The following is a 55398-nucleotide window of genomic DNA, read 5'->3' as shown; positions in this document are numbered from 1 at the left end:
CCTGGCGGCGCTCCTTGTCCGGGCCGATGTCGGCGGACGCACCGGTCGGCGTCTCGGTCGAGTCGTAGGTGATCGCGTACGGGTACGCCGGGGCGGCCCCACCCCGCCCCCCGTGGTTCGGTGTGGTTACAGAACGCCCAACTCGCGGGCCGACCGCTGACGGCTGGCCATGGCGACGGTACGGGCGGATCGGGCTGCCTCAGTGCGCGTGGTGGTACGACCGGCCTGAGGCCGACGCATTCGGGCCCTGGACAACGCTTCGTGGAGTAGTTGCATCTCGGTGACTCCGTTCAGGACGTGCGGGTTGTTCGGTTCGCTGACTGCCGGTGCGGCACCGGCACGAGCGCGGATCGGGTTCATGTCAGGCCGCCAGCCGGACCGTGTTGCGGGACGTGGTCAGCCCACTGGCCGCCAGTCGCGCCTCGGCCTCGACCCGGAGCGCGGCGTCCCGGGCGACGTCCTCCTTGCGCGGGCGGCCCCGGGGCCGCTTGCGCGGGACGACCGCGCCACGCTCGAAGATCTCGCCGCCCCAGACACCCCAGGGCTCGGCCCGCTCGACCGCACCGGCGAGGCACTCGACGCGCAGCGGGCAGTCCCCGCAGAGCGACTTGGCGAGTTCCAGCTCGGCGGGCGAGTCGGAGAACCACAGGTCGGGGTCGAACTTCCGGCAGGGCAGATTCGCCTCCAGCTCGACGCTCACGTCGAGGGGGGCCAACGCCAGACTCATCGCCCGGTCACCTCTCTCTCACTTCGATCTCGTGGATCGCATTTCCGACGTACTTCGGCGGGGCAAAAAACTGAGGCCGCGGATCCCGGTAGCGGGTTCCGCGGCCTCGAGGTGAGCCGGTGGTCTGACGAATCAGACCGGTCTCCCTCGAGGTGGAACACCGCGGACGTCCAGCCGCCGCTTCATGGCGACCGGGGCACCCTTGCCCGTGAACCCATTGGTCCCGTCGATTCCGGTCGGCGCGACGGTCAGGAGCAGCTCGGCCTGATCCTGGGTCTGGTGCGCGTGCGGAACCGGGAGCCCGATGGTCAGGGCGATCCGGGCAGCCGACAGCGGAGCGACGGCAGCAGACAGCGCCGTCGGACGCTCGTAGACGAAGCTCTCCATCGGTGCCACCTCCTCCTCTGACGTTCGCTCGTTGATCGACGGTCTCGCCCCTCGTGAGCAGCCACGATGAGCCACCCGCGAGGTGTGTTCTGAGGCTATGCCGCCTCCCGGCGCGAGGGCAAACGAATTACGACGGGTTTTCCAAACTTTCTTTCGGGCAGACCGCGTCGACCGTCGCACCATCCACCAGGGCCAGCACGGATTCGCCGTAGAGGCCCAGTTTGCGGGGGCCGATTCCGGCGATGGCGATCAACTCTTCGGGGCGGCCCGGTCGCCGTTCGGCCAGCGCGGTCAGGGTCGCGTCGGTGAAGACGACGTACGCCGGCACCCGTTGCGCGCCGGCCACCCGCTGCCGCCAGTCCTGGAGCCGTTCCAGCAGCTCCTCGTCCACGTCGGAGGGGCAGGTCGGGCAGCGGCCGAGCTTGCGGTCACCGCCGGCGAGCAGGGTCGCCCCGCAGATCCGGCAGGAGATCACCTGGTTGCGACGACGCTCGACGCGCCGGGCCGGGCCCGTGCCGGCCCGCTCGGCGCCGCCGGAGCGGTCGAGCTGCGGCAGGAAACGCGAGGGGCGCCGGTTCCGCCCGCCGGGCGAACGGGCCGAGGCGTACGACAGCCAGAGCCACTGCCGGGCCCGGGTGATCCCGACGTACAGCAGCCGCCGCTCCTCCTCGACCTGCTCGGCGGTCTTGGCGTACCCGGTCGGCAGGGTGCCCTCGACCAGCCCGACCAGGAAGACCGCGTCCCACTCCAGCCCCTTGGCGGAGTGCAGGGAGGCCAGGGTCACCCCGTCGACGGTGGGGACGTGCTGCTGGGCGGCCCGCCGTTGCAGTTCCTCGGTGAAGGTGGCGAGGGTGACCGGCCGTTCGACCACCGCGCCCTCGCCGATCGGGAGCACCGGCGGGGTGGCCGCGTACTCCTCGGCGAGCTGGACCAGGGCGGCCAGCGCCTCCCAGCGTTCCCGCGCCGCGCCGCCGGCCGGGGGCGCGTCCGGGGCCCACCCGACCGCGGCGAGCGCCTCGACCACGGCGGCCGGCAGCGGGGTCTCGCCCGGGATGGAGCGGACGGCGGCGCGCAGCGCCACCATCGCCTGCCGCACCTCGACCCGCTCGAAGAAACGTTCCGCCCCCTGCACCACGTACGGGACCCCGGCCTCGGTGAGCGCCTTCTCGTACGCCTCGGACTGCGCGTTGGTGCGGAACAGCACGGCGATCTCCCGGGCCGGCGTGCCGGCGGCGACGAGCTGCCGACAGCGGGCGGCGACCGCCGTCGCCTCGGCCGGCTCGTCGGTGAAGATCCGCAAGTCCGGCTCCGGTCCGGTGGGGCGCTGCCCGACCAGCTCCAGCCGGAGCCGGGCCTCGGTGCCGCGGGCCTGGGCGATCACCGCGTTGGCCAGCCCCACCACCTGCGGGGTGGAGCGGTAGTCGCGGACCAGCCGGACCACCACCGCCCCCCGGTGGCGCCGGGGGAAGTCCACCAGGTGTGCCGAGGTGGCGCCGGTGAACGAGTAGATGGTCTGGCTGGCGTCACCGACCACGGTGAGGTCGTCCCGGCCGCCGAGCCACGCCTCCAGCAGCCGCTGCTGCAACGGGTTGACGTCCTGGTACTCGTCGACCACGAAGTGCCGGTACTGGGCCCGGACCTGTTCGGCGACGTCCGGATGCTCCTCGATGCCCCAGACGGCGGCGCGGAGCAGATCCTCGAAGTCGATCACCCCGGCGGCCCGCTTGACCGTCTCGTACGTGGCGAAGACCTCGGCGACCCGCGCCGGCTCGTGCGGGGTGTCCCGCTGTGCCTTGGCCGCGGCGACCACGTACTCCCCCGGCTCGACCAGGGACGACTTGGCCCACTCGAGCTCACCGGCCAGGTCCCGGGCGGCGGCCCGGTCGGTGCGCAACCCGACCCGGGCGGCGGCCAGGGTGACCAGCCGTACCTTGCTGTCCAGCAGCTCGGGCAGTTCCCGGCCGCGGAGCAACCGGGGGGCGAAGTAGCGCATCTGGCGCAACGCGGCGGCGTGGAAGGTGCGCGCCTGCACCCCGCCGACGCCCAACGCGGTCAGCCGGGCGCGCATCTCGGCGGCGGCCCGCGCGGTGAAGGTCACCGCGAGCACGTGCCGGGACGAGATCTGCCCGCTCAGCGTCCGGTACGCGATCCGGGAGGTGACCGCGCGGGTCTTCCCGGTGCCCGCGCCGGCCAGCACGCAGACCGGACCGGCGGGCGCGGTCACCGCCGTCCGCTGCTCCGGGTCGAGCCCGGCCAGCACCTGTTCCGCCGCTGAGTGCACCGCCACCCGAGGAATCATCCCAGCCCCGTTGGACGTTACAGCCGATACCCTGGCGGGCGAAGCCGCCCGACCCCGGACCGACGGAGGTTCTGACCCATGTTGACGATGTATTCCACGCCGTGGTGCGGCTACTGCCACCGGCTGAAGTCGCAGCTCGACCGGGAGGGCATCGCGTACCAGGTGGTGGACATCGAGCAGGATCCGGCGGCGGCCGAGTTCGTGATGAAGGTCAACGGCGGCAACCAGACGGTGCCGACGCTCCGCTTCGCCGACGGTTCGGCGCTGACCAACCCCTCGATCAACCAGGTCAAGCAGCACCTCGCCAGCCTGGCCGACGCCTGAGCACGCCGGCGCGGGGCGGCCCACCGGCCGTCCCGCGCCGCCGGCGTCGAGCCCGTTCCCGTCACCCCTCCCGCCGGGTCGAGGCGACCACCCCGTGATCCACCCGTGGGGCCGACGGCGAGCGACGCGGCTCGGGCCGGGGACGGCGCGGGGCGGGCACGACCGGGCGGGGGCCCGCGACCGTGGCGAAGCGTCGCGCCCGCCAGAGGTACGCCCCGGCGGCCAGCATCACCACGCCCACGAGGGCGAACAGCAACCGGTAGTCGAGCACCGCCACCAGCAGCGCCCCGGTCCCGATGGAGATCGCCTGCGGGCCGCTGACCAGCGCGTCCGTCGCGGCGGTGGCCCGACCGAGCAGTCCGGGTTCGGTCCGTCGCTGCACCAGCGTGTGCAGCCCGACCGCGCTCAGCGGCAGGGACGTCCCGGCCAGCAGCAGGGCCGCGACGGCGAGCCAGAGACCCGGGTACGTCAGGATCAGCGCCGCCGTCCCGAAGAGGGCCACGCCGGCGGCGAGCGAGCCGATCTCGCCGAAGCGGCGCACCACGGCCGGGGAGAGCAACGCGCCGACCAGGCCGCCGACGCCCTGCACGCTGAACAGGACGCCCACGAAGGCGGGTGACCGCCCCAGCCCCTGCTCGACGTAGGCGAAGAGCAGCGCCTCGCTGAACCCGATCACCAGCGAGGCCACCCCGTACCCGAGCAGGGCCCGGCGCAGCGCCGGCTCGGTGCCGAGATGGCGCAGTCCGGCCCCCAGTTCGGTCCGGCCGCACGCCAGCCGACGCGGTCGGGCGGGCTCGGCCACCCGGAGCAGCCCCACCACGGCGGCGGCGGTGACGAACCCCGTGACGCCGACGACGGCGAGGGCCGGGCCGCCCGCCACCGCGTAGAGCGCCGCCCCCACCAGCGGGCCGCCCAGCCGCAGGCCCTGACGTACGGTCTGGAGGGCCGCGTTCGCCTCGGCCAGCAGTTCGAGCGGGAGCAGGGTGCGCAGCAGACCGCTGAGCGCCGCGCCGAGCGAGATCGACGACAGGCCGTAGAGCGCACCGACCAGGTAGACGATCCACACGTCCCCGGGGTCCCGGACGGTCAGCAACGGGGTGAGCAGCGCGGCGGTAACCAGGTTCGCGGTGAGGAAGAAGGGCCGGCGGCGGTACCGGTCGACGATCCAGCCGACCAGCGGCGCGAGGATCCTCGGCGTGACCACCGCGAAGATCACCGCAGCGGCCATCCGGTCGGACCCGGTCAGGTCCTTCACCCAGATGGCCAGGGCGAGCAGCAGGATCGACTCGGCGGTCATGCTGGCCAGCAGCGCGCCGAAGAGCAGTCGGAAGTCGGGGCGGCGCAGGACGGTGTGCATCGGGATCCTTCCGCGGGGGAGGGGGCCGGTCAGGGGATCCGGGACCGGGTCGCGAGGGGCGGGCGGAGTGGTACCGACGTCCTCCTTTTCGAGACACGCCCGTCACGGGACGTCGGGCGCGGGTCGGGCCGTACATACTGGCCGTGGGGGGCCAGTTTCATACAGTTACCGTCGCGTCCGCGACGGCCCGACGGAGAAGAGGTCGATGTGCCTCCTGCCGTACCCAGCCCGATCCTGCGGCGACGCCGGCTCGGCACCGAACTTCGCAGCCTGCGCGAGGCGTCCGGCCTCACCGGGGAACAGGTCATCGAGCGGATCGGCTGGGCCTCGGCGTCCAAGCTCTCCCGCCTCGAGAACGGACGCAGCCGCCCGGACCCGCGGGACATCCGCGCCCTGCTCGACCTCTACGGCGCGGACGACGCGACCAGCACCGAACTGACCGCCATCACCCGGGAGGCGGGGGACATCCGGGCCTGGCTCAAGTCGTACGGGGCGATGACCGAGCACCAACGCAGCTACGCGGAACTGGAGGCGGGCTGCGCCGAGATCCGCGAGTACAACCCGGTCCTGGTGCCGGGCCTGCTGCAGACCGCCGCGTACGCCCGGGTGCGGATCGTCTCGGCGCGACTGGCCGAGGAGGACACCGACCCGCAGGCCGTCGAGACCGAGGTGAGCGCCCGCCTGGCCCGGCAGGCACTGCTGCAACCGGCCCACGCGCCCCGCTACACGGCGGTGCTGGAGGAGGGGGCGCTGGGCCGGCGGGCCGGGCCGCCGGAGGTGATCCGGGAGCAGTTGGTCCAGCTCTGCGAGCTGGCCGGGCTGCCCAACGTGACGATCCAGGTGCTGCCGCGCGACGCCACCATCGGCGACTGGTACCTCCCGCCGACCGCGTTCTCGCTGTACCGCTTCCCGGATCCGGCGGACCCGGAGACGCTGGCGATCGAAGGTGGGTTCACGGACGTCGTGTCACACGACGCAAATGCCTTGAATCGCTATAAAATGGTCTTCGAGTGGCTGGGCGCGGCGGCGCGCTCCCCATCGGACTCCCTCACCTGGCTGATCGAGGCGGCCGAGACGGCAGCAGCACCCAAGGCGACGTACGGGTCGCCGGCGGCGCCGGCCCAACGCCGCGGCATCTCCGAGCGACTGACGGAGCGGTGAGGCGGGTCCGCTGTGCCGGAGCCGGCCCAGCACTCGGGCCCATCGGAGAACAGAGCAGGAGCCGAACCATGAACCAGATCCCCGACACCGCCGGCACCGTCGAGCTGACCCACGCCGCGTGGCGTACCAGCACACGCAGCCAGACCTCGAACTGCGTCGAGGTCGCCCCGTTGCCGGCCGGCCCGGCCGCGGCGGTGGCCCTGCGGGACAGCAAGGACCGCAGCGGCCCGGTGCTGCTGTTCCGCCGGGAGCAGTGGCGGGACTTCCTCACTGGCACCCGCAACAGGGAGTTCGACGGACGCTGAGTCCGACCGCCCGGTCACGGGGCCGCCGATGTCCGTCATGGACCGGCGGCCCCGTCGTCCGTACCGGACCGGCCGGGAGTCGGTGTGGACATCCACCGATCAGTCGGTACCCGCATCGACCGCCGCGTTTCCCTTGCCGGCGGGAAACCTCGGCGTAACATGACGGCGAGAGTTCACGTGAAAGTTCCACCTCACGGTCGGACCACCGGCCCCGGCCTCCCCACCGGCCGCCGGCTCCGGCGACACCGTCGCGCCCCGGGCACCGCCCAGGCACACACGTACCCGCCCGCACCTCGTCATCCGGCAGTGCATCGGGAGACACCCATGCGGTTCTTGATCGTTCGCACCGACATCCGTACCGCAGACGACGCCGACCTCGCCGCCGTCTGGTCGGCCGGTGGCCGACTCCGCGACGAGACCATCGCGCCCGAGCCCCGCCGGCAGGTCCTGCACGCCGACGACCGGGACGCCGCCCTGGAACTGGCACGGGCCCTCGCGGCGGTGGGGCGGGTCCGCGCCGGCCGGCAACGGGTCAAGGTGCTGCGGGTCAGCCAACCCCGCACCCGCTCCGCCCGTCGGGGCCGCACCACCTCCTAGACCACACCGACGCCCGTCGCGGTCGCAACCGGCGCTCCCCCGCCGTGCTCCACGCCTCCACGACCCCGGCGGTGCCGGTTCTCGGTCCGTGACCGTCGCGGCAACGGCGGTCACGGACCGAGACCGGGCTCCACGTCCGTCAGCCACCGTTCGAGCAGGAAGTGCGCGATCGACAGCGGCGGCGGCAACACCAGACGGGCGCCGTCCCCGGCGTCCACCGCCCCACCGGCGACCGCCTCGGTGATCTGCCACCGGCAGAACCAGCGGGCGTCCGCGATCTCGGCCGGGTCGAGGCGAAGCGGCTGCGCCGGGTCGGCGGTGGCCAGGAAGCCCAACATCAGCGAACCGGGGAACGGCCAGGGCTGGCTGCCGGCGTACCGGATCCCGGAGACGGTGAGCCCGACCTCCTCGGTGACCTCGCGGGCGACGGCGGCCTCCGCCGACTCACCCGGTTCGACGTAGCCGGCAAGGCAGGAGAAGCGGCGCCCGCGCGGGCTCGCCGGCCAGGTCGCGTTGTTGCCGAGCAGGCAGCGGCCGTCCGGACCGGGCACCCCGTCGTGCACCAGCACGATCATCGCCGGGTCGGTCCGGGGCCAGATCCGGTCGCCGTGCGGGTCCACCCGCGACCAGCCGCCCTCGTCCGGGACGGTCGGCTCGCCGGTGGCCGCCGAGAAGCCGTGCCGCAGGTGCCAGTTGGCCAATGCGACCGCGGTGATGAACAGGCCGGCGTCCCGGTCGTCGAGCAGGTGCCCGACCTCCCGCAAGGACGCCGCCCGGGTGCCCGGGACCGTGGGCAGGGCCGCGTCCACCGCGAAGAGCGGCACCCCGTCGGCACCGACACCGAGGAACATCGGCGGCGCGTCCGGCGCCTGCCCGGGGTCGAGCAGCCGCAGCGCCGGCGGAACGCCGTCCCCGGTGACCAGGGTCCGGCCACCGGCGGCGGTGTCCACCACCAGCACCCGGCCCCGCTGCCACGCCCCGGCCAGCCAGGCCGGGTCGGTACGCCGGTGTGCCGCCCGGTCGAGGACGGTCCGGGCCAGCGGTGGCAACACCGGCCCGCTCCCGGCCGGCACCTCTGGCCCGGCGGCACCGGTAGGGGTCATGTCGACACGGGTTCCGTCTCCACCGGCCCGAGCACCGCCAGCCCCGGCGCGATCCGCTCGGCGTCCCCGAGCACGACGGTGACCGCCCCGGCCGGGGCGAGATAGCGGGCCGCTGCCTCGGCGACGTCGTCGACGGTCGCCTTCGCCAGCCGCGCGGCATGTTCGGCGAGGAAGTCCAGCCGCAGCCCGCTGTTGGCGTACGCGCTGGTCAGCGAGGCGAGACCGGCCTGGGTGGCCATGCCGAGCTGGAGGCTGCCCAGCGCGTACCGCCGGGCCTGTTCCAGCTCGTCCTCCCCGGGCGGCAGCGAGGCCAGCCGGCCCAGCTCGTAGAGAGTCTCCAGCAGCGCCGCGCCGGTCACCTCGGTGGCCACCTCGGCCCCGGCGACCAGTACCGAGCCGGCGGCCGAGTGCTCCACCACCGAGTGCGGGCCGTAGGTGTAGCCCTTGTCCTCCCGGATGTTCTCCACCCAGCGGGACGAGAAGTAGCCGCCGAAGACCAGGTTCGCCAGTTGCAGGGCGGCGTGGTCCGGATGGGTACGCCCGACCGCCGGCAGCGCGACGCGCAGCGACGACTGCACCGAGGCGGGCCGGTCGACGAGGCGGAGCGGTCCGGGTTCCAGCGGCGGCGTCGGCGGCAGCTCCACCGGACGGCCGTCCCCCCGCCAACCGCCCAGCGCCCGTTCCACGGCGTCCAGCGTCCGTTCCGGCTGCACGTCCCCGACCAGCACCAGCACCGCGCCGGCGGGGTGGACCCGCTCGGCGTGCAGCGTGCGCAGCGCCGCCGGCCGGACCGCGCGGACCTGCTCCGGCCCGGGGGTCTGCACCGCGTACGGGTGGCGGCCGTAGATCCGCCGCAGCAGCGCCACCCGGGCCAGGTGCGTCGGCTGGCTCTGCGCCATCTCGATCCGGTCGACCGTGTGCGCCCGCTCGGTGGCCACCTCGTCGGCCGGGTACGTCGCTCCGGTCAACACGTCGGCGAGGATCTCCAGCATCCGGTCCAGGCCGGTGACCAGGCCGACCCCGGAGACCATCAGCCGGTCCGGGTCGACGCCGGCGGAGAACCCACCACCGACCGCCTGCAACTCGGCGGCGATCCGGTTGCTGGACATCCGCTCGGTGCCGGCCAGCAGGGACTGCGCGAGCAGGGTGCCCCGGGCCAGGTGGGCCCGGCCGAACGGCACCCCGAGCCGCAGCTCGACCAGGGGCACCGCCGGCCGGCGCACGACGATCACGGTGAGCCCGTTGGCGAGCGTCCGCTCGGTCTGACGGGGCAGTTTCAGCCGGCGCACGGGGCCGAGCGGCGGCAGCGACCGGGCCGTGGTGGGGGTCTGCGTCGTCACCGGGCACCTCCGGGAATGACCTCGATCGACGCACGGCGCTCGGGTCGCAACATGGCGGCGGCGGCGCGGACCTGTTCCTCGGTGACCTCGCCGACCAGCCGGGGCAGGTCGTTGAGCAGGCCCGGTTCACCGCGCTGCTGTTCCAGCACCGCCATCCGCAGCGCCCGGCCGAGCACCGCGTCGGTGTCGCGCAGCAGGTGGGTGGCCATCCGGGCCTGGGTCCGGGCCAGTTCGCCCTCGGTGAGCCCGTCGGCGGCGAGCCGGTCCAGTTCCTCGTCGACGGTGCCCAGCACCCGGTCCACGTCGCCGCCGGGCGGCAGGTGGTGCTGGAGCAGCAGGACGGTGGGGTCGCGGACGTCGAACGGGTCGCCCATGAAGCCGAGGTACCCGCCGATGCTGGTGACCGTCCGGTCCCGCTGCACCAGCCGCTCGACCAGCCGGGACGCGTCGCCGTCGGTGAGCACCTCGGCGAGCACCACGTACGCCAGGTAGCCGGTGAGGTCGGTGAGCGGGTCGGGCACCCGCCAGGCGCTCGCCACCGCCGGCATGGGGGCCAGCTTGTCGGTGTACGAGGCGCGGCGCTCCGTGGTCAGGTCGGGTTCGCCGAAGTCGGGACGCTCCGGTGCGGGCCGGGCCGGCACGTCGCCGAAGTGCCGCTCGACCAGCGCGGTGGCCTCGGCCACGTCGAGGTCTCCGCTGACCGCCAGGACGGTGTTGCCGCTGGCGTAGAAGCGGTGGAAGAAGTCGACCGCCTCGTCGACGGTGGCCGACTCGAGGTCGTCGAAGGAGCCGTACCCGTCGTGCGCGTTGGGGAAGGTGTCGAAGACCACCGGCGACAGGGTCAGCCAGGGGAAGCCGCCGTACGGCCGGTTGAGCACGTTGACCCGGATCTCCTCCTTGACCACGTCGACCTGGTTACGGAGGTTCTCCTCGGTCAGCCGGGGGCCGCGCAACCGGTCGGCCTCCAGGAAGAGCGCGCGTTCCAGCGCGTTGGCCGGGAGGTACTCGTAGTAGTCGGTGTAGTCGAGGTGGGTGGAGCCGTTGAAGGTGCCCCCGGCCCCCTGCACGTGCCGGAAGTGGGCCAGCTTCTCCAGGTTCTCCGAGCCCTGGAACATCAGGTGCTCGAAGAGGTGGGCGAAGCCGGTACGCCCCTCCGGCTCGGACCGGATGCCGACGTCGTAGACGACGGCGACCCCGACCACCGGGGCACTGCGGTCGGGGCTGAGCACCACCCGCACTCCGTTGTCGAGGGTGAACCGCTCCACCGGGTACTTCGTCGCTGGAATTCTGGATCTCCGCGCCGCCACGCGTCGACCCTAGCGCGTCGATACCGGTGTCCGCCCGGACCCGCCGTCGGTGACCGGGAACGCGCCCGGGTGCGACACCCGTGGCAGCACCTCGTCGCCGACCCGGCGGGCCTCCTCCAGGTGCGGCCAGCCGGAGAGGATGAACTCGTCGACGCCGAGCGTGGCGTACTCGTCGATCCGGGCCGCGACCTCGGCGTAGCTGCCCACCAGCGCGGTGCCCGCGCCCTCGCGGACCAGACCGATGCCGGCCCAGAGGTTCGGCGCGACGGTGAGGCCGTCGGCGCTGCCGCCGTTGAGCGCGGTCATCCGGGCCTGGCCCACCGAGTCCATCCGGGCGAACCGGGCCTGGGCGGCGGCGATCCGCTCCGGGTTCATCCCGGTCAGTAGTCGGTCCGCCTCGGCCCACGCCTCGGTCGCGGTGGGCCGGGCGATGACGTGCAGCCGGATCCCGGTGCGCAGGGTGCGGCCCTGTTCCGCGGCGAGGCGGCGGATCCGGGTCACCCGGTCCCCGATCGCCGCCGGCGGCTCGCCCCACATCAGGTACGTGTCGGCGCGCCGGGCGGCGACCGCCTCGGCCGCCGGCGAGGCCCCGCCGAAGTAGACCGGTGGCGGGTCGGCCAACGGGGTGGCCAGCCCGCCGCCGGCCACCCGGTAGTGCGCGCCGGTGAAGTCGAACGGCGCCCCCGCCCAGGAACGGCGGAGCACGTCGACGAACTCGTCGGTCCGCGCGTAGCGCGCGTCGTGGTCGAGGAAGTCACCGTAGGCCCGCTGCTCGGCGGGGTCGCCCCCGGTGACGATGTTGAGCGCCAGCCGCCCACCGGAGATCGCCTGGAACGCCTCGGCCTGCTGGGCGATCAGCGTCGGCAGGGCGAACCCGGCCCGGACGGCGACCAGCAGGCCGATCCGTTCGGTGTGCCGGGCGACGGCGGCGCAGACGATCCACGGATCGGGGCAGCCGGAGCCGACCGGGGTGAGGACGGCGGCGAAGCCGGCCTGCTCGGCGGCCCGCCCGACCGCGCTGAGGTAGTCGACGGTGGCGGCGCGTTCGTGCCGGGCCGCGCCGGCGCTGACGGTGGCGGCACCGACCTGGTGGCCGTCGCCGGAGGTGGGCAGGAACCAGTGGAAGGTCATCGCGCCGCGCCCCCTCGTCGTCATGGCGGTCGTCACCCCCGGCGGAACCGCCGCCCGCCGGGGCGACCCGCGCGCGCTTAACCTAGCAAAGCGATAGGAAAAGCGGGATAGCCTCGACGTCGCTTTCCCGCGATCCGGTCGGCGGTTGACGCCGCGCCCACCCCAAGCCACTATTCCCACCGAGAAAGTAGGAATATTGAGGATTGGACAAGCAGGATGAGACGGCACCCCCACCGCCGGACGTTGTCCCTGGCGGCCGTAGCGCTCGTCGGCCTGGCGGCCCTGGCCGCGTGCGGCGGCGAGGACGACGCGGGCGCGGCCGGTGGCTCCTCCGGGGCGACGACGCTTCGCCTCGGCTACTTCCCCAACATCACGCACGCTCCGGCGGTCGTCGGCGTCGAGAAGGGGATCTTCGCCGACACGCTCGGCACCGACGTCAAGCTGGACCCCAAGACCTTCAACGCCGGCCCGGCCGCCATCGAGGCGGTCTTCTCCGGCGCGCTGGACGCGACGTACATCGGTCCCAACCCGACGGTCAACGCCTACTCGAAGAGCAAGGGCGAGGCGGTCCGGGTGATCTCCGGCGCGGCCTCCGGCGGGGTCGCGCTGGTCGTCAAGCCCGGGATCACCTCGGTCGAGCAGCTCCGGGGCAAGAAGATCGCCACCCCGCAGCTCGGCAACACCCAGGACGTCGCGCTGCGCTTCTGGCTCAAGGAGAAGGGCATCACGACCACCAAGGAGGGTGGCGGCGACGTCAAGATCGTTCCACAGGAGAACGCGCAGACCGTCGAAACCTTCAACAGCGGTGCGATCGACGGCGCCTGGGTGCCCGAGCCGTTCGTCTCCCGGCTGGTCAACGCCGGTGGCACGGTGCTCCTCGACGAGCGGGACCTCTGGCCGGACCGGAAGTTCGTCATCACCAACCTGATCGTCAGTACCACGTTCCTCAAGGCCCACCCGGACGTGGTGAAGAAGCTGGTCGAGGCGCAGGTGGCGGCGAACGAGTTCGTCAACACCAAGCCGGACGAGGCCCAGCAGGCCATCTCCGACCACATCGGCAGGATCACCGGCAAGCCGCTGGACCTCAAGCTGATCAAGCAGGCCTGGCCGACCTTGGAGTTCACCAACGACCCGATCCCCTCCTCCCTGAAGACCGGGCTGGACCACGCCGTCGCGGTCGGGCTGACCCAGCCGGTCAGCCTGGACGGGCTCTACGACCTGACGTACCTCAACGAGGTGCTCAAGACCCAGGGCAAGCCCGAGGTAGCCCAGCCGTGACGTCGACCACGACGACGCCGCGCAGCGCGACCGGTGCGGTCGCGCTGCGCGGCGTCACCAAGGTGTACGGACGCGGGGACGGGGCCGTCCTCGCCCTGGACGGGGTCACCCTCGACGTGGAGCCGGGCGAGTTCGTCTGCCTCGTCGGCGCGTCCGGCTGCGGCAAGAGCACCCTGCTCAACCTGGTCGCCGGCCTCGACCGGATCAGCGGCGGGGAGATCGCCCTGGGCCCCGGGGTCAACCCGGGGCTGATGTTCCAGGAGTCCGCCCTCTTCCCCTGGCTGACCGTCGAGGGCAACGTCGAGGTCCCGCTGAAGCTGCGCCGGCTGCCCCGGGCCCAGCGTCGGGAGCGGGTCGCCGAGCTGCTGCGTACCGTGCACCTCGCCGACTTCGGCCGCAAGCGTCCGCACGAGCTCTCCGGCGGTATGCGGCAGCGGGTCGCGCTGGCCCGCACCCTGGCCCTGGAGACCCCGGTGCTGCTGATGGACGAGCCGTTCGGCGCACTCGACGCGATGACCCGGGACATCCTGCACGACGAGTTGGAGCGGATCTGGTCCGAGCGCCGGCTCACCGTGCTCTTCGTGACCCACAACGTCCGGGAGGCGGCCCGGCTCGCCGACCGGATCATCCTGCTCTCCAGCCGGCCGGGCCGGATCATCTGGTCCACCCGGGTCGAGGTGCCCCGCCCCCGACGCATCGACTCCCCCGAGGTCGCCTCGATCGCCGCCGAGGTCACCGACCGACTCCGTGAGGAGGTGGGACGCCATGGCCGGTGACACCCTCACCAGCAGTTCGCGTACCGACGCGGAGATCTCCGGACTGGACGCCCTGGAGATCGCCGGGCAGGAGAAGGTCCCCTCCCGGGTCAGCCGGACCTGGTCCGCCACCTGGCCGAAACTTGCGGCGCTCGTGATCGCGATCGGGACGTGGCAGGTGGTGGTCTGGACCGGTTGGAAGCCGGAGTACTCCCTGCCCGGACCGGTCACCGTCGGACAGGAGCTGCTCCGCCAGGTCAGCGGCCCGCAGCTCTGGGACGGCATGGCCACCACGCTGCGCCGGGCCGCCGTCGGGTACGTCTTCTCCGTCGCGGTGGGCCTGCTGGTCGGCCTGGCGGTGGCCCGTTTCCGGGTACTCCGCGCCGCCATCGGCTCGATGATCACGGCATTGCAGACCATGCCCTCGATCGCCTGGTTCCCGCTGGCCATCCTTTTGTTCGAGCTGAGCGAGAAGGCGATCTTCTTCGTGGTGGTGCTCGGTGCCGCCCCGTCGATCGCCAACGGCGTGATCGCCGGGGTCGACTACGTGCCACCGCTGCTGGTGCGCGCCGGACGCAACATCGGCGCGCGAGGGCTCAACCTCTACCGGTACGTGATCGCGCCGGCCGCACTGCCCGCCATCGTCGCCGGGCTCAAGCAGGGCTGGGCCTTCTCCTGGCGCAGCCTGATGGCCGGTGAGCTGATCGTGGTGGGCATCTCCACCACCTCGCTGGGCGCACAGCTCACCTACTCCCGCGAACTCTCCGACGCGCCCTGGCTGCTCGCCACGATGATCGTGATCCTGGTGGTGGGACTGGTGGTCGACGCGGCGTTCGGCGCGGCGGACACCGCGATCCGACGCCGGTGGGGCGTCCTCGACCAGGCGGGTGCCTGACCCCATGCACGTCTCCGCCCGCGCCGACTACGCCCTCCGCGCCGTGCTCGCCATCGCCGATCTCGGCGGCGGCGAGCTGGTCAAGGCCGCCGTCCTGGCGGAGGTCCAGCAGATCCCGCTCAGCGTGCTGCACGGAATCCTGCTCGACCTGCGCCGGGCCGAACTGCTGGTCAGTCACCGCGGCACGGAGGGCGGTTACAGCCTGGGTCGTCCCGCCGACCGGATCACCGTCGGGGACGTGCTGCGTGCCGTCGGCGGCACCCTGACCAGCGTGCGCGGCCTGCCCGCCGAAAGCGCCGGCTATCAGGGGGTGGCCGTCGGGCTCCGGGACGTCTGGCTCGCCGTGCACGGGGCAGTCGAGCAGGTCGTCGACCGAACCTCCCTCGCCGACCTGCTCACCCCCGAACACCGCACCGCCGACCCGGCCCACCGGTGAAGCCAGGGGCGGCCGTCGCCGGCCAGTTCTCCTGGGTGACGCCGGGCAGCCGGCCATTTCTCCTGGGCGACGACGCCGGGCAGCCGGCCAGTTCTCCCGGGTGATGCCGGGCAGCCGGTCCGGTCGCCCGGCGTGACCCGGTCAGCCGGCGTTGTCGGCGACGCCCCCCGTACCCACCGGGCGGACCGGGCTGTGCAACTCCACCACCACGGCCGGGTGCCGGTCGCCCACCCCGGGATGCCAGGGGCCGAACGCCGCCAGCAGCGCGAGCAGCAGGCCCACTCCGGCCACCACGAGCACCACCAGCAGTTCGCGCACCGCCCCGGCGTGGACCCCCATCGTCACCCCTCCTGACGCGGGCCGATCCCCATCAGCCCGTATCCGACGCGGGTCGGTCCCCACCGACCCACTCCCCCGGACCTCACCATCGGCCCCCCGGCCGATCGGTGCTGTCGACCACCCGACGTTCCCGTCGCTGATCCCCGACTCAGCGACGCAGTGCGACGGCCGACAGGGAGGAAACTACCGTCCGGCTCCGACATCGGGGCGGTGGCGCGAACGACGGTGACCGAGCCGAGACATCCGGCCCGGGTTCCCGCCAACGCCGATCCCGTCGGCACCGGCCCCGCAGGGCCGGTGCCGCGAGGCTCTACGGCCGGTCTGCGGTGAAACGGTGCTCAGGACGCGCGGGGACGGCGGGCGCGGCGGGACCGGCCCGAGGACCGGTGCGGGCTGCGCCCGCCGGTCGGGGCCTTGACCTCCGCCGTACCGGGTCCCGAGCCACCGGCGGGCCGGGTCGCCGGGGCGGGGGCCCGGGTGGCGGCGGACGGCACCGGGATGGTGACCGGGACACCGGAGGGCTCGCGGGCGCCGGTCACCCGGACCAGCGCCTCGTCGCCGGGACGCACCGCGACCACGTGCGGCTTGATGCCGGCCACGCTCATCAACTTGACGACGTCGCGGCGCTGCTCCGGCAGGACCAGGGTGACCACGGTGCCGGACTCCCCGGCCCGCGCGGTACGCCCGCCCCGGTGCAGGTAGTCCTTCGCCTCGGTCGGCGGGTCCACGTTCACCACCAGGTCGAGCCCGTCCACGTGGATCCCCCGGGCGGCCACGTCGGTGGCGATCAGCGCGGTGACCGCCCCGGTCTTGAACTGCTCCAGGATCCGGGTGCGCTGCGGCTGCGACTTGCCCCCGTGCAGCGCGGCCGCGCGTACCCCCCGGGCGAGCAGTTGCCGGGCCAGCCGGTCGGCGCGGTGCTTCGTACCCATGAACATGATGGTGCGGCCCTCACGGGCGGCGATCTGGGCCAGCGTGCCGGGCTTGTCGTCCGCGTCGACGTGCAGCACGTGGTGGGTCATCGCGGTCACCGTGGCGGTGCCCGGGTCGACCGAGTGGGAGACCGGGTTGGTCAGGAAGCGGCGGACCAGCCGGTCCACGCCCCCGTCGAGGGTGGCGGAGAAGAGCATCCGCTGGCCGTCCGGGGCGACCTGCTCCAGCAGCTTGGTGACCTGCGGCAGGAAGCCCATGTCGGCCATCCGGTCGGCCTCGTCGAGGACGGTGATCTGCACCTCGTTGAGCCGGGCGTCACCGCGGTCGATCAGGTCGTGCAGCCGACCCGGGGTGGCCACGACCAGTTCGGCCCCGGCCCGCAGGGCGTCCGCCTGACGTTGCAGGGAGAGCCCGCCGACCACGGTGACGCAGCGCAGCCCGAGGGCCTTCGCGTACGGCGTGAGCGCGGTGGTGACCTGCTGGGCCAGCTCGCGGGTGGGCACCAGCACGAGCGCCTTCGGCCGACCGGGGCGGGCCCGGTGGCCGGCGGTACGGTGCAGCGTCGGCAGCCCGAAGGCGAGCGTCTTGCCGGAGCCGGTACGCCCCCGGCCGAGCACGTCCCGGCCGGCGAGCGAGTCCGGCAGGGTGGCGGCCTGGATCGGGAACGGCCGGTCGATGCCCTGCACGGAGAGTTCGGCGAGCAGTTCCGGCCGGAGGCCGACGTCGGCGAACGACGGAATGACAGTGGTCATGGAAAAGCCTTCCTCGACGCGGCACGTGTCGAGGGAGGGCGCCGGCGGGCGGCGCTGTCACCGGCGGCCGGTGGTGAGGGCGCGCAGCGGTGGTCACAAGCACGAACCGAAGGGGTACGCGACCGGTCCGCGCGATGCGCTGCGGACCGGTCGCGTCACCGCACCCGGAGGACGCGGTGGGTGTCGCTGGGATCCCGGAGGATCAGAGCGGGCGGATGTTCTCCGCCTGCGGGCCCTTCTGACCCTGGGTCACCTCGAACTCGACCCGCTGGTTCTCGTCCAGGCTCCGGTAGCCGGAGGACTGGATCGCCGAGAAGTGGGCGAAGACGTCGGGACCCCCGCCATCCGGGGTGATGAAGCCGAAGCCCTTGTCAGCGTTGAACCACTTGACGGTACCAATTGCCATGTGTTTCGTCTCCTTGACGGAACGTCGTGCCCGCACCTGTTGCGGACTCGATGAGTAGCGCGCCGCTTGCACGGCTCGCTTGTCGCTGCTGGTCGCCCCGCCCGGAGAACTCCGGACACAACAAAGAGCGCCTGGGGCCACAATTCACCAGGCGCACACAGAGTCTCTGGTAACCAAAACTGCAACGACCCCAAGCTATCACGGATCCGGCTCGACGGCACTAGGTTTCTCCGACCCGGTGCCGTCCACCTCCGTGGCCCCGGCCACCAGGGCGGCCAGCCCCGCCGCGTCCAGCAGGTCAGCCGGGCGGACGGTCACCCCGTCGCGGACGTAGTGGAACGCCGCGCCCACCTGGTCCACCGGTACGCCGGCCAGGTCCGCCCAGGCCAGCCGGTAGACCGCCAGCTGCACCGCCGCCGCCTCGGCCGCCGCCCCGGCCGGCTGTCGCCCGGTCTTCCAGTCGACCACGTCGTACCGGCCGCCGGGGCGGGTGAAGACCGCGTCCATCCGGCCCCGGACCACCACTCCGGCGATGACCGTGGCGAACGGCACCTCCACCTCCAGCGGTACCCGGTCGGCCCACTCGCTGGCCAGGAAACGCTCCTGGAGGGCGAGCAGCTCGGCCTCCGGGGCGGCGTCGGCGTCCGCCGCGCCGGGCAACTCGTCCACGTCGAGCAGCCGGTCGATCCCGAACCGCTGCTCCAGCCAGGTGTGGAAGGCGGTGCCCCGGCGGGCGTACGGGTTGGGTGGGGTGGGCAGCGGACGGCGCAGCGTACGGGCCAGCGCCTCCGGGTCCTGGCGCAACGCGACGAGCTGGGACACCGACAGGTGCTCCGGCAACGGCACCTCGACCGTCCCGGCCGCGCGCAGCGCCTCGGCCCGCTCGGCCAGCAACAGGTCGGCCTCCCGCCGCCAGCGGGTCGCCTCCGGATCGTCCGCCCCGGCCGACCCGTCCGCCGGATCGTCCGTCGGCTCCCCCGCTCCCCGGGCTGCCCCGTCCGTTCCCCGGGCTGCCGCGTCCGGGCCGTCCGCCGGGCCGTCGCCGGCCAGCACCCCCCGGACCAGGGCCGCCGCCTCGGCGAGCACCGGACGGCGGGCCCCCAGCGGGTCGGCCGGCCACTCGGCGCGGAGCACCACCTCGGTGGTCGGGTTCACCGCGTCCCCGGCCGGCTCGGGCGCCCAGACGTCGACCACGTGCCCGTCCCGGGCGTCCAGGCAGGCGTCGTGCACCTCCCGCAGGAAGACCGAGGGGCCCCGGGAACGCTTCGTCCCCTCCCCCCACCAGTAGCCGGAGCAGAGCAGCAGCCGACGCGGCCGGGTCACCGCCACGTAGGCCAGCCGCCGCTCCTCCCGCTCGTCGTGCGCCCGCCAGGCGTCGGTGAAGTCGGCCAGCGCCCGGGCCACCGCCCGCTGGTCGGCCGCCTCGGCCAGGGCCAGGTCGGGCAGGCCGTCGGCGTCCCCGCGCAGCGGGAACGGCAGCACGCCCAGCCCGCCCAGGTAGTGGTCGGAGCTGCGGACCTGCCCCGGCCAGGCGCCCCGGGTCAGCCCGGCGACCGCCACCACGTCCCACTCCAGCCCCTTGGCGGCGTGCGCGGTGAGCACCTGCACCGCACCCTCCACCACCTCGACCTCACCGGGGGTGAGCCCCCGCTCCTCGTCCTCGGCGGCGGTCAGGAAGGCCAGGAAGCCGGCGAGGGTCGCCCCCGGCGTCTCCCCGCTGAACCGGGCGGCCACGTCACCGAGGGCGTCCAGGTGTCCCCGCGCCAGACCGGCGTCGCCGGCCCCGTCCCGCCCGGCCCGGACCGCGACCTCCACGTCCAGGCCGGTGGTCCGTTCCACGTCCGCGACCAGCTCCGGCAGGGACTGGTCCAGCCGGTAACGGAGCAGGGCCAGCTCCCGGGCGTACGCCTTGAGCCGCGCGTACCCCTCCGCCGAGTACGCCTGCGCCGGGCCGAGGTCCGCCAGCGCCTCGACCAGGGTCGCCTCGTCGAGCACGTCCACCCCGCCCGGCACGGACGCCCCGCCGGCCAGGTCCCGCCGGGCGGCGGCGATCTGCCGGGCCCGCCGGTGCAGGGCCACCAGGTCCCGGGGGCCGATCCGCCAGCGGGCCCCGGTGAGCAGCCGCAGCAGCGCCGCCCCGTCGGTCGGGTCGGCGAGCACCCGCAGCGTGCAGACCACGTCCCGGACCTCCGGGGTGTCCAGCAGCCCGCCCAGCCCGACCACCTCGACCGGCAGTCCCCGGTCGCGCAGCGCCGACTCGATCGCCGGGATCTGGCTGCGCACCCGGACCAGCACGGCCGTGGTGGGACGCCGGGGCACCGGGATGTGCTCGGGCAACGCGCCCGGCATCCGGGCCGCGCCGCGCCAGGCGGCGAGGACGCTGTCCGCGATCCACCCGGCCTCCTCGGCGTACGTGGACAGCAGCGCGCAGTGCACCGTCCCCCCGGCCGTACCCCGGGGGGTGCGGTGCGGGATCGGGTCGGCGACGGTCGACGCCGCACGCAGCTCCGGCACCCGCGCCCCGGAAGCCCGCAGCGGGGTGGCGAACGCGTTGGCCACGCCGAGGATCTCGGGGCGGTTCCGCCAGCTGGTGGTCAGCCCGAGCACCCGCGCCGGCTCCCCGTCGGCGCGGGTGAACCCGGTCGGGAACCGCTCCAGGGTGCCGGCGCTCGCCCCGCGCCAGCCGTAGATGGACTGGCACGGGTCGCCGACCGCGGTGACCGGGTGGCCGCCGCCGAAGAGCGAGTGCAGCAGCACCACCTGCGCGTGGCTGGTGTCCTGGTACTCGTCGAGGAGCACCACCCGGAACCGGTCCCGTTCGACCCGGCCGACCTCCGGGTGGTCGCGGGCCACCCGGGCGGCGCGGGCCAACTGGTCGGCGAAGTCCATCGCCTCGAAGTCCGCCTTGCGTTCGGCGTACGCCCGCACGAGCGGCAGCAGTCGCAGCCGGTTCTGCTGCACGCCGAGCGCCTTGCGCACGTCGGCGTAGACCTTGCCGGGACGGGACTGGACCTCGGCGAAGAACCGGCCGGTCCAGGCGGCCAGCTCGTCCGGCTCGATGAGGTGCTCGTCCAGCTCGGCGGCGAGCGCCAGCACCGCGTCGGTGACCGTGCTCGGGGTGCGCTGGAGTTCGGAGAGGTCCCCGTCGTGGTTGCGCACCAACAGGTCCACCAACTGCCAGCGGGACGCCTCGGTGAGCAGCCGGGTGGAGGGTTCGTAGCCGGAGCGCAGCCCGTGCTCGGTGACGATCCGGGCCGCGTACGAGTGGTAGGTGGCCACCGTCGGCTCACCGGCCAGCGGGTCGTCGAGCGGGTCGCGCCCCTGCCGGCCGAGTCGGCGGATCAGCTGGTCGAGCCGGGTCCGCACCCGGTGCGCCAGCTCACCGGCGGCCTTGCGGGTGAAGGTGAGCCCGAGGATCTGCTCCGGCCGGACGTACCAGTTGGCCACCAGCCAGACCACCCGGGCGGCCATCGTCTCGGTCTTGCCGGACCCCGCCCCGGCGACCACCAGCAGCGGCTCCACCGGCGCGGCGATGATCGCCGCCTGCTCCCGGGTCGGTGCCGGCAGGCGCAGCAGCCGGGCCAGCTCCACCGGGGTGTACCGGGGGCCGGCGTCGGCCACGCGCGGCGACGGCGCGGGGCCGGTACCGAAGAGCGCAGGCTGGGTCACGGTGCGACCTCAGTTCGCGACTGCGGGGCTCGCAAGCTCACTCCTCGCACTCACGGTGCCATCTCGGTTCGTGACTGCGGGGCTCGCAAGCTCACTCCTCGCACTCACGGTGCCATCTCGGTTCGCGACTGCGGGGCTCGCAAGCTCACTCCTCGCACTCACGGAATCTCCGGTGCCCGGGTGGTCGGTGGTTCGACGACCTGACGCCCCTTGCCGGAGACCGGGCAGCTCGTGCGTACCGGGCAGGCCCGGCACTTCGAGTTGGCGACGGCGGCGAAGGTGGCGGCGGCCATCGTATCGGCGGTCCGCCGGACCAGCGCGGTCGCCCAGCCGGCTTCCGGCCCCCGGTCGGCCGGGGCCTGCCCCTGTTCCCGCGCCTCCTTCGATCCGGTGCCGAGCTGCACCAGGGCCGCGCCGCCGGACTCCTCGCCGTACTCGGCGAACGCCCCCGCCTCCACCGCCGCCTGGTACGCCCCGAGCTGTGGATGTTCGGCCAGCTCCGCGCCGACGGCGGTGGACCGGCCGGTCTTCAGGTCGACCACCACCAGCCGGCCGTCCGCGTCGATCTCCAGCCGGTCCACCCGGCCGACCAGGTCGACCGGACGGTGCGGGTCGTCCAGCCGGACGGCGAACTCGTGCTCGATGGCGAGCAGCCGACGCGGGTTCACGGCCAGCCAGCGGAGCAGCTTGTCCACCATGGCCTCGGCGCGGGCCTGTTCGGGGCCGGCCATCCAGCGGGCGGCCAGCTCGATGGCGTCGAACCGCGCGGTGACGTACTCCAGCAGGGTGGAGCGGTCGACGGTGGCGTTCTCGGCGAGCATCGCGGCGGCGTGCACCAGGTTGCCGACGCTCTGCGCGGTGCTCGGCGGCGCGCTGCCGCCGTGCCGTTCCAGCAGCCAGCGCAGGCTGCACCGCAACGCGCTCTCCACGGCCGACGGGGTGACCCGCACCGGCTCGCCGTCGTCGACCAGCGGCCGGTCGTCGGAGAGCCCCCGCAGCCCCCACCAGTCGTCCGGGTGCGCGCCGGGCACCCCGGCGGCGGCGAGCCGGGCCAGTTCGGCCGCCGCGGCGCGCCGCCGGGCCACCGGTGCCGTCGGGTCGGCCACCGCGGTACGCAGCTCCGCGACCAGGGCGGGCAGGGTGAGCGCCCGGGGCGGCCGGCCGACCGGCAGTTCCCCGGCCCGTTCCCCGACGGCCGTCGGGCTCGCCCCGTCCGCGCCCGCGACGACCGGCCCGCCCCCGTCCGGGCGGGCGCCACCGCCGTCCGGCCCCCCGCCGCCGACGGCCGGTCCGCCCTCAGCGGCCGGTCCGCCCCCGACGGCCGGCTCGACGCCGCCCGGGGTCGCAGCGTCCCCGTCCGTCGGGGCCACGCCGTCCCGCCCGCCACCGTCCCCCGGCGGCGGCACCGGACCGCGCCCCGGGGCGCCGTTCCCGCCCGGCGGCTCGGCGGCGGCGACCTCGTACAGGAACCGGCTCGGCTGCTCCTCGTGGTCGTCACCTCCCACCGAGGCGGAGGAGACCGCGCTGACCAGCAGCCGGCGCCGGGCCCGGGTGACCGCCACGTAGAAGAGCCGGCGCTCCTCGTCGAGCAGCGCGGAGGTCTGCCCGGCCAGCACGGCGGCGCTGCCCGCGCCCTCTCCCCGGCCGGCGAGCACGTCCACCAGCCGCTCGGAGCCGAGCAGGCTGCCGCGCAGCCGCAGATCCGGCCAGATCCCCTCCTGCACCCCCGCGACCGCCACCACGTCCCACTCCAGCCCCTTGGCGGCATGCGCGGTGAGCAGCCGGACGGCGTCCCCCCGGTCGGCGGTCGGGGCGATCGTGTCGGCGGGCAGGTCCTGCCCGAGCACGTGGTCGAGGAAGACCTCGGTCCGGGCGCCGGGCAGCCGGTCGACGAAGCGGGCCGCCGCGTCGAAGAGCACCAGCACGGCGTCCAGGTCCCGGTCGGCGGCGTCGGCCCGCCAGCGCCGGGCGGTCTCCCCCTCTCCGCTGTCGGCCCGCCCCTGGATCGCCGCCGACCAGCGCTCGGCCAGGCCGCTGGCCGCCCAGACCGTCCAGAGCACGTCCTCGACGGTGGCCTCCGGCCGGGCCGCCGTCCCGCGGGCGGTGGCGAGCAGCCGGGCCACGGTCTGCGCCGGCTCGGCCCAGCGCCGCTCGATGCCGGCCAGCGTGTCCGGCTCGCGCAACGCCTCGACGACCAGGTCACCGGAGGGCCGGCGGTCCCCGGTGGCCAGCGCGAGCGCCCGCAGGCCCTGGCGCAGCCGCCGTTCGGCCAGCGGATCGGCCCCACCGAGCGGGGAGTGCAGCAGCGCGACGGCCGCCTCCTCGTCCAGCCGCTCCGGTTCCAGGGCACAGCGGAGCAGGAGCAGCAGCGGGGCCACCGCCGGTTGCAGGTGCAGCGGCAGGTCCTCGCCGTGCACGACGGTCGGCACCCCGGCGGTGTGCAGCGCCCGACGCAGGGTGGGCAGCTGGAGGGTGGTCGACCGGACCAGCACCGCCATCCGGGACCAGGGCACCCCGTCGAGCAGGTGCGCCGCGCGCAGCGCGTGGGCCAGGTACGCCGACTCGCTGGTCGCGGAACGGAAGGTGCGGACCTCGACCACGCCGGGCGGCGCGTCGGGGACCGGTTCCAGCCGCCGGTGCGTGACCGGGCCGCGCAGTCGCCGGGCCAGCCGCCCCGCCGCGGCCAGCAGTTCCGGCCCCGCCCGGTACGAGGTGGTGAGCACCACCCGCGCCGCCGGTGCCCCGGAGGCGGTCCGGAACCGGTGCGGGAACGCCGCCACCCCGGACGGGTCGGCGCCCCGGAAGGCGTACGTGGAGGAGTCCGGGTCACCGAAGGCGACCAGGGACGAGCCGCCCCCGGCCACCACGGCGAGCAGGTCCAGCTGGGCCGGGTCGGTGTCGGCCAGTTCGTCGACGTAGACGTGGGCCAGCCGGCGGCGCTCCGCCGCCAGCAGCTCCGGGTCGTCGAGCAGCAGTCCGGTGGCGGCCCGGACCAGTTCGGCCGGGTCGTACGCGACCGATCCCCGGTTGCTGACGTCGCGGAGCGCGAGCACGGAGACGTACTCCCGGAGGAAGCGCGCGGCGGCCGGCCAGTCGGCGCGGCCCAGCCGCTCCCCCAGCCGGGTCAGCTCGACCGGCCCCACCCCGCGTTCGGCGGCCCGCATCAGCAGGTCGCGCAGCTGGCCGGCGAAGGCCCGGGTGCGCAGCGCGGGACGCAGGTCCTCCGGCCAGCCCACCGGGTCGTCCTCGGGGCTCTCCCCCACGATGTCGAGCAGCTCCCGGATGATCAGGTCCTGTTCTGGGCCGGTGAGCAGCCGGGGGGAGGGCTCACCGCGCTCGGCGGCGGCCCGGCGCAGCAGGCCGAAGGCGTACGCCGGGAAGGTCCGCACCAGCGGTTCCCGGACCACGCGGTTGCCGACGGCCACGCGGGCCTCGATCCGGTGGCGCAGCGCGGTGGCCGCCCGCCGCCCGAAGGTGAGCACCAGCACCCGCTCCGGGTCGACGCCCTCGGCGACCCGCGCCGCGACCGCCTCGACCAGGGTGCTCGTCTTGCCGGTGCCGGGCCCGCCGAGGACCAGCATCGGCCCGTCGGTGTGGGCGACCACCTCCGCCTGCCGGGCGTCCCCCCGCCACCCCGCCGGCACCGGGGCCGGACCGTCTGGCGAGGTCAGCCCGCCGTCTGTCCAGGTCAGCCCTTCGGAGCGGCGCACCAACCGGTACGTCTGCATCGCCCCATCACACCACGCGCCCCCGACACCCCGTCCCCACCACACCCCCCGTCCGCCCCATCGGACCGGTCGGCCGGCGCCGGCCGCCGGGAGCCGGCGGGGCGGTCAGACCGGCCGGCGGGTCACGGGGAGGCGGGAGTCGATGGTGTCCAGGGCTTCGCCCAGGGTCCGCGCGACCAGGAGGAGGGCCTCGCCGGCGGGCTTGACGAAGTGCTGGTCGGTGAGGGTGGTGAGCCAGTCGAGCAGGGGACGGTAGAAGCTCTCCGCGTCCAGCAGCACCATCGGCTTGTCGTGCATCGCCAGGGTCGCCGTGGTCCACACCTCGAACAGCTCGTCCAGCGTGCCCAGCCCACCGGGCAGGGTGAGGAAGGCGTCCGAACGTTCGATCATCACCGTCTTGCGGCTGGCCATCGAGTCGGTGACCAGCAGTTCGTCGGAGGCCAGGTCGGCGACCTCCAGGTCGACCAGTGCCTGCGGGATCACCCCGACGGTCCGCCCGCCCCCGGACCGCGCGCCGTCGGCCAGCGCGCCCATCATGCCGACACAGCCGCCCCCACTGACCAGCGTGTGCCCCCGCCGGGCCAGCTCCGCCCCGGTGTCGAAGGCGAGGTCCAGCCAGCGCTGGTCGAGGGTGCGGGAGGAGGCGCAGAAAACCCCGATCGCGGCCACCGGATCAGCCCTTCCGACCCTCGTCGGCCGCGGCCTGCCGGGCGGCGGCGGTCTGGGCGACCGCCGCCTCGCGGGTCGCCTCCTGCTCGGCGGAGAGGTGCGCCTCGGCCTCGACGATGTGCCGTACGGCCGCGTCCACGTCGTCGGTGAGACAGATGAGTTCCAGGTCCACCGGACCGATCTTGCCGTCGGCGGCCATGGTGTCGCGCAGCCAGTCGAGCAGCCCCCGCCAGTAGTCCGTGCCCATCAGCACCACCGGGAACCGGGTCACCTTGCCGGTCTGCACCAGGGTCAACGCCTCGAAGAGCTCGTCCATGGTGCCGAAGCCACCGGGCAGGACGACGAACGCCTGGGCGTACTTGACGAACATCGTCTTGCGGGCGAAGAAGTACCGGAAGTCGATGGCCAGGTCGACCCAGTCGTTGAGCCCCTGCTCGAAGGGAAGCTCGATGCCCAAGCCGACGGAGAGGCCACCGGCCTCGCTGGCCCCCCGGTTCGCCGCCTCCATCACCCCGGGGCCGCCCCCGGTGATGACCGCGTAACCGGCCCGGGACAGCGCCGCGCCGAGCTGCTCGGCCAGCTGGCACTCGGGGCTGTCCGGCTTGCTGCGGGCCGAGCCGAAGACGCTCACCGCCGGCGGCAGGTCGGCCAGCGTGTCGAAGCCCTCGACGAACTCGGAGAGGATCCGCAGCGCCCGCCAGGCGTCCCTGGTCTTCCAGTCGGCCCGGCCCCGCGAGTCGAGCAGTCGCTCGTCGGCGGTGCTGGTCGGCAGCGCCCGACGGCGCAGCGTCACCGCTCCCCGGTGGCGTACCTCGGTCGGCCCGTGATCGGTGTCCCGTCCGTTGCTCTGGCTCATGAAAGCCACCGTAGTGGAGTGCCGCGCCGCAGGTCGGGAGGGTCGACCGTCGACTCGCGGTCGCCCGCGACGGCGGGTACGACGCTCTTCCGACATCCGAAGGGAACTTATTCGGTCGCCCGAGCGTCCTACTATTCACACGTGGGGGACGCCCCCGGCGCGCCTTCGGGGGAGGAGCAGCGTGATCAGCAACAACGAGAGGATCCGGATCCGGCGGCAGATGCAGCGACGGATCCGGGACGTGGTGGCCGAGCGTCGCCGAGCGCGTCAGATGCAGACCGTCGAGCCGACCGGTGAGGCCGAGGCGCGGGTGGAGGTCGACACCGCGCTGAGCAACGGCTGACCGACCGGACGCCGTCCGCGCGGACCGGGGGGTCACCGCGCGCGACCGGCGACCGACCGGGGTGACCAGGTCGGTTCCTGGTCACCCCGCCGGGTGGGGCCGGTGGTGGATCAGGCCGGTGCCAGCCAGCGGTGCAGGGTCGCCGCTCCGTCGCGGATCTTGGAGATCTCGACGTGCTCGTCCCGGTGGTGCGCCAGGTTCGGGTCGCCGGGGCCGAAGTTCAGCGCCGGGATGCCCATCGCGGAGAACCGGGCCACGTCCGTCCAGCCCAGCTTGCCGATCGGTGCCGCGCCGACCGCGGCCAGGAACTCCTGCGCCGCCGGCGCGTCCAGTCCCGGCGTCGCCCCGGCGGCCATGTCGGTGACGGTCACCTCGAAGCCGTCGAGGACCTCGCGCAGGTGCGCCTCGGCCGCCGCCGGGTCCCGGTCCGGGGCGAACCGGTAGTTGACCTCGATGTCGCACCGGTCCGGGACGACGTTGCCGGCCACCCCGCCGGAGATCCGGACGGCGTTCATCCCCTCCCGGTACGCGCAGCCGTCGATGGTGACCTGGCGGGCCTCGTACCCGGCCAGCCGACGCAGCACCTCGCCGGCCCCGTGGATCGCGTTCACGCCGTGCCAGGACCGGGCCGAGTGGGCCCGCTCGCCGTGCGTGGTGACGATCGCCCGCATGGTGCCCTGGCAGCCCGCCTCCACGATGCCGTAGGTCGGTTCGAGCAGCACGGCGAAGTCCGCCCGGAGCCACTCCGGGTGCGCCTCGGCGACCAGGTGCAGGCCGTTGTACTTCTGCTCGATCTCCTCCCCCTCGTAGAAGAAGTACGTGACGTCGTACCGGGGGTCGGGCAGGGTCACCGCCAGGTGCAGCGCGTACGCCACGCCGGACTTCATGTCGGAGGTGCCGCAGCCGTACATCAGGTCGCCGCGCATGCTGGACGGGAAGTTCCCGTTCAGCGGCACGGTGTCCAGGTGCCCGGCGAGCACCACCCGCTGCGCGCGCCCCAGTTCGGTCCGGGCCATCACCGTGTTGCCGTACCGGTGGGTGGTCAGGTGCGGCACCGCCCGCAGCACCTGCTCGACACAGTCGGCGATCGCCTTCTCGTTCAGGGACACGGACTCGATGTCCACCAGGGCACGGGTCAACGCGACCGGATCGGCGAGGACCTCGGGGGTCAGCGGGTTCTCCATGGTTCGCACGGTACCGTCAGGGCGGTAGGAGCCGGCAGAGCGTGCCTGCCCGCCGGCCGCGAACGGAGGGTGCAACAGTGACGTCCGCACAGTCTGCCTGGGGCATCGGCGTGGCCACCGTCACCGCCGACGACCAGGTTCTCGACACCTGGTACCCGACCGGCAAGCTCGGGCTCGGCGAGCTTCCCCTGGTCCCGGGCGAGGAGAAGGCGGACGTGCTGGACCTGCCGCCGGGTGCGATCGGCGCGCGCGCCCTGCCGGGCCTGCGCACCGTCGAGGTGGTCACCGTGCTCGGCTCGCTGGACGACCCGATCAAGGACACCGCCGACGCCTACCTGCGGCTGCACCTGCTCTCCCACCGCCTGGTCCGGCCGAACGGCCTCAACCTGGACGGCATCTTCGGCAAGCTGCCGAACGTAGCCTGGACGTCGGCCGGGCCGTGCCCGCCGGACCGGGTGGACGAGCTGCGGGTGATCGAGCGGGCCGCCGGCCGCCACCTGGCCGTGTACGGGGTGGACAAGTTCCCCCGGATGACCGACTACGTGCTGCCGTCCGGGGTGCGCATCGCCGACGCCGACCGGGTCCGGCTCGGCGCGCACCTCGCCGCCGGCACCACGGTCATGCACGAGGGCTTCGTCAACTTCAACGCCGGGACGCTCGGCACCTCGATGGTGGAGGGGCGGATCGTCCAGGGTGTCGTGGTCGGCGACGGCTCCGACATCGGCGGCGGCGCGTCGATCATGGGCACCCTCTCCGGCGGCGGCACCGACCGGATCAGCATCGGCGAGCGGAGCCTGATCGGGGCGAACGCCGGGGTCGGCATCTCCCTCGGGGACGACTGCGTGGTCGAGGCCGGCTGCTACGTCACCGCCGCGGCGAAGATCACGCTGCCGGACGGTCGGGTGGTCAAGGCCCGCGAGCTCTCCGGCGTGGACGGGCTGCTGTTCCTGCGCAACTCGGTCACCGGCGCGCTGGAGGCCCGGCCGCGTACCGGCCAGGGCATCACCCTGAACGCCGCCCTGCACGCCAACGACTGAACCGGCCCGCCCCGGCCCGTGCGTCTGCCCGGACCGGGGCGGGACCGCTCAGCCCAGCCGGTACGCCTGGATGATCCGCTGGGTCACCACGCTGCCGTCGCTGCCGGTGGCGCTGGCCCGCAGCGAGACCCAGCCCGGCCCGGACGGGTGCCGGACGACTGCCACCCAGCCGGCCCCCTGCTTCCGCAACCGCGTCGGCTGCCACCTGGCTCCCCCGTCGTACGAGACGTCCACGGTGAGCGCGGTCACCGTGGCCGCCGGTGTGCCCGGCGGCCGTTCGACCGTCACCGGGATCGTCCGGACCTGCCCGGCCGGGGCGGTGCCGCCGTCGGCCAGGGCCGGCGCGAAGCGGACCGCCATCAGCGGCTGCCCGACCGGGGTGTCACCGGGAACGTGCCCGGAACGGAACGTCCAACTCCCGGCCACCTCGGTGCTCTGGTCGGTGAAGCCCCGGGCCGCGAAGACCTCCACCCGGTACTCGGCGGGCTCGGGCGGGACGACGAAGGCCCCGGATCCGGCGTACGGGCTCTCCCCGACCGGCTGACCGTCGCGGTACAGGACCGTCCGTTGCGCGTCGGCGGCCGAGTACCCGGTGTGGCCACGCGCGTCGTTGTGCAGCGGGATGTCGACGACGAGGGTGTCGCCGTACCGGACGACGCCCGTGCCCGGCGCGGCCAGGCCCGGCCCGAACGGCGCCCCGTTCCACTCGTCCCGGTAGGGGCGGCCGGGCCGGTGGGCGACCGGCTCGGAGATGAGCACGGTGCGGCCCTCCAGCCAACCGTCGTCGGGGCGTTCCCCCGTCTCCAGGGTCGACGACCAGCGCAGGCCGGCGGCGGCGTTGAGGTACTCGACCCGGCTGCCCGGCAGGGTCGTCGGCAGCACGATCGCCGCGGTGAAGCTGATCCCCTCCGGCCGGGGGAAGACCGTCCGGTCCGCCGCCACCCCGGGGCTGCCGTGGAACCGTTGGTGGACGGCCGCCAGGTCCCGCCGACGGTAGTCCCGGACGAACCCGGTCGGTACGGTGCCGTCGAACGTCTCGCTCAGCGCGTACAGGTACGGGCTGACGTCCGCCTCGCCGTGGAGCCACTGGCTGGAGATCGAGCTGACGAACCCCGCCGCCGGGGTGCCGCCGCCGATCCGGCCGCTCCGGACACCGGTGAAGTCGTTGCCCGACACGCCGAAGCTGTAGTCGCCCGGCTCGGCGGTGAGGTGGACGACGACGTCCGCCATCGCCGGCACGGCGGACACCTCGGGCACGGTCATCCGGACCGGCCCGCTCCGTCGGGCGTCGACGGTGATCCGGGTGTCCCGGTCCAGGGTCAGTTCCGGCTGGGCGAGCAGCGTGAAGCCGGTCGGGTCGGTGCCGAAGATGGCACTGGCCAGTCCGTAGCGGCCGGTGGGGACCCGGAGGGTGGCCACCCCGTCGGGACCGGAGACCTCCTGCGCGTACCGCTGGTCCAGACCGTAGAGCTGGGTCATGTGGTCGCTCGTCCGTGCGCCGGTCCGGTCGAGGAACTCGACGGTCAGCTGGTAGCTCTCCACCTCCCGGTGCACGGCCAGCGGGGTCGCCACCGTTCCCGCCTCGGATCGGGCCACGAGCCGGCCGGTGTAGTACCCGTCCGGACCGGCCACGCTCGTGTCGGCGCTGACCGCCACCTCCACCCGCCCACCGGCCGGAACGGTGACCCGGTCCGGAGCGAGGCGGAACATGCCGGCCGGCGCGGGCGCGCCGTCGGGGCCGGTGACCTCCGTGGCCAGTTGGAGGGTCACCGGGCGGTCGCCCGAGTTGCGGTACGTCACCGGCCGGTGGACCGGGGCGTCGTCGTGGTGCGGCCACCGGGTGCGGCCGAACGAGACGCTGGGCGGGTTGCTGGTGATCCGCTGGTCGACGGCGGCGGCCACGTCGACCCGCCCCGCGCCCTGCTGGAAGACCGTCTGCTCCGGATGTGCCCGTGCCGAGGCCATCAGCAGGGCCTTGAGCTCACCCGCGTCCGCCTCGGGTCGCTGCTGGGCCAGGAGCGCCGCCGCGCCGGCCACGTGCGGGGCGGACATCGAGGTGCCGGAGAGGCGCACGTGACGGTCCCCGACCGGGTCGCCGATCCGCCCCTTCGCGGACCGCGCCGCGACGATGTCGACGCCCGGCGCGGTGATGTCGGGCTTGATCCCCTCGTCCGACGGGAGCGGGCCCTGGCTGGAGAACCGCGCGAGGTCGTCCGCCCGGTCCACTGCGCCGACGGTCAACGCCGCCTCCGCGCTTCCCGGCGAGGCCACCGACGCCTCCGAGCCCTCGTTGCCGGCGGAGATCACGAAGAGCGCGCCGGTCTGCGCGGTGAGCTTCCCGACCGCCTCCTCCAGCGGGTCGACCTCCGGGGTGTCCTGCCCGCCCAGGCTCACGTTGACCACCGCGGCCCGCTGGTCCACCGTGGCCCACTGCATACCGGCCAGGATCGCCGACTCGGTGCAGGAATCGCTCTCGCACACCTTGCCGGAGAGCAGCGTCGCGTCCGGCGCGACCCCCCGGTACCGGCTGGTGGCCTCGCCGCCGGCGATGATGGCCGCCACGTGGGTACCGTGCCCGACGGTGTCGTCCGGGTCGGCGGTCTCGGCGAAGTTGCGGCTCTCCGCGACCCGTCCGGCCAGGTCCGGATGGGTGGCGTCGACGCCGGTGTCGAGCACCGCCACCCGGACGCCCCGGCCGGTCCAGCCGGCGCGGTGCGCCTGCGGGGCGCCGATCTGCGCCACGCTGTGATCCAGGCTGACCCGACGTCGACCGTCCAGCCAGATCCGGTCGACGCCGCCCGCCGGGTCGAGCCGGGCGTCGGTCGAACCGGTGGTGAGCGCCGTCCACAGGGCGGTGGCCCGGCCCTTCCGGGCCTCGACCGCCGCGCCGCCGATGGCCGGCAGGTCCCGGGCGATCCGGGTGCCGGCGACGGTGGGAAGGTCCTTCCGGTCCGCCCCGTCCCGGTACCGGACCAGCAGCGGCAGGGTGTCCCGCCGTGCGTCGTCGTACCCGGCGGCGAGCAGTCCGGTCACGTCGAAGAGCCGCTGGTCCACCCGACCGGACCGGACCAGTTCCACCGCGTCCCGGGGAAGGACGGTGAGTCGGTCCCCGGTCCGCTGGGTCACGAAGGTCATGTCGGCCCGTCCGGGCCCCGGACGGACGCTGAGCGCGGTGCCCCCGGTGACCGTGACCCGGTCGCCGGTGAGCAGCGTGACGGTGGCCGGACGCCCGGCGTCCGGGGCCGCCGCCGGGACGGTCGGGGGTGGCGCGGCCGGGCGGTGAGCGACCGCGGACGACGTGGTCGGTACGGCCGGAGCCGTGCCGAGCAGCACCCCCAGGAGCAGTGCGACAGCGACGTTTTTCCCTGTTCGTGGCACGCGACCTCCTCAGGGAGTCTTCTCATCGACGTCGGTGACATCGACGGACCCGCCACCACGCTGCCACAGCAGATACCCCCAAAGTGTCCGCGATCCGACCAGAAACGCGGCAACCGGACGCGCTCCTCCTCGCCTGCCGGCCACCGCTGCGGCATGCTCGACCCGTGACGTCGATGAGAGAACGCATGCTCGCCGGTGAGCTGTACCGGGCGGACGACCCCGAGATCCTCGCCGAGCTGGACCGGGCGGCCCTGCTGATGGAGCGGTTCAACGGCAGCCGGGCGGACGACCCCGAGGGGCGGCTCGCCGCCCTTCGTGAGCTGCTCGGCGAGGTCGGTGAGGGCACCTGGGTCCGGCCGCCGTTCCACTGCGACTACGGCTCCCGGATCACCATCGGACCGCGCGGGTTCGTCAACTTCAACGCGGTCTTCCTGGACGTCGCGCCGATCACCATCGGCGCGGACGCGCAGATCGGACCGAACGTGCAACTGCTCACCGCCACCCACCCGGTCGACCCGGAGCCTCGCCGCGACAAGTGGGAGGCCGCCCGACCGATCACCATCGGCGACAACGTCTGGCTCGGGGGCGGTGCGATCGTGCTGGCCGGGGTGACCGTGGGCGACAACACGGTGGTGGGCGCCGGCGCGGTGGTCACCCGGGATCTCCCGCCGAACGTGGTGGCGGTCGGTAACCCCGCCCGCCCGGTCCGCACTCTGAGCTGACCTTCGAGATATCCGGCCTGAGCTGCAAAAACAGCCAGAAATACTGGCCCCGCCCCGCCCAATAGGAGCACTCTGAGTAGTGAGGCGGTCACCGGGAGGTGGGCCATGGCCGGTCGAGTGCTCGAACTACGCGTGCACGGCGTGTCGAACACGCCGCCGGGCGAGCTGCTGGGCCTGCTGCCCGAGCCGGGCGGGGCGACGCCGCAGCCCTGGCTCGTCGCCGGGGACGAGGTCACCGGCTTCTACCGCCACCCCGGTTCCGACCCGGACGAACCGGTCACCGTGGAGGCGTACAGCTGGGGGCGGTTGACCTCGGGCGCGCGGACCGCGCGGGACGTCGAACGGGCACTCTGGACGATGCTGCTGCCGTTCACCCTCGCCAACGTCGCCCTGCACGCCCGGCCGGAGATTCCCGCCGACCCGGACCGGGAACGGTGGTCCGGCCGCGCCGGCATCGCCGGCTGGCTGATCCGGCTGTTCTGCCTCAGCCTGACCGGCACCCTGGTCCTCGCCGCCACCGGCATCGGGGTCGACCTGATCGGCTGGCAGTGCGTGGACCGGAGCTGCCTGCGCCGGCTGCCCGGTCCCTGGGAGTTCCTCGGCCAGGGCTGGTGGAGCCAGGACGCGCACGCGCTCGCCGTCGGACTGCTGGTGCCACTCGCCCTGATCGCCCTGGTGGGTCTGCTGAGCTGGCGCACCTACCAGTACGAGGCGGAGATGCCGGTCGGGCCGGGTGTCGTCCCGCCGGTCGGCGTGCCGATGGTCAACCCGTTGCAGGACCCCACCTTCTGGTGCGGCGAGGGACAGCTGCGCCGGGCCGCCGTGCTGCACCTCTGCACCGGCACGGTCGTCGCGGCGGCGGTGCCGCTCGGCGCGGTACTGGTCATGGACCCGCCCGGGGGACCACGGGCCGTCCTCGCCGCACTCACCGTGGTCCTGCTGGTGCTCCCGGTGGCGGTGGCCGTGGTGGCCCTCGGCCTGCCCTACCTCACCCGGCGCGGCGGACGGACCCCCCTCGGGCCGTACAGCGCCCTGGTCGTGGTCAGCACGCTGGGCGGGCTGGCCGGCACCGTCGCGCTCCTGCTCCTGCCCGACGGCCCGGCCGGCGTCCCGCTCGCCGAGCTGCGTCCCCCGCAGGGCTGCGCCGCCACACCCGGCGCACCCGGCTGCCGGGCCGACCTCTCGCTGCCCGGCTACGACGAACTGATCGGCGGCTGGGGCGTCGGGCAGCTGTTCCTCCTGGTCGCGATCGGCGCGGTGGCCCGCTCGGGACGGCGGGCGCTCGCCGCCCCGGCCGGCGCGGGGCTCGCCCTGATGGCCGGGGCCGCCTGGATCTCCGGCTGGCTGCCCGGCACGCCCGCCCCACCGGAAGGGCTCGACCCGTGGATGCTGGTGGGTCCGGCGGTCGCGGCGGCCGGGGCCGGGCTCCTCCTCCCCCGCGCCGCCCCGGCAGATCCGCCGGCAACGGAGCACAACGGGGTGGCCTGGGGCGGCCGGGGCCCGATGCTGATCGCCGGACTCGGCTGGCTGCTGGCCGTCGCGTACTGCACCGGCGCGGTCTACTGGGTCGGCAACCGGCTGAACCCCGCCGACCGGGTCGCCGTCGTCCCGCCGGTGCCGGTGACCTGGGCCGGACTGGTGTTCGGCGGCTCCCTGCTGGTCGTCCTCGGCACCGCCGTCCACGCCGGGCTGATCTTCGCCCGGCTGCGCCGGCAGGAGTACCAGCGCCTCAGCACGCCCGACCGCCGGTTCTCCGCCCACGACCTGCGCCGCTGCCGGGACGTGAGCACCTTCCGCGCCCTGCACCGGCTGGTCGGCGAACACGCGATCCCGCTCGCCGGGCGCAGTGGCGCGGCACTGCTGGTGCTGGCCGCGCTCGGCTGCGTCGCCGCGCTCTCCGGGTCACGCCCGCACGGCAGGTCGGGCAGCGGCTGGGCGGCACTGGTCGACGGGGCGGCCGGCACCGGGGACTGGCTCCTCGGCTGGCTGCCGGTGCAGGTCGCCACGCTCGGCCTGCTGGTCTACCGCAACGACACGGTCCGGCGGTCGGTCGGCGTGATCTGGGACGTCGGCACGTTCTGGCCCCGGGCCGCCCACCCGTTCGCCCCGCCCAGCTACGCCGAACGGGCCGTACCGGAGTTGCAGACCCGTACCGCCGGTCTGCTGGCCCTGCCCGGGGACGATCCGCGCCGGGTGGCGGGCATCATCCTCTCCGGACACAGCCAGGGCGCGGTGATCTGCGCGGCCGTGCTCCTGCAACTGCCGGCCCGCTGGCGGCGCCGGGTCCGGTTCTTCTCGTACGGCTGTCAGCTGACCCGGCTCTACGGGCGGGTCTTCCCGGCGTACTTCGGTCCCCACCGGTTGCCGGTGCTGGCCGAGGCGCTCACCGACCGGCACGGCCGGGCCGGCTGGACGAACTTCTGGCGGGAGACCGACCCGTTGGGCTGGCCGGTGCCCGCCGCCCACCGGCAGGTCAGCGTGCGGGACCCGGCGGGGCTGCACCCGACCGGCGGAGAGGTCGTCGACCCGCCGATCCGCAGCCACGGCGGGTACCCGGAGTGCCCGGAGTTCCTCGTCGAACGGGATCGCGTCGCCGGCCTGCTGCGCGGGGCCGTCCCGTCACCCCGGGAGGGGGTCGGCTAGCCGGAGCACCAGGTCCGCCCGGTGCGCGGTGCCGGCCACCAGGGCCGCGTTGGCCTCGTCGGACCCGCGCGCCCAGCGGTCCGCCTCGGCCGGCGACCGGCCGTACGCGACATGCCGGTCGGTGAGCCGGCGCAGCCGCAGTTCCGCGTCGAGGTCGAGGAACCAGGCGTCGTGCAGCAGGGTGCGGACCTCGTCCCACGGATCGTCGGGGAGGAGGAGGTAGTTGCCCTCGGTCACCACCAGGGTCACCCAGGGCGGCACGGCGATCGACCCGGCGACCGGCTCCTCGATGTCCCGGTGGAAGGCCGGCGCGTAGACGGTGACCGGCTCCAGCCGGTGCAGTCGGCGCAGGAGCGCCGCGTAGCCGTACGCGTCGAAGGTGTCCACCGCGCCCTTGCGGTCGGCCAGGCCGAGGCGGTGTAGTTCCGCCTGCGCCAGGTGGAAGCCGTCCATCGGCACCAACCGGGCGGTCGGGCCGACCCCGGCGACGATGCGCTCGGCGAGGGTGGACTTTCCCACACCGGGAGCGCCGGCGATGCCGAGCAGCTGTCGCGGGCCGGCGGCGGCCAGCTCCCGGGCCCGCGCGACCAGCTCGTCGACCGGGCACTCCCGAGCCGGAACCGGGTCGGGCGCGGGCTGTCCGGGCATCAGTCCAGGACCGGCTCGCTGATCGCGAACCGTGCCTCGACGGCGGCCTGTACGGTCTGCTGCTGCGGGTCGAGGTCGATTTCGGGGCTGCCACCCGCCTCGGCGACGCCGGTGAAGCCGGCCGCCCGGAACGTCATCGGCTGGGCGGCCATCCCGGAGTCGGAGAGTTCGATCAGGCCGGTCACCTGGGCGCCGAGCGCCTCGGCGTACTCCCGGGCCCGGCGCAGTGCCTCGGTGATCGCGGCCCGCCGCGCCTCCCGGTGCACCGGGCTGTCCGGCCGCAACGACCACCACGGGCCGGCGACGGAGACCTGGTCCTGGTCGGCCAGGCGGAGCATCAGTTCACCGAGGGCGGCGAAGTCGGTGACCGTGACCGTCGTGGTGACGCTGCCGTGGTAGGCGATCACCCGCTCGCCGGAGCGCTTCGACTCGGGACGGACCCGCAGCTCACCGGTTTCCCGGCGGTCCACCGCCGGACCGTGGCCGTCGAGCAGCACCCGGATCGCGGCGGCCCGCTCGGCCAGCCGGGTCAGGGTCACCTCACGGTCCTTGTCACGGGCCATCGCGGTCACCGTGAAGCGGGCGACCTCGGGCGCCACCTCCCGGTATGCCTCGCCGCGTACCGTCACCACCGGTCCGTCCACCATGTGCCCACCCTAACCGCGCGGCGGCGACCCCGCCGGCCGGTGCGCGGTGTACCGCACGCCCGCCCCGGTGGACCGGCAGTCGCCCAGGTATCCCCCGGCGGCCCCGAGGGCGAGCAGGAACCGCAGCTCACCGGCGGCTTCGTCGGCACCCGGCCGGCCCGGGGCGCCCTCTTCTCCGGCGGTCACCGGGAAGTCGTGCCGGGAGGCGGTGAACGGACGGTCGAACAGGGACGTCCGGGTGGCGCGGGCCTCCCGGTGACCGGCGGTGAGCGCGTCGGCGTCGGCATCGGCGAGCGCGGCGGCCAGCTCGTCCAGGAAGGCCCGGACGGCGGCCAGTTCCCGCAGGACGTGGTCCCGGTTGCCGAGGAGCATGTTCGCCGTCCGCTCGGGCGGGGTGCCGGCCACCCGGGTGCCGTCCCGGAAGCTCCCGGCCGCCAGGGCCAGCACGGCGTCCCGCAGCGCGGACCGGCCGGCCGCCCCGGCCAGTGCCCCGGCCAGCAGGTGCGGCACGTGCGAGGCGAGCGCCACCACCGCGTCGTGCTCGTCCGGGGCCATCGGCACCACCCGGGCCCCGAAGACGGTCACCAGCAACGTGGCGAGCCGACGGAACGCGGGCAGGCCGTCCGGGGCGGGACAGAGCACCCAGGCGGCGCCGTCGAACAGGTCCGGTACGGCCGCGCGGATGCCGGCCCGGTCGGTGCCGGCCATCGGGTGACCCGGCACGAACCGGTCGGTCAGCCCGTGCGCGGCGGCGAACCCCGCCACCGCGCCCTTGGCGCTCCCCACGTCGGTGAGGACGCAGTCGTCACCGGTCGCCCCGGCGACGGTGCGCAACGTCTCCGGCAGGGTGGGCAGCGGGCCGCAGAGGAAGACCACCGTGCGGTCGCCCACCGCGCCGGTCAGCTCGTCGGGGCAGGTCACGCCGGCGTCGCGGACCACCTGCCGGGTCGCCGGGTCGGGATCCCAGCCGGTGACGTCGAGACCGGCCCGGTGCAGCCCGAGCAGGATCGACCCACCGATCAGACCGGTGCCGACCACCGCGACCCGGGGCCGCGCGCCGGGGCTTGCCACCATCTGCGTACCTCGGGTTCCGCTCGGTGCGGGTCCTGGCTGACCCGGCCGAGGATATCGGCCGGCCACGGTGCCGGACCAGGCCACGGTGCCGGACCAGGCTCGGTGCCGGACCAGGCTCGGTGCCGGACCAGGCTCGGTGCCGGACCAGGCTCGGTGCCGGACCAGGCTCGGTGCCGGACCCGACCACGGGTGCCGGACCCCCGCTCGGCGCCGCCGGGCGACCGGGGTGGCCCGACCGGCGGTATCCGGCCCTACGCCTGGGCGAGCCGGCCGGGAACGGCGGCGACCTGTGCGTCGGAGGCGGTGAACGCGATCCGGACGTGGTGACTGCCGGCGGGCCCGTAGAGCGCCCCCGCGGCGGCCAGGATGCCCCGGCGGGCCAGCCAGTCGACGGTCTGCCAGCACTCCTCCCCACCCCGGCTGAGCCAGAGGTAGAGACCCGCCTCGGAGTGTTCGACGGTGAACCCCGCCCCGGTGAACGCGGCGAGCAGCGCCTCCCGCCGGGCGCGGTAGCGTTCCCGCTGCTCGTCGGCGTGCCGGTCGTCGGTCAGCGCGGCCACCATCGCCGCCTGCACCGGTGCCGGCACGATCATGCCGGCGTGCTTCCGGACCTTGAGCAGCTCGGCGACCAGGGCCGGGTCCCCGGCGACCAGCCCGGCCCGGTACCCGGCGAGGTTCGACCGCTTGGAGAGCGAGTGCACGGCGAGGACGCCCTCGTGGGAGCCCCCGCAGACCTCGGGCGAGAGCACCGACACCGGCTCGGCGTCGGCGGACCAGCCGAGCGGCAGGTAGCACTCGTCGCTGGCCACCACCGCGCCCCGCTCACGCGCCCACTCGACCACCTTGCGCAGGTGCGCGGCGGGCAGCACCCGACCGGTCGGGTTGGCCGGCGAGTTCACCCAGACGAGGCGGACCCGCGAGGTCGGCCCGACCGCGGTCAGGGAGTCGGTCCGTACCTCGGTCGCACCGGCCAGCCGGACGCCGTCGGAGTAGGTGGGGTAACAGACCGACGGCACCACGACGACGTCACCCGGGCCGATGCCGAGCAGGGTCGGCAGCCAGGCGACCAGTTCCTTGGAACCGATCGTCGGCAGCACACCGAACCCGTCGGCTGCCCGGCAGGTGCGCCCCACCCAGGCCGCGATGGCGGCGCGCAGGGCGGGCGTACCCGCGGTGAGCGGGTATCCGGGCGCGTCGGACGCGTCCGCCAGGGCCCGACGGATCACCTCGGGCACCGGGTCGACCGGGGTGCCGATGGAGAGGTTGATCATCCCATCCGGATGCGCCGCGGCCAGGGTGGCCGCGGCGTCCAGGGTGTCCCAGGTGAACTCGGGCAGCCGCGACGAGACCGGCGCGGGCCGGTTCAGTGGCCCTCTCCGCGCGGCGGCTGGGCGGCCACGAACGGGGTGTCCTTCTCGATCTTGCCGATCTTGGAGGCACCGCCCGGGGAACCGAGGTCCTCGAAGAACTCGTAGTTCGCCGAGGTGTAGTCCTTCCAGTTCTCCGGGACGTCGTCCTCGTAGAAGATCGCCTCGACCGGGCAGACCGGCTCACAGGCACCGCAGTCGACACACTCGTCGGGGTGGATGTAGAGCATTCGGTTGCCCTCGTAGATGCAGTCGACCGGGCACTCCTCGATGCATGCCTTGTCGAGTACATCCACGCACGGTTCGGCGATGATGTAGGTCACCGGTCTTCTCCTCCGCAAGACGCGTCGCGATCCGCCGCGACGGTAAGAGCCTAGTATCTCGCCGGGGAGGAGGTCGATCGTGCTCCGACAGCAGGATGTGGGACATCGGATCGTGGTCCGTCGGATTGTGGGGATTCGTGAGGGCCGCCCGCTCTTCTCCGACGCGCTCGGCGAATTGGTCGAATTGAATGAGACCCACATCACTCTGGCGACCGACCAGGGGCGGGTCCAGGTTCCCCGCGACGAGGTGCACCGGGCGAAACGGGTACCGGCGGCCCGCCGGCCGACCGCAGCCGCGGTGATCGCCCTGGAACTCGCCGCCGACCAGGCGTGGCCCGCCCCGGTGCGCGGACGCCTCGGCGACTGGCTGCTGCGCAGCGCCGAGGGCTGGACCGGACGCGCCAACACGGCACTGCCGGTCGGCGACCCGGACCGGCCGTTGCCGGCCGCCGTCGACGCCGTCGAGCGCTGGTACGCCGACCAGGGACAGCCCGCGATGGTCAACACCCCGCTGCCGCTGGCCACCCCGGTGGGGGCGGAGCTGGACGCCCGCGGCTGGACGGCCCGACCGCTCACGCTGGTGCAGACCGTGCCCCTGGACCGGCTGCTCGCCCGGCTCCCGGTCGCCGCCCCCGGAACGGAGCTGGCGACCGCCCCGTCGGCGGAGTGGCTCGCGGTCGCCGCCGGGCGCAAGGGCGGCCTCCCCGACGCCGCGCGCCACGTGCTCACCGCCGTGGACCGGCTCCGCTTCGCCCACCTGCACGTCGACGGCACGCTGGCCGCGGTCGCCCGGGGGACGGTCACCGGGGAGGGCCGCTGGCTGGGCCTGAGCATGATCGAGGTGGTGCCCGGATTCCGGGGCCGGGGGCTGGCCCGGCGGGTGCTCCGGGCGCTCGCCGACTGGGGCGCCGACTCGGGCGCGACGGACGTCTTCCTCCAGGTGGAGCAACGCAACACCCCGGCCGTCACCCTCTACCGGAGCCTCGGCTTCACCACCCACCACACCTACCTGACCCGGGTCGCCCCCGCCTGACGCTGCCCGCGCCGCCCCCGGTCAGTGGCGGGCCGGCCGGCGCGGCTTGGCGCTCTTCACCTCGGCGTACCGCTTGAGCAGCTGGGACTGGTGGTCGACGCCGAGCGCCGTGGCGATCAGGTAGCCGGTCAACACGCCGGCCCCGGTGGCCAGCAGGTAGAGCCCGAGCTGGGCGAAGAAGGTGACGCCACCACCGGCGAACGGGTTGTTGCCGACGAGCAACGGGCCGACCAGGACGGTCGCCAGCATCGCGATCCCGACAGCGGTGGCGAGGTCGCCACCCCAGCGGGCCACCGCGCTGCGCCGGGCCCACCGGAAGGTGACGGTCGCCAGGACCGCCCCGATCACCAGGAACATGGCCAGCGAGACCCGGTCGGCGGCGACCGGATCCTCGTCGAAGGCGAACCGGGTCACCAGCCGGGCGACCACGTTCACCGCGAACAGCGCGCCCGCCAGCACGCCGACCGACCGCCACCGGTTCCTCATGCACGTCTCCCGCCGTACCGCCCGCCCTGGCGGCGGGCTTCCTGGCAGGAATATCTACCACCCGGGCGGGGGCGGCGTCACGTCTCCGTCCGGGTCGGCGGGGCCAGCATCAGCCGGAACCCCAGCACGGCGAACGTCATCGCGCCCGCCACGATCATCGCCAGACCGACCCAGTTGTCCCCGGAGAGGAGCACGTCCCCCTCGTCCGTGCGACCCGCCGCCACGACCATCATCGTGAACCAGGGCACCGCCGGCAGCACGACCGCCCAACGCCGTCCCACGGTGGCGTGGGCGAACCACCCCAGCACGAGGTTCGCCACGATCACCACCGGCACCGACACGCCGATCAGGTACCCGCCCACCCGGACCCCGGCGAGCACCAGCTCCACCACCGCGGTCAGCACGCCACCGAAGACGGCGAGCGCACCGCCGGCCACCCGGAGCACCAGGTCGAGCACCCGCAGCGCCGGTCCGGGCGACGACGGCGGCTCGACCTGCTCCGGCTCCGGGGTGACCGACATCGACGCGGCGGACAGGGTCACCGGAGACCGGCCGACGCGGCGGCGTCCTGCGGTGTCGTCGTGTCCAGTCCGGCGAAGAGGTCGTCCTCCCAGCCGTACGGGCCGTTGCCCGGCCCCTTCTCGCCGACGGCGAGGAAGAAGTACTCCACGCCCATGAACTCGCTGCCGAAGTTGCCGGCGATGGAGTACAGCCAGGAGTTCTCCGGGATCTGGGTGGCGTGCGCCCGCATGGCCGCCTCCTTGGCGGCGTGCTGGTCGGTGGCGTCGATCCGCGCCGCGATGTCCTTGTCGGGGGTGCCGAAGGGCAGCTCGGAGAGGTCGGTGACGTCGGCGAAGGGGTTGTCCGAGGAGTCGGCGAAATGGGTCAGACCGGCTTCCAGCACGCTGATCGGCATCGCCGTCCAGTAGACCTTGGCGGGGGCGAGCCCCTCGGCCCGGGCCAGCTCCACGGCGCGCATCGCCACCCGGTGCGCCTGGATGTGGTCGGGGTGCCCGTAGAAGCCGTTCTCGTCGTAGGTGACGAGGATCTGGGGGCGTACCTCCCGGATGACCTCCACCAGGTACCCGGCGGCCTCGTCCAGGTCGGCCTGCCAGAAGGCGCGGGGGTGCTCGTTGGTGGCCAGCCCCATCATGCCGGAGTCACGGTAGCGGCCCGCGCCGCCGAGGAAACGGTGGTCGGTGACGCCGAGCGCCGCGCAGGCGGCGGAGAGTTCCGCGATCCGGTACCCGCCGAGCTGGTCGGCCTCGGCGGCGGCGAGCCCGGCCAACTCCGGCACGTGGATCTCGCCCTCCTCACCGAGGGTGCAGGTCACCAGCGTGACGTGGGCACCGGTCGCGGCGTAGTGCGCCATCGTCGACCCGGTGCCGATCGACTCGTCGTCGGGGTGGGCGTGCACCAGCAGGAGCCGGCGGTCGGGCAGCGTCGTCACGCCGGTCACTCTAGCCGTCGCGGCGGTCGCCGTCGGCTCCGACGCGTACCGGACGGGTCGGCGACGGCTCCTCACCCGCAGGTCGGCGGCGGGCCCCCGCCCGCAGGTCGTGGCGGCTCCGCTGCGGCGGGTCGGCGTCGACTCCGACGGGTCCGAGCAGGTCGGCCACATCGCCTCCGGGACGCCTCTACGATCGGCCGTGTGGACTATCCGGAGCTGGCCGCCCGTACCCGACGGTTCAGTCGCGGGGCGCCGCGCGCCGTCACCGTGGCCGACGACGGATCGCGGGTGGTCTTCCTGCGCTCGGGCGGCCCGCAGGACCCGGTCGACGCGCTCTGGCTGCTCGACGTCGCCTCCGGCGAGGAGCGGCTGGTGGCCGAGCCGGTCGCGCTGCTCGGTGACGACGCCGCCGACGATCTGCCGCCGGCGGAACGGGCGCTGCGCGAACGGCTGCGGCTGAGCACCGGGGGCATCGGTTCGTACGCGACCGACCCGGCCGCCCGGGTGGCCGTGTTCTCCCTCGCCGGCCGGCTGTTCCGGGCCGACCTGGTGCACGGCGACGTGGTCGAGGTGACCACCGCCGGGCCGGCGATCGACCCACGCCCGGATCCGACGGGGCAGCGGCTGGCGTACGTCTCCGACGTCGGGGCCGCCACCCGCCGGGGCGAGCTGCGGGTGATCGAGCCGGACGGGACGGACACCATGCTGGCCGGTGAGGACTCCGGGGTGACCTGGGGGCTGGCCGAGCACGTCGCCGCCGAGGAGTTCCACCGGTTCCGGGGGTACTGGTGGGCACCGGACGGCCGCTCCATCCTGGCCGCGCGGGTCGACGAGTCCCGGTTGACCCGCTGGCACCTGCACGACCCGGCCGACCCGGCGTACCCGCCGACGACCGTCGCGTACCCGGTGGCCGGTGGCCCGAACGCGGAGGTGAGCCTGCACCTGCTCGACCTCGACGACGGCTGGGTCGACGTGCACTGGGACCGGGAGACCTACCCGTACCTGGCCGCGGTCGACTGGGTCGAGGGTGGACCACTGATCACCGTGTTGCGCCGGTCGCAGCAGCACGGCCTGGTGCTGGCGATCGACCCGCGCACCGGGGAGACGCAGGTGCACGCCGAACTGGCCGACCCGCGCTGGGTGGACCCGGTCCCGGGCACCCCCGCGCACCTGCCGGACGGCCGGGTGCTGGTCGGCGGCGAACTCGCCCACGACGGGTACGACGCCCGGTGCCTCTTCGCCGACGGCACCCTGCTCACCCCGCCCTCGCTCTACGTCCGCCGGGTGGTCGGCCGGCTCACCGCCGGCAGCGCCCCGGCCGACCTGGTGGTCGAGGCGAGCGACGGCGAACCGAGCCAGCGGCACCTGTTCCGGGTCCGGACGGTGATCGGCGGCGGGGTGGACGCCCGCCGGCTGACCCAGGACGAGGGGTGGCACACCGCCGCCGTCGGCGGGGACGTGCTGGTGGTCGGGTACGCCTCGCTGGACCATCCGGGGGTGCGCTGGTCGGTGCGCCGGGGCGACGAGGAAATCGCCACGTTGCACTCGCACGCCGCCCATCCGCCGTACGCGCCCCGGCCGGCCCTGGAACGGGTGACCGACCGGCAGCTGCCCGCCGCGGTCCTCTACCCGGCCAACCACGTCGCCGGACGGCGACTGCCGGTGCTGCTGGACGTCTACGGCGGCCCGGGGCATCAGGAGGTGGTGGCCGCCCGGGGGGCCTGGCTGGAACGGCAGTGGTGGGCGGACGCGGGCTTCGCGGTGGTCACCGTGGACAACCGGGGAACGCCGGGCGTCTCGCCCTCGTTCGAGAAGGTGATCCACCGGCGGGTGGCGGACGTGGTCCTCGCCGACCAGCTCGACGCGCTGACCGCGTTGGCCGGCAAACACCCCGATCTCGATCTGGGGCGGGTCGCCGTGCGCGGCTGGTCGTTCGGGGGCTGGCTCGCGGCGTTGGCGGTGCTGCGGCACCCGGAGCGGTTCCGCTGCGGCATCGCCGGGGCACCGGTGACCGACTGGGCGCTCTACGACACCGCGTACGCCGAGCGGTACCTCGGCCCGCCGGACGAGGGGACGGACGTCTACAGCCACCACAACCTGGTCGAGCTGGCCGCCGAGCCGACCCTCCGGGCCGACGACCGGCGGCCGTTGCTGCTGGTGCACGGGCTGGCGGACGACAACGTGGTGGCCGCGCACACGCTGCGCCTCTCGGCGGCGCTGTTGGCCACCGGCCGGCCGCACGCGGTGCTGCCGTTGACCGGGGCGACCCACATGGCGGCCGGCGGCACCGCCGAACGGCTGCTCCGGCTGGAACTGGACTTCCTCCGTACCCACCTGTGAGCAGGGGTCCCCTGCTCGGCGGAAAGCGCGAACAGGGGACCCCCGCTACCACCCCGGTGGGGGTCGGTAGGTCACTGCTTGACGTGCACGTTCACCAGCGACGGGTAGCCGAAGATGCTGGAGATGAAGACACCGCCGGCCTTGGAGCCGTGGACGTAGAAGCCGTTCTCCACGAACAGCGGCACGGCCGGCGCCAGCTCCTTCATGATCCGCTCGTCCAGCTTGGCCCACTCCGAGCCCTGCTCGGCCACGGGCATCGCGAGCACCCGGTCGAACTCAGCGTTGATCGCGTCGTTGTTGACGTACGACGTGTTGCTGTTGTTCTCGGCCTTGATGGTGCGACCGTCGAAGAGCACCGGCAGGATCGCCGCGCCGCTCGGCCAGTCGGCGGCCCACTGGTCGATCCAGATGTCCCACGGGTTGCCCTTCTTGCCGACCTCGTCGAGCTTGGCGTCGGTCGGGATGGTCTTCACCGTGATCTTGAAGCCGGCCTTCTCCAGGTTGCCCTTGAGCTGGGTGGCCAGTTCGGTGGAGTCGTCGCTGATGCCGAGCACCAGCTCCGGGGTCTTGCCGGCGAGCAGTTCCTTGGCCTTGGCCACGTCGCCGTTCGGCCCGGCCGGGTAGACGTCGTGCTTCTGGTAGCCGATCGTCGACGGCGGCAGCAGGGTGGTCACCGGGCGGGCGGACGCCTCGCCGCCGTACGCCTTGATGAAGCCGTCCCGGTCGATCGCGTGGTTGAGCGCCTGGCGGACCGAGAGGTCGGTGACCCGGCTGGTGTTGATGGTGAGCCGCCACAGGCTCGGGGTCGGGCCCTGCACGGTGCGCGGCTTGAGGGCGGCGTCGCCGGTGACCCGCGCGACCAGCGCGGCGGGCACACCGTTCCAACCCAGCGCCGCCTGGTCGTCACCGTTGTCGGCGATCACCCGGTTGGCGCCCGCCTCCGGGTCCGGACCGAAGCTCCAGACGATCCGGTCCGGGTACGCGTGCCGCACCGGGTCGGTGTTCGGGTCCCAGTGCTCGTTGCGCTCCAGCACCACCTCGACGCCGGCGGTGTGCTTGGTGATCTTGTACGGCCCGGAGGAGAAGGGCTGGTTGTCCAGGTTGACCCCGGTGTCCTTCTCCGGCTTCAGCGGAGCCGTGTAGGGCAGCGACGCGGCGAACGGCAGGTCGCAGTGCGCCTTGGCGAACTCGAAGCGCAGGGTCTTCGCGTCCGGCGCGGTCAGACCGGGCGGCAGCGAGGTCTTGTTGGCCTTGAAGTCCCACTTGGTGTCGTACTGCGGGGTGTCGGCGAGCCACTCCTGGAGGTAGGTCGGGCCGCCGGTCAGGTCGGGGTCGAAGGAGCGGGCGATGCCGTAGGCGATCTCCTTCGAGGTGATCGGGGTGCCGTCCTCGAACTTCACCCCGTCCTTGATCGTGAACTCCCAGACCTTGCAGTCGGAGTTCACGTCCTTGCCCGGCGTCTCGGCGAGGTCGCCGACCAGGGTGACCTTGCCCGAGCCGTCGTCCTTGAACGTGGTCAGGGAACGGCTGTAGAGCGGCGCGTTCATCAGACCGGCGAACGAGTAGACCCGCTGCGGGTCCATGTGCGAGATCTTGGTCTCCCGGATCACCCGGAAGGTCCCGCCCTTCGCCGCGCCCGGCACCTCGGCGGCCGGTCCCATCGACTCCTTGGGGTCGGTGGCGATCGAGCCGCTCTGCACCCGGTCGGAGTCGACGGTGCCCTCGGTGCCCTTGTTCTCGCTGCACGCCGCCATGGCCGCGAGCAGTGCGAGCGCTCCGCCTGCGGCGGCTGCCCTCTTCAGGCGCATGTCGCGCCCTCCTCCCCTGCCGGTAAGAAATCTACGAGTGGTGTAACAGAATCGATGGATACTCTTCCACGGGTGGAACGTGGTCGATGCCTGATCGCAACCGCCGCCGCAGCGGCCGTCGCGTCCGGTCACCGCAACCGCACCCGGGGGTCGATGGTCGCGTAGAGCAGGTCGACGATGACGTTCGCCAGCACGATGAAGACCGCCGAGATCAGCACCGTGGCCATGATCGTGGGCAGGTCGCCGGAGCGTACGGCGTCGATCGCGGTCCGCCCGAGCCCCTGGATGCCGAAGGTCGTCTCGGTGATCACCGTGCCGCCCAGCGCCGCACCGACGTCCAGCCCGGCGATGGTCACCACCGGGGTGATCGCCGCGCGCAGCGCGTGCCGCCCGTACACGGTGCGTTTCGGCAGGCCCTTGGCCCGCGCGGTGCGGACGAAGTCCTCGGAGAGCGTCTCCAGCATCTGGGCCCGGGAGAGCCGGGCGTAGATCGCGGAGAAGAGGAAGGCCAGCGACACCCAGGCGAGCACCAGCCCGCTGGCCCACTTCAGGGGATCGTCGAATATCGACGTGTACCCCGGCACCGGGGTTATCCGCAACTGGTACGTGAAGATCAGCAGCAGCACCGCGCCGACGAAGTAGAGCTGGAACGACGCGCCGGCCAGCGAGAAGCCGATCGCCACCTTGTCCAGCCAGGTGCCCCGGCGCAGCGCGGAGACCATGCCCAGGCCGACCCCGACCACCAGCCAGAGGATCGCCGCCGGGAACACGATGCTCAGCGTCACCGGCAGCACCCGGGTCAGGGTGTCGGTGACCGCCTCGTTGTTCACGTACGACCAGCCGAGGCACGGGGCGTCGCACCGGCCGCCCTGGGAGCTGCCCAGGTCCCGCCCGGCGACGATGCCCTTCATGTAGTTCGCGTACTGCTGCACCAGCGGGTCGTTGAGGCCCAGCTCGTCGCGGACCCGTTCGAGCCGTTCGGCGTTGCAGTTCTTCGGGCACATGCCGCTGACCGGGTCCCGGGGCAGCGCGAAGAACATCAGGAAGCTGAGCACGCTCACCGCGAAGAGGGTGAGGACGGCGCTGAGCAACCGCCGAACCAGGAATCGCGTCATGAGAATCAGGCCCCCTACCGGGACGACTTCGGGTCGAGCGCGTCGCGCAGCGAGTCACCGAACAGGTTGAACGCGAGCACCAGCGCGAAGATCGTGATGCCCGGGAAGAAGACGTAGGCCGGGTCGGTCTGGAGGTACGGGATGCTCTGGAAGATCATCCGACCGAAGTCGGCGGTGGGTTCGAGGATGCCGATGCCGAGGAACGACAGCGCCGCCTCGCCGGTGATGTACTGCGGCACGGCCAGCGAGAACGCCACCAGGATCGGCGCCCAGAGGTTCGGCAGGAGCTGCCGGAACATGATGTGCCCCAGTCCCGCGCCGCTGGCCCGGGCCGCCTCCACGAACTCCCGCTCACGCAGCGAGATCACCTGACCCCGGACCAGCCGGGCGGTGCTCGTCCAGCTGAACGCGGCGAAGACGCCGATCAGCACGGCCACCTGGAACCAGGCCGGCACCTCCTCGCGCGCCCCGTAGAAGCGCAGCGCCACGGTCGGCACCACGGCCAGCGCGAAGATCAGGAACGGCAGGGCCAGCGCCACGTCGGTGATCCAGCTGATCACCGTGTCGACCATCCCGCCCAGGTAACCGGCGAGGATGCCGGTGATCACGCCGATCACCGTGGTCACCACCGCGGCGGCGAACGCGATGAACAGCGAGGTGCGCAGCCCGTACACCATCCGGATGAAGATGTCCCGGCCGAGCCGGGGCTCCAGCCCGAACCAGTGGTCGCCGCTGACCCCGCCGACGTAGCCCAGCGGCATGCCGTTGCCGTCCAGCAGCTCCTGGAACTGCTCGTTCGGGCCGACGCCGTACAGCCTGGCGATCAACGGGGCGGCGAGCGCGATCGCCATCAGCACGATCAGCACCACCGCGCTGACCACCGCCGTGCGGTCGCGGCGCAGCCGCGCCCAGGCGAGCTGGCCGGGGGACCGACCGACGACCTCGCGCTTCGCGCCGCCGTCGCCGTCGGTCGCCGGGGCGATCTCCGCCCGGACCTCGCCCTCCACCGGGGACAGGCTCATCGCGACACCTCATTCGGTACGGCCACCACGTCACCGGTCGACGCCAGCGGCCCGGTCTCGGGGTAGTGGCAGGCGGTGGCCTGCCGGCCGCCCTCCCTCGGTTCGAGGGCGGGGGTCTCCGTGGCGCACCGGTCGGTCGCCTTCCAGCAGCGGGTCCGGAACCGGCAGCCCGACGGCGGGTCCAGCGGCGTGGGGACGTCCCCGACGAGCCGGATCCGCCCCTCCGCCCCCCGGCCGGACACGTCCGGCACCGCCGACAGCAACGCCCGGGTGTACGGGTGCTGCGGGCGCTGGTAGATGTCGTTCCGGTCGCCGATCTCCACGATCGTGCCCAGGTACATCACCGCGACCCGCTGGCTGAAGTGCCGCACCACCGCCAGGTCGTGAGCGATGAACACGAACGCCAGCCCCAGGTCGCGTTGCAGCCGGCGCAGCAGGTTCACCACCTGCGCCTGGATCGAGACGTCCAGCGCCGAGACCGGTTCGTCGGCCACGATCAGCTTCGGCTCCAGGGCGAGCGCGCGGGCGATGCCGATGCGCTGCCGCTGGCCGCCGGAGAACTCGTGCGGGTACCGGTTGTAGTGCTCCGGGTTCAACCCGACCAGCTCCAGCAGCTCCCGCACCCGGTTCCGGACGCCGCCGGGCGGGTCGATCCCGTTGACCTCCAGCGGCATCGCCACGATCCGCCCCACCGTGTGCCGGGGGTTCAACGACGCGTACGGGTCCTGGAAGATGATCTGTAGGTCCTGCCGCAGCCGGCGCAGCTCCCGGCCCCGGGCCCGGGTGATCTCCCGGCCGGCGAAGGTGACGCTGCCGGCGGTGGGCTCCATCAGGCGCACCAGCATCCGGCCGGTGGTGGTCTTGCCGCAGCCGGACTCCCCCACCAGGCCCACGGTCTGACCCGCCTCGACGTCGAAGTCCACGCCGTCGACCGCCCGCACCAGCCCCGAGCGGCGCAGTCCCTCCCGCACCGGGAAGTGCTTGGTCAGCCCACGCACGCGCAGCAGCGGCTCCACCGGGCCGGTCGTCGGGGCGCTCACCGGGCCACCCCCACCCGCTCGGCCTCGTCGGCCCAGATCCGCGCCCGCTCGGTCGCCGACAGGTGGCACGCCACCCGGTGCCCCGAGTCGTCCACCGGCACCAGCTCCGGCACCTGCGTCCGGGACCGGCCGTCGGTCCGGTCCGCCCAGCGGCACCGGGGATGGAAGGCACACCCGGGCGGCAGGTCGATCAGGCTGGGCGGGTTGCCGGCGATCGGTCGCAGGTCCGCGTCGGCGTCCCCGTGCAACGACGGCACGCTGCCGAGCAGCCCCCAGGTGTACGGGTGCGCCGGTGACCGGAGCACCTCGCTCATGCTGCCGTACTCCACCGCCCGGCCCCCGTACATCACCAGCACCTCGTCCGCCACCTGACTGACCACGCCGAGATCGTGGGTGATCAACACGATCGCCGAGCCGAACTCCTGCTGGAGATCGGCCAGCAGGTCCAGGATCTGCGCCTGCACCGTCACGTCCAGGGCCGTGGTCGGCTCGTCCGCGATCAGCAGCTGCGGGTCGTTGACCAGGGCCATCGCGATCATGGCCCGTTGCCGCATGCCGCCGGAGAACTCGTGCGGGTACTGCTCGGCCCGTCGCCCCGGCTGGGGGATCCCCACCCGGTCCAGCATCTCCACCGCCCGGGTCCACGCCGCACGGCGTCCCGCCTTCGGATGGTGCACCCGGTACGCCTCCGCGATCTGCCGGCCGACCGGGTAGAACGGGTGCAGCGCCGACAGCGGGTCCTGGAAGATCATCGCGACGTCCCGGCCGCGCAGCCGGCGGGCCTCCGCCTCGGGCAGCCCCACCACCTGCCGCCCACCCACCTCGATCTCCCCGGAGACGGTGGTCCGGCGCGGGTCGTGCAGGCCCAGGACGGCCAGCGACGTCACGCTCTTGCCCGAGCCGGACTCGCCCACGATGCCCAGGGTCCGACCGCGTTCCACCGCGAACGACACCCCGTCGACCGCCCGCACCACGCCGTCCTCGGTGTCGAAGCGCACCCGCAGGTCGGTGACCCGCAGGTAAGGTCCGCTCGCGGTACGCTGCGCGGGCGCGGCACTACGGTCGCCCGGCTCCTCGGCCGGCATCGACTCGGGTCTCTTCACGGCCGACCGCCCCCCTGGTTGACGAAGAGAACTTGCAGCGGTTCCCAGAGGGTGAAAATAAGCTACAACCAGGCTCCTGTCAGCCGCCGAACCCGTAACGAGTCCGCATCACCGCGTTCATCGCCCCTGGCGGGGCGCGGCCGGGAAGCTCCGCTGGTCGCACCCGGGGTGCGACGATGGGACGGCCCGCCGGCGAGAGAATTCCCGCGCCCCGAGGTGGAGGTGACCATGACCGCAGCGGTGTTCGGCCACGACGGACCGTGGACGGAGGAGGAGTACCTCGCCCTCGGGGAGACGTCCCAGCGCGTCGAACTCTTCGACGGGAGCCTCCACGTGACCCCAGCCCCCACCCCCCAACACCAGAACATTTCCGGTGAACTCCGCGCCGTCCTGCGCGGGCCGGTCCGCAAGGCCGGGCTGCGCGTACTCGAAGGGGTGAACGTCCGGCTCCGACCGGACCGCATCACGATCCCGGACCTCGTCGTCACCGATCCGATCGACCTCAACGATCCCTACGTGGCTGCGGGTGACGTGCGACTGGTCTGCGAGATCATCTCGCCCGGCAACGCCGCCACGGACAAGGTGCTGAAGATGCACTACCACGCGGCTGCCGGGATCGAGTGGTACCTGCTGGTCGAGCAGAAAAGCCTCGCGGTCCACCTGTACCGGCGACAGGACGGCCACCACGCGGAGCACTCGTCCGCCGCTCCGGGTGGTTTGCTGGAGCTGACGGAGCCGGTGCACGCGGTCATCCGACCGGAGCGGTTGCTGGACTGACAACTGTCGGGGGGCTCGCCTAGGGTCGGAGCATGACCGAGTTCGACGCGGCAGCCCTCGCCGTGCAGGCCGCGCTGGACGCCGGTGCGCGGTACGCCGACGTCCGGGTGATGCACCGCCGCTACGAGTCCATGTCGGCCCGCAACGGCGAGATCGAGCAGCTGACCCAGGATTCCGACCTCGGGCTCGGGGTGCGCGCCCTGGTCGGGTCGAGCTGGGGTTTCTATGCCGTACCCGACCTGGCCGACGCCGCCGCGCGCGACGCCGGCCACCGCGCCGCGCGGATCGCCGCGGCGAGCGCCCGGGTGGCCGGCCCACCGGTCGAGATGGTGCCGTCGACGCCCACCACCGCCTCCTGGGCCTCCCCCTGCGAGGTCGATCCGCTCGACGTGCCGCTGAGCAGCAAGGGCGACCTGCTGGTCGCCGCGACCGCGACGATGGCCGACCACGGGGCGGATCTGGCCGAGGGGCTCTACCAGGTCTGGGACACCGGCAAGTGGTTCGTCTCCAGCGAGGGGCACCGGATCGACCAGCACATCCGTGAGTGCGGGGCGGGCATCTCGGCCACCTCGATCGGCGACGGCGAGACCCAGCGCCGGTCCTGGCCCAGCTACCGGGGCCAGTACGGCACCACCGGCTGGGAGCTGGTCGACGCACTCGACCTCGTCGGCAACGCCGCCCGGATGGCCGAGGAGTCCCGGGCGTTGCTCACCGCCCCGCTCTGCCCGGCCGAGGAGACCGACCTGATCCTCGGCGGCGAGCAGCTCGCGTTGCAGATCCACGAGTCGGTCGGGCACGCCATCGAGCTGGACCGGATCCTCGGCTGGGAGGCCGCGTTCGCCGGCACCTCCTGGCTGGACCTGCGCCAGCTCGGCTCGCTGCGCTACGGCTCCGAGCTGATGAACGTCACCATCGACCCGACCATCCCGGGCGCGCTGGGCAGTTTCGGCTTCGACGACGAGGGCTCCCCGGCGGTCCGCCGGGACGCGGTCCGCGCCGGCCGCTGGGTGGGGGTGCTGGCCGGCCGGGACTCGGCCGCCGTCGCCGGTCTGGGCTACGGCGGCAGCGTCCGCGCCGACGGTTGGGCCCGACTGCCAATGGTGCGGATGACCAACGTCGGCCTCGAACCCGGGCCGCACACCCTGGAGGAGATCGTCGAGGCCACCGACGACGGGGTGCTGATGGACATCAACCGTTCCTGGTCCATCGACGACAAGCGGCTCAACTTCCAGTTCGGCTGCGAGATCGGGTGGGAGATCAAGAAGGGGCGGCGCGGCCGGATGCTGCGCAACCCGACCTACACCGGGATCGGGCCGGTCTTCTGGCGCTCGATGGACATGCTCTCCTCCGAGATCGTCCCCTGGGGGACGCCCAACTGCGGCAAGGGCCAGCCGGGCCAGGTCGGGCACACCGGCCACCCGGCCGCCCCGGCCCGCTTCCGCAACGTCCGGGTGGGAGTTCGCGCGTGAGCGCGAGGAACGAGCGAGCGCAGCGAACGAGTCCCGCAGTCGTGAGCAGAAGGGCCGCAGCGTGAGCGAGACGGAGATCGCCGGGCAGGTGGTGGAGCTGGTGGGCCGGCTCGCCGGGGCCGGCGCGCAGGCCGAGGTGACGGTGACCCGGTCGGACGCGGCGCTGACCCGGTTCGCCAACTCGTTCATCCACCAGAACATCGCCGAGTCGACGGTGTCGATCCGGCTGCGGCTGCACGCCGACGGGCGTACCGCCACCGGCAGCGGCAGCCTGACCAGCCCGGACGGCCTCCGGGAGCTGGTCGAACGGACCCTGGTCGCGGCCCGGCTCTGCCCGCCCGACCCGGGCTGGCCGGGCCTGGCCCCGGCCGCTCCGACGCCGGCCGCCCCGGCGCCGGACGAGGCCACCGCGTACGCGGAACCCGACGAGCGGGCCGCCCGGGTCCGTGCGTTCGTCGACGCGGCCGGCGGCCTGGAGACGGCCGGCTACTGCCGTACCTCGCACCAGGTCGCCGCGTTCGCCAACACCGCCGGGCACACCGCCTCAGGGCGGATGGCCGAGGCGGCGATGGACGGCATCGCGCGGGTCGGCGGGGTGGACGGGGTGGCCCGGCTCGCCGCCGACCGCCTGGGTGAGCTGGACGGCGCGGCCCTCGGCGCGCGGGCGGCGGGCAAGGCCCGCTCCGGCGTCGACCCGGTCGAACTGCCGCCGGGGCGGTACGAGGTGGTCTTCGAGCCGGCTGCCGTCGCCGACCTGCTCGCGAACCTCGCCATGTACGGCTTCAACGGCAAGGCGCACGCCGAGCGGAAGTCCTTCGCCGAGCCGGGGACGGCCCAGTTCGACCGGGCGGTGACCCTGGTCGACGACCCACTGGCCGCCTCCGGGCTGCCGGTGGACACCGAGGGCACCGCCCGCCGGCCGCTGCCCCTGGTGACCGCCGGCACGACCGAGGCGGTGACCCACGACCGGCGTACCGCCGCCGTCACCGGTGCCACCTCGACCGGGCACGGTTCTCTCGAATCGCCCACCTTCGGCCCGTTTCCGCACACCATCCGGCTGGTGCCCGACGGGGGACCGGCACCGGCGGCGGGCCCGGTGGCCGGACCGGTGGCCGACCCGGACACCGCCGCCCTGGTGGCGGGCGTCGGGCGGGGGCTGCTGGTCAGCGACCTCTGGTACACCCGGGTGCTCGACCCGAAGGCGTTGACGGTGACCGGGCTGACCCGCAACGGGGTCTGGCTGATCGAGGACGGCGTGGTCACCCGCGCGGTCCGGAACCTGCGTTTCACCCAGGCGTACCCACGGGCGCTCGCACCCGGCGCGGTGCTCGGGACGGGCCGGGTCGCCGTCCGCCAGCCGGACCGGACCGCCGGTGTCTGGTGGAGCGCACCCCCGCTACGGCTGGCCGGGTGGAACTTCACCGGCGGCGCCTCGGGGTGACACCTCCGATACCGAATCGTTGATCCGGTGGGCCCGCATCCTCCCTGGACGTGAGGTTCTTAACATCGGACAGCGATCGGAGCGCCACAGCTTTCAAACCGGTCTCATACAAGCGACACTCCCTGCGCGAACGGCTCGCACTGAGCGGCGTAACGTGTGTCACTTAGCTGCGTCGGTACGCCCCGGCGCGGTGG

The 55398-nt window shown here is 73.8% G+C and carries 47 protein-coding genes; 17 read left to right on the top strand and 30 right to left on the bottom strand.

Annotation, left to right across the window (positions count from 1 at the left end):
- Positions 1-361 precede the first annotated feature (361 nt).
- From AB0F58_RS09645 to AB0F58_RS09635, 3 genes are all read right to left on the bottom strand, one after another.
- Positions 362-727 (bottom strand): WhiB family transcriptional regulator, encoded by a 366-nt coding sequence (locus AB0F58_RS09645; RefSeq protein ID WP_357140349.1) that lies wholly within the window; start codon positions 725-727, stop codon positions 362-364.
- Positions 728-859: 132 nt separating this feature from the next.
- Positions 860-1114, bottom strand: coding sequence for a hypothetical protein (locus AB0F58_RS09640; RefSeq protein ID WP_357140346.1), 255 nt, complete (start codon positions 1112-1114; stop codon positions 860-862).
- Between the two features lie 127 nt (positions 1115-1241).
- Entirely contained in the window at positions 1242-3401 is a 2160-nt protein-coding gene (locus AB0F58_RS09635; protein ID WP_357140344.1) for an ATP-dependent DNA helicase UvrD2, read from the bottom strand.
- 90 nt (positions 3402-3491) lie between these two features.
- Here AB0F58_RS09635 and AB0F58_RS09630 point away from each other — a divergent pair, with 90 nt between their 5' ends.
- The gene (locus AB0F58_RS09630) at positions 3492-3737 is read left to right on the top strand and encodes a mycoredoxin (RefSeq protein WP_357140341.1); all 246 of its coding nucleotides are present in this window, start codon (positions 3492-3494) and stop codon (positions 3735-3737) included.
- Positions 3738-3798: 61 nt separating this feature from the next.
- On the opposite strand, the gene AB0F58_RS09625 is transcribed toward AB0F58_RS09630, so the two are convergent.
- Positions 3799-5094 (bottom strand): MFS transporter, encoded by a 1296-nt coding sequence (locus tag AB0F58_RS09625; RefSeq protein ID WP_357140337.1) that lies wholly within the window; start codon positions 5092-5094, stop codon positions 3799-3801.
- 207 nt (positions 5095-5301) lie between these two features.
- Between AB0F58_RS09625 and AB0F58_RS09620 the strand changes: the two genes are divergently transcribed.
- The 3 genes from AB0F58_RS09620 (at position 5302) to AB0F58_RS09610 (ending at position 7157) form a co-directional block, all read left to right on the top strand.
- The gene (locus tag AB0F58_RS09620) at positions 5302-6255 is read left to right on the top strand and encodes a helix-turn-helix transcriptional regulator (protein ID WP_357140335.1); all 954 of its coding nucleotides are present in this window, start codon (positions 5302-5304) and stop codon (positions 6253-6255) included.
- Between the two features lie 68 nt (positions 6256-6323).
- On the top strand, positions 6324-6560 hold the full coding sequence (locus AB0F58_RS09615) for a DUF397 domain-containing protein (protein WP_357140333.1): 237 nt from the start codon (positions 6324-6326) through the stop codon (positions 6558-6560).
- A 324-nt stretch (positions 6561-6884) separates the two neighbouring features.
- A complete protein-coding gene (locus tag AB0F58_RS09610; RefSeq protein ID WP_357140330.1) occupies positions 6885-7157 on the top strand; it encodes a hypothetical protein in 273 nt (90 codons plus the stop codon).
- 110 nt (positions 7158-7267) lie between these two features.
- On the opposite strand, the gene nudC is transcribed toward AB0F58_RS09610, so the two are convergent.
- Genes nudC through AB0F58_RS09590 form a run of 4 tightly spaced genes read right to left on the bottom strand, consistent with a single transcriptional unit; the run spans position 7268 to position 12062 of the window.
- Complete coding sequence (gene nudC, locus AB0F58_RS09605) at positions 7268-8260, bottom strand: NAD(+) diphosphatase (protein ID WP_357140328.1); 993 nt, start codon at positions 8258-8260, stop codon at positions 7268-7270.
- Positions 8257-9600 carry a pitrilysin family protein gene (locus AB0F58_RS09600; protein WP_357140325.1) on the bottom strand — a complete coding sequence of 448 codons (1344 nt, stop codon included), beginning with the start codon at positions 9598-9600 and terminating at the stop codon, positions 8257-8259. The genes nudC and AB0F58_RS09600 overlap by 4 nt, the downstream gene beginning before the upstream one ends.
- Positions 9597-10907, bottom strand: coding sequence for a pitrilysin family protein (locus AB0F58_RS09595; RefSeq protein WP_357140322.1), 1311 nt, complete (start codon positions 10905-10907; stop codon positions 9597-9599). The genes AB0F58_RS09600 and AB0F58_RS09595 overlap by 4 nt, the downstream gene beginning before the upstream one ends.
- 9 nt (positions 10908-10916) lie before the next feature.
- A complete protein-coding gene (locus AB0F58_RS09590) occupies positions 10917-12062 on the bottom strand; it encodes an LLM class flavin-dependent oxidoreductase (protein WP_357140319.1) in 1146 nt (381 codons plus the stop codon).
- A 192-nt stretch (positions 12063-12254) separates the two neighbouring features.
- Here AB0F58_RS09590 and AB0F58_RS09585 point away from each other — a divergent pair, with 192 nt between their 5' ends.
- The 4 genes from AB0F58_RS09585 to AB0F58_RS09570 are packed head-to-tail and all read left to right on the top strand — an operon-like array spanning position 12255 to position 15402.
- Positions 12255-13316 carry an ABC transporter substrate-binding protein gene (locus AB0F58_RS09585; RefSeq protein ID WP_357140317.1) on the top strand — a complete coding sequence of 354 codons (1062 nt, stop codon included), beginning with the start codon at positions 12255-12257 and terminating at the stop codon, positions 13314-13316.
- Positions 13313-14092: an ABC transporter ATP-binding protein gene (locus tag AB0F58_RS09580; protein ID WP_357140314.1), complete on the top strand. Its 780-nt coding sequence runs from the start codon at positions 13313-13315 to the stop codon at positions 14090-14092. Before AB0F58_RS09585 ends, AB0F58_RS09580 begins: the two co-directional genes overlap by 4 nt.
- Positions 14082-14966, top strand: a complete 885-nt coding sequence (locus AB0F58_RS09575; RefSeq protein WP_357140311.1) for an ABC transporter permease — start codon at positions 14082-14084, stop codon at positions 14964-14966. The genes AB0F58_RS09580 and AB0F58_RS09575 overlap by 11 nt, the downstream gene beginning before the upstream one ends.
- A 4-nt stretch (positions 14967-14970) precedes the next feature.
- Entirely contained in the window at positions 14971-15402 is a 432-nt protein-coding gene (locus AB0F58_RS09570; RefSeq protein WP_357140474.1) for an Rrf2 family transcriptional regulator, read from the top strand.
- 141 nt (positions 15403-15543) lie between these two features.
- On the opposite strand, the gene AB0F58_RS09565 is transcribed toward AB0F58_RS09570, so the two are convergent.
- The 7 genes from AB0F58_RS09565 to AB0F58_RS09535 all read right to left on the bottom strand — a co-directional run bounded on the left by AB0F58_RS09565 (position 15544) and on the right by AB0F58_RS09535 (position 26754).
- Complete coding sequence (locus AB0F58_RS09565; protein WP_357140308.1) at positions 15544-15741, bottom strand: hypothetical protein; 198 nt, start codon at positions 15739-15741, stop codon at positions 15544-15546.
- Positions 15742-16079: 338 nt separating this feature from the next.
- On the bottom strand, positions 16080-17426 hold the full coding sequence (locus tag AB0F58_RS09560) for a DEAD/DEAH box helicase (protein WP_357140306.1): 1347 nt from the start codon (positions 17424-17426) through the stop codon (positions 16080-16082).
- A 202-nt stretch (positions 17427-17628) separates the two neighbouring features.
- Positions 17629-17832, bottom strand: a complete 204-nt coding sequence (locus tag AB0F58_RS09555; RefSeq protein WP_088982211.1) for a cold-shock protein — start codon at positions 17830-17832, stop codon at positions 17629-17631.
- Between the two features lie 198 nt (positions 17833-18030).
- Complete coding sequence (locus AB0F58_RS09550) at positions 18031-21501, bottom strand: ATP-dependent DNA helicase (RefSeq protein ID WP_357140302.1); 3471 nt, start codon at positions 21499-21501, stop codon at positions 18031-18033.
- Positions 21502-21659: 158 nt separating this feature from the next.
- The gene (locus AB0F58_RS09545) at positions 21660-25229 is read right to left on the bottom strand and encodes an ATP-dependent DNA helicase (RefSeq protein WP_357140300.1); all 3570 of its coding nucleotides are present in this window, start codon (positions 25227-25229) and stop codon (positions 21660-21662) included.
- 105 nt (positions 25230-25334) lie between these two features.
- Positions 25335-25898 (bottom strand): TIGR00730 family Rossman fold protein, encoded by a 564-nt coding sequence (locus AB0F58_RS09540; RefSeq protein WP_357140297.1) that lies wholly within the window; start codon positions 25896-25898, stop codon positions 25335-25337.
- A 4-nt stretch (positions 25899-25902) separates the two neighbouring features.
- Positions 25903-26754 carry a TIGR00730 family Rossman fold protein gene (locus tag AB0F58_RS09535; RefSeq protein ID WP_357140293.1) on the bottom strand — a complete coding sequence of 284 codons (852 nt, stop codon included), beginning with the start codon at positions 26752-26754 and terminating at the stop codon, positions 25903-25905.
- Positions 26755-26935: 181 nt separating this feature from the next.
- On the opposite strand from AB0F58_RS09535, the gene AB0F58_RS09530 reads away from it, so the two are divergent.
- Positions 26936-27097: a hypothetical protein gene (locus tag AB0F58_RS09530; protein ID WP_357140292.1), complete on the top strand. Its 162-nt coding sequence runs from the start codon at positions 26936-26938 to the stop codon at positions 27095-27097.
- A gap of 110 nt (positions 27098-27207) precedes the next feature.
- Here the strand turns inward: AB0F58_RS09530 and dapE are convergent, their stop codons facing one another.
- Positions 27208-28281 carry a succinyl-diaminopimelate desuccinylase gene (gene dapE, locus AB0F58_RS09525; protein WP_357140288.1) on the bottom strand — a complete coding sequence of 358 codons (1074 nt, stop codon included), beginning with the start codon at positions 28279-28281 and terminating at the stop codon, positions 27208-27210.
- A 77-nt stretch (positions 28282-28358) separates the two neighbouring features.
- On the opposite strand from dapE, the gene dapD reads away from it, so the two are divergent.
- On the top strand, positions 28359-29318 hold the full coding sequence (gene dapD / locus AB0F58_RS09520) for a 2,3,4,5-tetrahydropyridine-2,6-dicarboxylate N-succinyltransferase (protein WP_357140286.1): 960 nt from the start codon (positions 28359-28361) through the stop codon (positions 29316-29318).
- Positions 29319-29366: 48 nt separating this feature from the next.
- On the opposite strand, the gene AB0F58_RS09515 is transcribed toward dapD, so the two are convergent.
- On the bottom strand, positions 29367-32696 hold the full coding sequence (locus tag AB0F58_RS09515) for a S8 family serine peptidase (protein ID WP_357140284.1): 3330 nt from the start codon (positions 32694-32696) through the stop codon (positions 29367-29369).
- 164 nt (positions 32697-32860) lie between these two features.
- Here AB0F58_RS09515 and AB0F58_RS09510 point away from each other — a divergent pair, with 164 nt between their 5' ends.
- On the top strand, positions 32861-33418 hold the full coding sequence (locus tag AB0F58_RS09510; RefSeq protein ID WP_357140282.1) for a sugar O-acetyltransferase: 558 nt from the start codon (positions 32861-32863) through the stop codon (positions 33416-33418).
- Between the two features lie 105 nt (positions 33419-33523).
- Positions 33524-36061 carry a hypothetical protein gene (locus AB0F58_RS09505; RefSeq protein ID WP_357140280.1) on the top strand — a complete coding sequence of 846 codons (2538 nt, stop codon included), beginning with the start codon at positions 33524-33526 and terminating at the stop codon, positions 36059-36061.
- Here AB0F58_RS09505 and AB0F58_RS09500 read toward each other — a convergent pair.
- From AB0F58_RS09500 to fdxA, 5 genes are all read right to left on the bottom strand, one after another.
- Complete coding sequence (locus AB0F58_RS09500) at positions 36038-36709, bottom strand: nucleoside/nucleotide kinase family protein (RefSeq protein ID WP_357140279.1); 672 nt, start codon at positions 36707-36709, stop codon at positions 36038-36040. The two genes, AB0F58_RS09505 and AB0F58_RS09500, sit on opposite strands and share 24 nt — an antisense overlap.
- On the bottom strand, positions 36709-37356 hold the full coding sequence (locus tag AB0F58_RS09495; RefSeq protein ID WP_357140277.1) for an SIMPL domain-containing protein: 648 nt from the start codon (positions 37354-37356) through the stop codon (positions 36709-36711). Before AB0F58_RS09495 ends, AB0F58_RS09500 begins: the two co-directional genes overlap by 1 nt.
- A 9-nt stretch (positions 37357-37365) precedes the next feature.
- Positions 37366-38430, bottom strand: coding sequence for a prephenate dehydrogenase/arogenate dehydrogenase family protein (locus AB0F58_RS09490; protein WP_357140276.1), 1065 nt, complete (start codon positions 38428-38430; stop codon positions 37366-37368).
- Positions 38431-38681: 251 nt separating this feature from the next.
- On the bottom strand, positions 38682-39797 hold the full coding sequence (gene dapC / locus AB0F58_RS09485; protein ID WP_357140471.1) for a succinyldiaminopimelate transaminase: 1116 nt from the start codon (positions 39795-39797) through the stop codon (positions 38682-38684).
- Positions 39794-40120, bottom strand: coding sequence for a ferredoxin (gene fdxA / locus AB0F58_RS09480; protein WP_176737747.1), 327 nt, complete (start codon positions 40118-40120; stop codon positions 39794-39796). Before fdxA ends, dapC begins: the two co-directional genes overlap by 4 nt.
- Positions 40121-40199: 79 nt before the next feature.
- Between fdxA and AB0F58_RS09475 the strand changes: the two genes are divergently transcribed.
- Entirely contained in the window at positions 40200-41153 is a 954-nt protein-coding gene (locus AB0F58_RS09475; protein WP_357140274.1) for a GNAT family N-acetyltransferase, read from the top strand.
- Positions 41154-41174: 21 nt separating this feature from the next.
- Here AB0F58_RS09475 and AB0F58_RS09470 read toward each other — a convergent pair whose 3' ends face one another.
- From AB0F58_RS09470 to mshB, 3 genes are all read right to left on the bottom strand, one after another.
- Complete coding sequence (locus AB0F58_RS09470) at positions 41175-41639, bottom strand: hypothetical protein (RefSeq protein WP_357140271.1); 465 nt, start codon at positions 41637-41639, stop codon at positions 41175-41177.
- A 77-nt stretch (positions 41640-41716) separates the two neighbouring features.
- Positions 41717-42160: a hypothetical protein gene (locus tag AB0F58_RS09465; RefSeq protein WP_357140468.1), complete on the bottom strand. Its 444-nt coding sequence runs from the start codon at positions 42158-42160 to the stop codon at positions 41717-41719.
- 17 nt (positions 42161-42177) lie between these two features.
- A complete protein-coding gene (gene mshB, locus AB0F58_RS09460; RefSeq protein WP_357140268.1) occupies positions 42178-43098 on the bottom strand; it encodes an N-acetyl-1-D-myo-inositol-2-amino-2-deoxy-alpha-D-glucopyranoside deacetylase in 921 nt (306 codons plus the stop codon).
- A 192-nt stretch (positions 43099-43290) separates the two neighbouring features.
- On the opposite strand from mshB, the gene AB0F58_RS09455 reads away from it, so the two are divergent.
- Positions 43291-45429: a prolyl oligopeptidase family serine peptidase gene (locus tag AB0F58_RS09455; protein ID WP_357140266.1), complete on the top strand. Its 2139-nt coding sequence runs from the start codon at positions 43291-43293 to the stop codon at positions 45427-45429.
- Between the two features lie 71 nt (positions 45430-45500).
- Here the strand turns inward: AB0F58_RS09455 and AB0F58_RS09450 are convergent, their stop codons facing one another.
- From AB0F58_RS09450 to AB0F58_RS09430, 5 genes are all read right to left on the bottom strand, one after another.
- Positions 45501-47237 (bottom strand): ABC transporter substrate-binding protein, encoded by a 1737-nt coding sequence (locus AB0F58_RS09450; RefSeq protein WP_357140263.1) that lies wholly within the window; start codon positions 47235-47237, stop codon positions 45501-45503.
- A 128-nt stretch (positions 47238-47365) separates the two neighbouring features.
- Positions 47366-48352, bottom strand: a complete 987-nt coding sequence (locus AB0F58_RS09445) for an ABC transporter permease (RefSeq protein ID WP_357140260.1) — start codon at positions 48350-48352, stop codon at positions 47366-47368.
- A gap of 14 nt (positions 48353-48366) precedes the next feature.
- A complete protein-coding gene (locus tag AB0F58_RS09440) occupies positions 48367-49374 on the bottom strand; it encodes an ABC transporter permease (RefSeq protein ID WP_357140258.1) in 1008 nt (335 codons plus the stop codon).
- Positions 49371-50414, bottom strand: coding sequence for a dipeptide ABC transporter ATP-binding protein (locus AB0F58_RS09435; RefSeq protein ID WP_357140256.1), 1044 nt, complete (start codon positions 50412-50414; stop codon positions 49371-49373). Before AB0F58_RS09435 ends, AB0F58_RS09440 begins: the two co-directional genes overlap by 4 nt.
- The gene (locus AB0F58_RS09430) at positions 50411-51517 is read right to left on the bottom strand and encodes an ABC transporter ATP-binding protein (RefSeq protein ID WP_357140253.1); all 1107 of its coding nucleotides are present in this window, start codon (positions 51515-51517) and stop codon (positions 50411-50413) included. Before AB0F58_RS09430 ends, AB0F58_RS09435 begins: the two co-directional genes overlap by 4 nt.
- 228 nt (positions 51518-51745) lie before the next feature.
- On the opposite strand from AB0F58_RS09430, the gene AB0F58_RS09425 reads away from it, so the two are divergent.
- From AB0F58_RS09425 to AB0F58_RS09415, 3 genes are all read left to right on the top strand, one after another.
- Positions 51746-52294, top strand: coding sequence for a Uma2 family endonuclease (locus AB0F58_RS09425; protein ID WP_357140250.1), 549 nt, complete (start codon positions 51746-51748; stop codon positions 52292-52294).
- Positions 52295-52326: 32 nt separating this feature from the next.
- A complete protein-coding gene (locus tag AB0F58_RS09420) occupies positions 52327-53763 on the top strand; it encodes a TldD/PmbA family protein (protein ID WP_357140248.1) in 1437 nt (478 codons plus the stop codon).
- Positions 53764-53824: 61 nt separating this feature from the next.
- On the top strand, positions 53825-55204 hold the full coding sequence (locus AB0F58_RS09415; protein ID WP_357140246.1) for a metallopeptidase TldD-related protein: 1380 nt from the start codon (positions 53825-53827) through the stop codon (positions 55202-55204).
- Positions 55205-55398: the final 194 nt, after the last annotated feature.

The organism is Micromonospora sp. NPDC023956, from assembly GCF_040639195.1.
In the GTDB taxonomy this organism is placed as follows: Bacteria; Actinomycetota; Actinomycetes; order Mycobacteriales; family Micromonosporaceae; genus Micromonospora.
The sequence above is the reverse complement of the archived record's forward strand: the minus strand, read 5'-3'. Positions and strand labels throughout refer to the sequence as shown.

Excerpts from the sequence above, each read along its gene's own strand:
- AB0F58_RS09590 (WP_357140319.1), bottom strand. The coding sequence starts at position 12,062 with ATGACGACGAGGGGGCGCGGCGCGATGACCTTCCACTGGTTCCTGCCC.
- nudC (WP_357140328.1), bottom strand. The coding sequence starts at position 8,260 with ATGACCCCTACCGGTGCCGCCGGGCCAGAGGTGCCGGCCGGGAGCGGG.
- AB0F58_RS09445 (WP_357140260.1), bottom strand. The coding sequence starts at position 48,352 with ATGACGCGATTCCTGGTTCGGCGGTTGCTCAGCGCCGTCCTCACCCTC.
- AB0F58_RS09560 (WP_357140306.1), bottom strand. The coding sequence starts at position 17,426 with ATGACCACTGTCATTCCGTCGTTCGCCGACGTCGGCCTCCGGCCGGAA.
- AB0F58_RS09575 (WP_357140311.1), top strand. The coding sequence starts at position 14,082 with ATGGCCGGTGACACCCTCACCAGCAGTTCGCGTACCGACGCGGAGATC.
- AB0F58_RS09610 (WP_357140330.1), top strand. The coding sequence starts at position 6,885 with ATGCGGTTCTTGATCGTTCGCACCGACATCCGTACCGCAGACGACGCC.
- dapE (WP_357140288.1), bottom strand. The coding sequence starts at position 28,281 with ATGGAGAACCCGCTGACCCCCGAGGTCCTCGCCGATCCGGTCGCGTTG.
- AB0F58_RS09630 (WP_357140341.1), top strand. The coding sequence starts at position 3,492 with ATGTTGACGATGTATTCCACGCCGTGGTGCGGCTACTGCCACCGGCTG.
- AB0F58_RS09640 (WP_357140346.1), bottom strand. The coding sequence starts at position 1,114 with ATGGAGAGCTTCGTCTACGAGCGTCCGACGGCGCTGTCTGCTGCCGTC.
- AB0F58_RS09585 (WP_357140317.1), top strand. The coding sequence starts at position 12,255 with ATGAGACGGCACCCCCACCGCCGGACGTTGTCCCTGGCGGCCGTAGCG.
- AB0F58_RS09450 (WP_357140263.1), bottom strand. The coding sequence starts at position 47,237 with ATGCGCCTGAAGAGGGCAGCCGCCGCAGGCGGAGCGCTCGCACTGCTC.
- AB0F58_RS09420 (WP_357140248.1), top strand. The coding sequence starts at position 52,327 with ATGACCGAGTTCGACGCGGCAGCCCTCGCCGTGCAGGCCGCGCTGGAC.
- AB0F58_RS09490 (WP_357140276.1), bottom strand. The coding sequence starts at position 38,430 with ATGGTGGCAAGCCCCGGCGCGCGGCCCCGGGTCGCGGTGGTCGGCACC.
- AB0F58_RS09615 (WP_357140333.1), top strand. The coding sequence starts at position 6,324 with ATGAACCAGATCCCCGACACCGCCGGCACCGTCGAGCTGACCCACGCC.
- AB0F58_RS09645 (WP_357140349.1), bottom strand. The coding sequence starts at position 727 with ATGAGTCTGGCGTTGGCCCCCCTCGACGTGAGCGTCGAGCTGGAGGCG.
- AB0F58_RS09465 (WP_357140468.1), bottom strand. The coding sequence starts at position 42,160 with ATGTCGGTCACCCCGGAGCCGGAGCAGGTCGAGCCGCCGTCGTCGCCC.
- AB0F58_RS09425 (WP_357140250.1), top strand. The coding sequence starts at position 51,746 with ATGACCGCAGCGGTGTTCGGCCACGACGGACCGTGGACGGAGGAGGAG.
- AB0F58_RS09555 (WP_088982211.1), bottom strand. The coding sequence starts at position 17,832 with ATGGCAATTGGTACCGTCAAGTGGTTCAACGCTGACAAGGGCTTCGGC.
- AB0F58_RS09625 (WP_357140337.1), bottom strand. The coding sequence starts at position 5,094 with ATGCACACCGTCCTGCGCCGCCCCGACTTCCGACTGCTCTTCGGCGCG.
- AB0F58_RS09440 (WP_357140258.1), bottom strand. The coding sequence starts at position 49,374 with ATGAGCCTGTCCCCGGTGGAGGGCGAGGTCCGGGCGGAGATCGCCCCG.
- AB0F58_RS09500 (WP_357140279.1), bottom strand. The coding sequence starts at position 36,709 with ATGCCCGGACAGCCCGCGCCCGACCCGGTTCCGGCTCGGGAGTGCCCG.
- AB0F58_RS09470 (WP_357140271.1), bottom strand. The coding sequence starts at position 41,639 with ATGAGGAACCGGTGGCGGTCGGTCGGCGTGCTGGCGGGCGCGCTGTTC.
- AB0F58_RS09505 (WP_357140280.1), top strand. The coding sequence starts at position 33,524 with ATGGCCGGTCGAGTGCTCGAACTACGCGTGCACGGCGTGTCGAACACG.
- AB0F58_RS09565 (WP_357140308.1), bottom strand. The coding sequence starts at position 15,741 with ATGGGGGTCCACGCCGGGGCGGTGCGCGAACTGCTGGTGGTGCTCGTG.
- AB0F58_RS09545 (WP_357140300.1), bottom strand. The coding sequence starts at position 25,229 with ATGCAGACGTACCGGTTGGTGCGCCGCTCCGAAGGGCTGACCTGGACA.
- AB0F58_RS09570 (WP_357140474.1), top strand. The coding sequence starts at position 14,971 with ATGCACGTCTCCGCCCGCGCCGACTACGCCCTCCGCGCCGTGCTCGCC.
- AB0F58_RS09495 (WP_357140277.1), bottom strand. The coding sequence starts at position 37,356 with ATGGTGGACGGACCGGTGGTGACGGTACGCGGCGAGGCATACCGGGAG.
- AB0F58_RS09535 (WP_357140293.1), bottom strand. The coding sequence starts at position 26,754 with ATGAGCCAGAGCAACGGACGGGACACCGATCACGGGCCGACCGAGGTA.